The sequence below is a fragment of the Frankia sp. AgB1.9 genome (assembly GCF_016786355.1).
In the GTDB taxonomy this organism is placed as follows: Bacteria; Actinomycetota; Actinomycetes; order Frankiales; family Frankiaceae; genus Pseudofrankia.
This window is the reverse complement of the sequence record NZ_JADWYX010000056.1, coordinates 1-57415: the sequence shown is the minus strand read 5'-3', so window position 1 is coordinate 57415 and position 57415 is coordinate 1. Positions and strand designations below refer to the sequence as shown.

The 57415-nt window shown below is 72.6% G+C and carries 49 protein-coding genes, 1 pseudogene and 1 riboswitch (1 of these 51 cut by a window edge); of the genes and pseudogenes, 19 read left to right on the top strand and 31 right to left on the bottom strand.

Translation table 11 applies throughout. The annotated features are described in order from the left end of the window. On the bottom strand, positions 1-999 hold the 5' portion of the coding sequence (locus tag I6A60_RS22510; RefSeq protein WP_203015940.1) for an ABC transporter substrate-binding protein. The gene continues 63 nt to the left of window position 1, outside the view; only the first 999 of its 1062 coding nucleotides appear in the window; it begins with the start codon at positions 997-999; the stop codon falls past the left edge of the window. Between the two features lie 329 nt (positions 1000-1328). Between I6A60_RS22510 and I6A60_RS22505 the strand changes: the two genes are divergently transcribed. Next, entirely contained in the window at positions 1329-2003 is a 675-nt protein-coding gene (locus I6A60_RS22505; RefSeq protein ID WP_203015939.1) for a Chromate resistance protein ChrB, read from the top strand. A gap of 61 nt (positions 2004-2064) precedes the next feature. Here I6A60_RS22505 and I6A60_RS22500 read toward each other — a convergent pair whose 3' ends face one another. After that, positions 2065-2550, bottom strand: a complete 486-nt coding sequence (locus I6A60_RS22500; RefSeq protein WP_203015982.1) for a carboxymuconolactone decarboxylase family protein — start codon at positions 2548-2550, stop codon at positions 2065-2067. Positions 2551-2799: 249 nt separating this feature from the next. Here I6A60_RS22500 and I6A60_RS22495 point away from each other — a divergent pair. Next, positions 2800-3733: pseudogene (locus I6A60_RS22495) on the top strand (RNA polymerase sigma-70 factor). A 40-nt stretch (positions 3734-3773) separates the two neighbouring features. Here I6A60_RS22495 and I6A60_RS22490 read toward each other — a convergent pair. Together I6A60_RS22490 and I6A60_RS22485 are read right to left on the bottom strand one after the other, a co-directional pair. Beyond that, complete coding sequence (locus I6A60_RS22490) at positions 3774-4820, bottom strand: aldo/keto reductase (RefSeq protein ID WP_203015938.1); 1047 nt, start codon at positions 4818-4820, stop codon at positions 3774-3776. A gap of 115 nt (positions 4821-4935) precedes the next feature. After that, positions 4936-5844 carry a phosphatase PAP2 family protein gene (locus tag I6A60_RS22485; RefSeq protein WP_203015936.1) on the bottom strand — a complete coding sequence of 303 codons (909 nt, stop codon included), beginning with the start codon at positions 5842-5844 and terminating at the stop codon, positions 4936-4938. 356 nt (positions 5845-6200) lie between these two features. Here I6A60_RS22485 and I6A60_RS22480 point away from each other — a divergent pair, with 356 nt between their 5' ends. Continuing rightward, entirely contained in the window at positions 6201-6674 is a 474-nt protein-coding gene (locus I6A60_RS22480) for a nuclear transport factor 2 family protein (protein WP_203015934.1), read from the top strand. A 61-nt stretch (positions 6675-6735) separates the two neighbouring features. Here the strand turns inward: I6A60_RS22480 and I6A60_RS22475 are convergent, their stop codons facing one another. Both I6A60_RS22475 and I6A60_RS22470 read right to left on the bottom strand, forming a co-directional pair. After that, the gene (locus tag I6A60_RS22475) at positions 6736-7794 is read right to left on the bottom strand and encodes a TIGR03617 family F420-dependent LLM class oxidoreductase (RefSeq protein WP_203015931.1); all 1059 of its coding nucleotides are present in this window, start codon (positions 7792-7794) and stop codon (positions 6736-6738) included. A 37-nt stretch (positions 7795-7831) separates the two neighbouring features. Next, positions 7832-8758, bottom strand: coding sequence for a hypothetical protein (locus I6A60_RS22470; RefSeq protein WP_203015929.1), 927 nt, complete (start codon positions 8756-8758; stop codon positions 7832-7834). 192 nt (positions 8759-8950) lie between these two features. On the opposite strand from I6A60_RS22470, the gene I6A60_RS22465 reads away from it, so the two are divergent. Further along, positions 8951-9862: a hypothetical protein gene (locus I6A60_RS22465; RefSeq protein WP_203015927.1), complete on the top strand. Its 912-nt coding sequence runs from the start codon at positions 8951-8953 to the stop codon at positions 9860-9862. An 11-nt stretch (positions 9863-9873) separates the two neighbouring features. Here the strand turns inward: I6A60_RS22465 and I6A60_RS22460 are convergent, their stop codons facing one another. Beyond that, on the bottom strand, positions 9874-11310 hold the full coding sequence (locus I6A60_RS22460; RefSeq protein ID WP_203015926.1) for a HAMP domain-containing sensor histidine kinase: 1437 nt from the start codon (positions 11308-11310) through the stop codon (positions 9874-9876). Further along, complete coding sequence (locus I6A60_RS22455) at positions 11310-11972, bottom strand: response regulator transcription factor (protein WP_203015925.1); 663 nt, start codon at positions 11970-11972, stop codon at positions 11310-11312. Before I6A60_RS22455 ends, I6A60_RS22460 begins: the two co-directional genes overlap by 1 nt. A gap of 537 nt (positions 11973-12509) precedes the next feature. Here I6A60_RS22455 and I6A60_RS22450 point away from each other — a divergent pair. The 4 genes from I6A60_RS22450 to I6A60_RS22435 all read left to right on the top strand — a co-directional run bounded on the left by I6A60_RS22450 (position 12510) and on the right by I6A60_RS22435 (position 17049). After that, positions 12510-12914: a DUF4232 domain-containing protein gene (locus tag I6A60_RS22450; protein WP_307873809.1), complete on the top strand. Its 405-nt coding sequence runs from the start codon at positions 12510-12512 to the stop codon at positions 12912-12914. 262 nt (positions 12915-13176) lie between these two features. Continuing rightward, positions 13177-14406, top strand: a complete 1230-nt coding sequence (locus I6A60_RS22445; protein ID WP_203015921.1) for a toxic anion resistance protein — start codon at positions 13177-13179, stop codon at positions 14404-14406. 86 nt (positions 14407-14492) lie between these two features. Continuing rightward, positions 14493-15005, top strand: coding sequence for a hypothetical protein (locus I6A60_RS22440; protein WP_203015920.1), 513 nt, complete (start codon positions 14493-14495; stop codon positions 15003-15005). Between the two features lie 136 nt (positions 15006-15141). Beyond that, positions 15142-17049 (top strand): TerD family protein, encoded by a 1908-nt coding sequence (locus tag I6A60_RS22435; RefSeq protein WP_203042308.1) that lies wholly within the window; start codon positions 15142-15144, stop codon positions 17047-17049. Between the two features lie 202 nt (positions 17050-17251). Here I6A60_RS22435 and I6A60_RS22430 read toward each other — a convergent pair whose 3' ends face one another. The 7 genes from I6A60_RS22430 to glnT form a co-directional block, all read right to left on the bottom strand. After that, positions 17252-17923: a nitroreductase family protein gene (locus I6A60_RS22430; protein WP_203019915.1), complete on the bottom strand. Its 672-nt coding sequence runs from the start codon at positions 17921-17923 to the stop codon at positions 17252-17254. Positions 17924-18142: 219 nt separating this feature from the next. After that, on the bottom strand, positions 18143-18808 hold the full coding sequence (locus tag I6A60_RS22425) for an XRE family transcriptional regulator (RefSeq protein ID WP_203019913.1): 666 nt from the start codon (positions 18806-18808) through the stop codon (positions 18143-18145). A 104-nt stretch (positions 18809-18912) separates the two neighbouring features. Next, positions 18913-20100 (bottom strand): FAD-binding oxidoreductase, encoded by a 1188-nt coding sequence (locus I6A60_RS22420; RefSeq protein WP_203019911.1) that lies wholly within the window; start codon positions 20098-20100, stop codon positions 18913-18915. Beyond that, positions 20097-21473 carry an FMN-binding glutamate synthase family protein gene (locus tag I6A60_RS22415; RefSeq protein ID WP_238435984.1) on the bottom strand — a complete coding sequence of 459 codons (1377 nt, stop codon included), beginning with the start codon at positions 21471-21473 and terminating at the stop codon, positions 20097-20099. The genes I6A60_RS22420 and I6A60_RS22415 overlap by 4 nt, the downstream gene beginning before the upstream one ends. A 9-nt stretch (positions 21474-21482) precedes the next feature. Beyond that, complete coding sequence (locus I6A60_RS22410) at positions 21483-22217, bottom strand: glutamate synthase (RefSeq protein ID WP_203019908.1); 735 nt, start codon at positions 22215-22217, stop codon at positions 21483-21485. Continuing rightward, a complete protein-coding gene (locus tag I6A60_RS22405) occupies positions 22205-23125 on the bottom strand; it encodes a glutamine amidotransferase (protein WP_203019906.1) in 921 nt (306 codons plus the stop codon). The genes I6A60_RS22410 and I6A60_RS22405 overlap by 13 nt, the downstream gene beginning before the upstream one ends. Before the next feature lie 80 nt (positions 23126-23205). Beyond that, a complete protein-coding gene (glnT, locus tag I6A60_RS22400; protein ID WP_203055679.1) occupies positions 23206-24570 on the bottom strand; it encodes a type III glutamate--ammonia ligase in 1365 nt (454 codons plus the stop codon). Between the two features lie 200 nt (positions 24571-24770). On the opposite strand from glnT, the gene I6A60_RS22395 reads away from it, so the two are divergent. Beyond that, positions 24771-25379, top strand: coding sequence for a nucleoside triphosphate pyrophosphatase (locus I6A60_RS22395; protein ID WP_203019898.1), 609 nt, complete (start codon positions 24771-24773; stop codon positions 25377-25379). Positions 25380-25394: 15 nt separating this feature from the next. Here I6A60_RS22395 and nudC read toward each other — a convergent pair whose 3' ends face one another. After that, positions 25395-26423: an NAD(+) diphosphatase gene (nudC, locus tag I6A60_RS22390; RefSeq protein WP_203019892.1), complete on the bottom strand. Its 1029-nt coding sequence runs from the start codon at positions 26421-26423 to the stop codon at positions 25395-25397. Positions 26424-26456: 33 nt separating this feature from the next. After that, on the bottom strand, positions 26457-27308 hold the full coding sequence (locus I6A60_RS22385; RefSeq protein ID WP_203019890.1) for an alpha/beta fold hydrolase: 852 nt from the start codon (positions 27306-27308) through the stop codon (positions 26457-26459). Positions 27309-27422: 114 nt separating this feature from the next. Here I6A60_RS22385 and I6A60_RS22380 point away from each other — a divergent pair, with 114 nt between their 5' ends. Continuing rightward, entirely contained in the window at positions 27423-28562 is a 1140-nt protein-coding gene (locus I6A60_RS22380) for a P1 family peptidase (protein WP_203019888.1), read from the top strand. A 3-nt stretch (positions 28563-28565) separates the two neighbouring features. Here I6A60_RS22380 and I6A60_RS22375 read toward each other — a convergent pair whose 3' ends face one another. Continuing rightward, positions 28566-29222 carry a LysE/ArgO family amino acid transporter gene (locus tag I6A60_RS22375; protein WP_203019886.1) on the bottom strand — a complete coding sequence of 219 codons (657 nt, stop codon included), beginning with the start codon at positions 29220-29222 and terminating at the stop codon, positions 28566-28568. Between the two features lie 61 nt (positions 29223-29283). Here I6A60_RS22375 and I6A60_RS22370 point away from each other — a divergent pair, with 61 nt between their 5' ends. Next, a complete protein-coding gene (locus tag I6A60_RS22370; protein WP_203019884.1) occupies positions 29284-30228 on the top strand; it encodes a LysR family transcriptional regulator ArgP in 945 nt (314 codons plus the stop codon). 112 nt (positions 30229-30340) lie between these two features. Continuing rightward, the gene (locus I6A60_RS22365; RefSeq protein ID WP_203019882.1) at positions 30341-31330 is read left to right on the top strand and encodes an isopenicillin N synthase family oxygenase; all 990 of its coding nucleotides are present in this window, start codon (positions 30341-30343) and stop codon (positions 31328-31330) included. Positions 31331-31377: 47 nt separating this feature from the next. Here I6A60_RS22365 and I6A60_RS22360 read toward each other — a convergent pair whose 3' ends face one another. Beyond that, the gene (locus I6A60_RS22360) at positions 31378-32151 is read right to left on the bottom strand and encodes a maleylpyruvate isomerase family mycothiol-dependent enzyme (protein ID WP_203019880.1); all 774 of its coding nucleotides are present in this window, start codon (positions 32149-32151) and stop codon (positions 31378-31380) included. Between the two features lie 289 nt (positions 32152-32440). Between I6A60_RS22360 and I6A60_RS22355 the strand changes: the two genes are divergently transcribed. Together I6A60_RS22355 and glyA are read left to right on the top strand one after the other, a co-directional pair. Continuing rightward, positions 32441-34051 (top strand): alpha/beta hydrolase, encoded by a 1611-nt coding sequence (locus I6A60_RS22355; protein WP_203042309.1) that lies wholly within the window; start codon positions 32441-32443, stop codon positions 34049-34051. Positions 34052-34071: 20 nt separating this feature from the next. Further along, a riboswitch (ZMP/ZTP riboswitch) is annotated at positions 34072-34158 on the top strand. Positions 34159-34320: 162 nt separating this feature from the next. Beyond that, positions 34321-35583, top strand: coding sequence for a serine hydroxymethyltransferase (gene glyA, locus I6A60_RS22350; protein ID WP_203019868.1), 1263 nt, complete (start codon positions 34321-34323; stop codon positions 35581-35583). Positions 35584-35681: 98 nt separating this feature from the next. On the opposite strand, the gene I6A60_RS22345 is transcribed toward glyA, so the two are convergent. Beyond that, the gene (locus tag I6A60_RS22345; protein WP_203019866.1) at positions 35682-36539 is read right to left on the bottom strand and encodes a helix-turn-helix transcriptional regulator; all 858 of its coding nucleotides are present in this window, start codon (positions 36537-36539) and stop codon (positions 35682-35684) included. A gap of 265 nt (positions 36540-36804) precedes the next feature. Here I6A60_RS22345 and I6A60_RS22340 point away from each other — a divergent pair, with 265 nt between their 5' ends. Together I6A60_RS22340 and I6A60_RS22335 are read left to right on the top strand one after the other, a co-directional pair. Then, entirely contained in the window at positions 36805-37149 is a 345-nt protein-coding gene (locus I6A60_RS22340; protein ID WP_203019863.1) for a cupin domain-containing protein, read from the top strand. Positions 37150-37205: 56 nt separating this feature from the next. Then, the gene (locus I6A60_RS22335; RefSeq protein ID WP_203019854.1) at positions 37206-38087 is read left to right on the top strand and encodes an alpha/beta fold hydrolase; all 882 of its coding nucleotides are present in this window, start codon (positions 37206-37208) and stop codon (positions 38085-38087) included. 155 nt (positions 38088-38242) lie between these two features. On the opposite strand, the gene I6A60_RS22330 is transcribed toward I6A60_RS22335, so the two are convergent. From I6A60_RS22330 to I6A60_RS22320, 3 genes are all read right to left on the bottom strand, one after another. Further along, the gene (locus I6A60_RS22330) at positions 38243-39619 is read right to left on the bottom strand and encodes an aldehyde dehydrogenase family protein (RefSeq protein WP_203022145.1); all 1377 of its coding nucleotides are present in this window, start codon (positions 39617-39619) and stop codon (positions 38243-38245) included. After that, a complete protein-coding gene (locus I6A60_RS22325) occupies positions 39619-40746 on the bottom strand; it encodes a phenazine antibiotic biosynthesis protein (protein ID WP_203022144.1) in 1128 nt (375 codons plus the stop codon). The genes I6A60_RS22330 and I6A60_RS22325 overlap by 1 nt, the downstream gene beginning before the upstream one ends. 96 nt (positions 40747-40842) lie before the next feature. Then, entirely contained in the window at positions 40843-41940 is a 1098-nt protein-coding gene (locus tag I6A60_RS22320; RefSeq protein ID WP_238435982.1) for a PP2C family protein-serine/threonine phosphatase, read from the bottom strand. Positions 41941-42673: 733 nt separating this feature from the next. Here I6A60_RS22320 and I6A60_RS22315 point away from each other — a divergent pair. Then, the gene (locus I6A60_RS22315; RefSeq protein ID WP_203022142.1) at positions 42674-44998 is read left to right on the top strand and encodes an ABC transporter ATP-binding protein; all 2325 of its coding nucleotides are present in this window, start codon (positions 42674-42676) and stop codon (positions 44996-44998) included. A 162-nt stretch (positions 44999-45160) separates the two neighbouring features. On the opposite strand, the gene I6A60_RS22310 is transcribed toward I6A60_RS22315, so the two are convergent. The 5 genes from I6A60_RS22310 to I6A60_RS22290 form a co-directional block, all read right to left on the bottom strand. Continuing rightward, positions 45161-45568 carry a type II toxin-antitoxin system VapC family toxin gene (locus I6A60_RS22310; protein WP_203022141.1) on the bottom strand — a complete coding sequence of 136 codons (408 nt, stop codon included), beginning with the start codon at positions 45566-45568 and terminating at the stop codon, positions 45161-45163. Further along, on the bottom strand, positions 45565-45810 hold the full coding sequence (locus I6A60_RS22305) for an AbrB/MazE/SpoVT family DNA-binding domain-containing protein (protein ID WP_203022140.1): 246 nt from the start codon (positions 45808-45810) through the stop codon (positions 45565-45567). Before I6A60_RS22305 ends, I6A60_RS22310 begins: the two co-directional genes overlap by 4 nt. 106 nt (positions 45811-45916) lie before the next feature. After that, entirely contained in the window at positions 45917-46501 is a 585-nt protein-coding gene (locus I6A60_RS22300) for an AAA family ATPase (protein WP_203022139.1), read from the bottom strand. 229 nt (positions 46502-46730) lie between these two features. Beyond that, positions 46731-48413: an energy-dependent translational throttle protein EttA gene (gene ettA / locus I6A60_RS22295; protein ID WP_203022138.1), complete on the bottom strand. Its 1683-nt coding sequence runs from the start codon at positions 48411-48413 to the stop codon at positions 46731-46733. Between the two features lie 358 nt (positions 48414-48771). Next, on the bottom strand, positions 48772-49110 hold the full coding sequence (locus I6A60_RS22290) for a helix-turn-helix transcriptional regulator (RefSeq protein ID WP_203017268.1): 339 nt from the start codon (positions 49108-49110) through the stop codon (positions 48772-48774). 246 nt (positions 49111-49356) lie between these two features. On the opposite strand from I6A60_RS22290, the gene I6A60_RS22285 reads away from it, so the two are divergent. Next, positions 49357-51036 carry an MFS transporter gene (locus I6A60_RS22285; RefSeq protein WP_305038695.1) on the top strand — a complete coding sequence of 560 codons (1680 nt, stop codon included), beginning with the start codon at positions 49357-49359 and terminating at the stop codon, positions 51034-51036. Between the two features lie 74 nt (positions 51037-51110). Here the strand turns inward: I6A60_RS22285 and I6A60_RS22280 are convergent, their stop codons facing one another. Next, positions 51111-51548 carry a globin gene (locus tag I6A60_RS22280; RefSeq protein WP_374113369.1) on the bottom strand — a complete coding sequence of 146 codons (438 nt, stop codon included), beginning with the start codon at positions 51546-51548 and terminating at the stop codon, positions 51111-51113. Between the two features lie 107 nt (positions 51549-51655). Then, positions 51656-53509 carry an alpha-amylase family glycosyl hydrolase gene (locus I6A60_RS22275; RefSeq protein WP_203011920.1) on the bottom strand — a complete coding sequence of 618 codons (1854 nt, stop codon included), beginning with the start codon at positions 53507-53509 and terminating at the stop codon, positions 51656-51658. 447 nt (positions 53510-53956) lie between these two features. On the opposite strand from I6A60_RS22275, the gene I6A60_RS22270 reads away from it, so the two are divergent. Then, a complete protein-coding gene (locus I6A60_RS22270; RefSeq protein WP_203042310.1) occupies positions 53957-56338 on the top strand; it encodes a SpoIIE family protein phosphatase in 2382 nt (793 codons plus the stop codon). On the opposite strand, the gene I6A60_RS22265 is transcribed toward I6A60_RS22270, so the two are convergent. Next, the gene (locus I6A60_RS22265; RefSeq protein ID WP_203042311.1) at positions 56335-56850 is read right to left on the bottom strand and encodes an HNH endonuclease; all 516 of its coding nucleotides are present in this window, start codon (positions 56848-56850) and stop codon (positions 56335-56337) included. The genes I6A60_RS22270 and I6A60_RS22265 overlap by 4 nt on opposite strands. Between the last annotated feature and the right edge of the window lie 565 nt (positions 56851-57415).

The following is a 57415-nucleotide window of genomic DNA, read 5'->3' as shown; positions in this document are numbered from 1 at the left end:
GTCGATCTTCTGGAAGTCCGTCGGGAAGGCCGACAGGCCCGACAGGGCGGTCACGCCCGGGACGACCGGCCAGAACAGTGAGTCGCCGGTCGCGTCGGCGCCCTGCATGACCTTCTGGCCGGCCGGCGACAGCACGAAGTCGATGAACTGCTTGGCCTCGGCCTGCTCGGCGGGCGGCGCGGCCTTGTCGACGCCGATGACGCTGGGCAGCAGTGTGGACTTGGGCAGGTAGACGACCTTCGGGTCGAAGGTGGCGCTCTTCTGGGCCTTCAGGATCTCGCCGGTGGCGGCGGAGCTCTGGATCAGCCCGTACTGGATCTGGCCGGTCTCCAGGGCGTGCAGCGTGTCGCCATTGGTCGGGTTCACGTGCAGGCCGTTCTTCTTCAGCTGCGTGAAGAAGTCCTCGCCCTTGGCGACGCCGTCGGCCTGGCCGCCGAGCTGGTTCATCACGCCGGCGATGAACGGGTACGTCGGCCCGGACTGGGACGGGTCGTTCATGCCGACGAGGCCCTTGTACGCCGGGGTCAACAGATCCTGGTAGGAGGTCGGGACGTTGGTGACCTTGGCTGCGTTGTAGATGAGCGCGGCCATCACCGTGGTGCCGGTGGGGACGTAGGCGTGGTCGGACGGCACGATCTGCTGGCCCACGTCGGTCAGGGTCGCGGACGGCGTGTACGGCAGCAGCTGGCCCTGCTTGTCCAGGGCGGCGAACGCGGTGTCACCGTCGACCCAGAGCAGCCCCCACTGCGCGTTGTTGCGCTCCGCCGCGATCTTCGTCAGCAGCGGGCCGGTGGAGTCGTCGACGAGTTTGACGTTGATACCGGTCGCCTTGGTGAACGCCTTGACCACGTCCGAGTCGTAGCCCTGCGCCGAGTACACCGTCAGCGGGACCTTCGCCGCGCCGGACGACCCAGCGGTCGCCGCCGCGGACGGCGTCGAGCCGCCGGTCGTCGGACCGCCGCAGGCAGCGGTCAGCGCGACCGCGACAGCGGCGCTCACCCCGCCAACAGCCAAGCCCCACCTGTGACGTCGAGCAGCCATCGTTCTCTCCCAGTACGAGTCGTCTCACTCAAGATGTAACGGCTGTTACGAAAACATCGAGCATGGACGTGTACCGCAATGAGAACGGGCATGGCGGACCGGTGAACGCTGGCTGATCGTCTACTACGGCGACGATAGTTGACCGGCACTCGTGACCGCCGACAGACCAACCTCCGGCAGGCGGGCGGAGGCCTGCCGCGGTGCGGGCGTCATAGGCTGGCGGCCGGGTGTCGGACTCCGTACATATTCGCCCGCGTCGTCTGTTGCCGGCTCGCTGGAGGTCAGTCTTGCCACCCACTCGGCCACATGACGGGGCCGCGCCCGCCGAACAGGACCGTCCGGACGCCGCGGGCGGTCCGGCCGGCGATGAGCAGCGCCCAACCGGCGCCCATGCTCCGGCGACCGGCGACCGGGCGGCGGCGGGTGACGGGACCCGGTGGCTGCTGCTCGTTTACCGGGTCCCCTCGGAGCCAACCCGGCTGCGCGCCGGGGTGTGGCGCAAGCTCAAGGGACTGGGCGCGATCTATCTCCAGAACTCGGTCGCCGCGCTGCCCGTGATCACCCCGGGCGGTGAGCGCGCGCTGCGCACACTGCGTAAGGAGATCACCGACATGGGGGGCACCGCCCACCTGCTCGGCTGCGACGTGATGGCCGGCGAGGCCGACGTGCTCGCCGCCTTCGAAGCGGCCCGCAACGACGAGTACGACGAGATCGTCGACAAATGCGCGGACTTCCAGGCGCAGCTGCGCAAGGAGTACGCCGCCAGCCACTTCACCTATGCCGAGCTGGAGGAGAACGACGAGGACCTCACCAAGCTGCGCAACTGGTACGCCAAGGTCCGCGCCCGCGACGTCTTCGGCGCCTCCCGCGCGAGATCCACCCTGGAGGCCCTCGACGCCTGCGAGCGGGCGCTGGAGGAATACGCCGCCCGGGTCTACGCCGAGGAAGGCGAGAGCCGCTGACGGCTGGGCCCGGCGTCCCCGGCCCGCCTCCCACAAGGTCGGGCCGGGGCGCGGCCGCTGGTCAGCTCTTCAGGCTGGCGGCCATGCCGGCCGTGTAGGACCCCGCTGGGTTGCGCACGATGACGTTGAACCGGTTGGCCGCGTTGATCAGGGCGATTAGGGAGATGAGCGCCGCGAGCTGGTCGTCGTCGTAGTGCTTGCGGACGTGGGCCCAGGTCTCGTCAGACACGCCGTGGTGGGTGTCGGCGAGCCGGGTTCCCTCCTCGGCGAACGCGAGTGCGGCCCGTTCCGCGTCGGTGAACACGGTGGCCTCGCGCCAGGCGGCGACCAAATTGAGCCGGACCGGGGTCTCACCGGCGGCCGCGGCCTCCTTGGTGTGCATGTCGACGCAGAACCCGCAGCCGTTGATCTGGCTGGCGCGCAGGGACACCAGTTCCTGGGTGGACTTCGGTAGCGGCGACTGGCCGATCACCAGGCTGGCGGCGGCGAACCGCTTGCCGAACTTGGTCGAGATCTCGTTGTCGAACAGGTTGAACCGGGCTTCCATGATGTCGTCCTCACCTCGGGCGTCGCGGATTGCCGCGTCGAACGAGCACCAGATGCCGGTCACCCCGGTCCTTGTGACGGTCCGGCCCGCGTGACCTGCGTCACCACCGGTGGACGGCCCCCGCCGACGTCGCGCCCGGCCGGGAGCAGGTAGGCGCGTGACCGAGGATGACGACGGACCGCGGTGTCACAAACCGGCTGGCCCGGGCGTCTGGTGGGTGACACCGTCGAGCGCGAACAGGAGACGCCCATGTCGAGGACCGCGCCTGCAGATCGCGAGGAGCGAATGGACCAGGACGGCCGCCCGGACCCCGCCACCGAGGCGTTCCTCGCCCATCGCAACCTGCTGTTCACGGTTGCCTACGAGATGCTCGGCTCGGCCGCGGACGCGGAGGACGTCCTGCAGGAGAGCTGGCTGCGGTGGGTGGGCGTCGATCTCGACGCGGTGCGGGATCCGCGTGCGTACCTGGTGCAGATCACCACCCGCCAGGCGCTGAGCCGGGTGCGTACGCTCAGCCGGCGCAAGGAGTCCTACGTCGGCCCGTGGCTGCCCGAGCCGCTGCTGACCGCGCCGGACGTCGCCGAGGACGTCGCGCTCGCGGACAGCGTCTCGATCGCGATGTTGCTGGTGCTGGAGACGCTCGGGCCGACCGAGCGGGCGGTGTTCGTGCTGCGCGAGGTGTTCGCCTTCGGGTACGACGAGATCGCGCAGGCGGTCGACAAGAGTCCCGCCGCGGTCCGTCAGATCGCGCACCGGGCGCGGGCGCACGTCGCCGCTCGCCGCCCGCGTGGGGCCGTCTCGGCGGCCGAGACCCGAGGGGCGCTCGACGCGTTCCGGCGGGCGGTCGAGACCGGTGACCTACAGGGCCTGTTGGACATCCTCGCCCCGGACGTCGTCCTGGTCGGCGACGGCGGGGGAGTCAGGCAGGCGGTGCTGCGCCCGGTCGTCGGGGCCGGCAAGGTGGCCCGCCTGCTCGCCGCCGGGCTGGGCCGGATCGACGCCGCCGCGTCGTTCGAGCCCATCCAGGTCAACGGCTTCCCGGCGCTGGTCGTCCGGCTCGACGGCGAGATCGACACCGTCGTGGCGGTACGGATCGACGACGGCCTCATCACCGGGCTCTACGCCGTGCGCAATCCCGGAGAAGCTGTCGCACATCGAGCAGGAGACGGTCCTGCGCCGCTGAGACCGGGCGGAACCCGCTCTGACGGAGCCGGACCCGCGTGTCAGGACCGCTCGGCGGCCCGGCGCCGAAGTTCGGGGCGCAGCGACGGGTCTCCGGTCATGTGGAAGACGCCGGCGAGGTCGGTGCCCGGGCGGACCACCTGGTCGATGGCGTCGAGGGTGGCGTCGTCGAGGACCACGTCGACGGCGGCCAGCACGTCGTCGAGCTGCTCGATGGTCTTGGGGCCGATGATCGTCGAGGTGATGGCCGGGTGGCGGTCGACGAACGCGAGCGCCAGGTGGGTGAGCGAGAGGCCGGCCGTCGCCGCGATCTTCGACAGCTCCTCGACCGCGTCGTACCTGTCCTCGGAGGCCGGGTCGGCGGAGATCGTGCGGCCCCGGGCGAACACGCTGCCGGCGGCGTACCGGGAGCTGGCCGGCTCGGCCTGGCCACGGCGGTACTTGCCGGTCAGCCAGCCACCGGACAGCGGGCTCCACGGAATTACCCCGATGTTGTGACGCAGGCAGGTCGGCAGCACGGACTGTTCGACGGACCGCGCGAAGATCGAGTACTGCGGCTGCTCGCTGACGAAGCGCTCGCTGCCCCGGCGCTGGGCGGCCCACTGCGCCTCGACGATCCAGTCCGCCGGGAAGGTCGACGAGCCGATGTAGCGCACCTTGCCCTGGCGGACCAGGTCGGTGAGGGCGCCGAGGGTCTCCTCGAGATCGGTGTCCCAGTCGTGGCGATGGACCTGGAACAGGTCGAGGTAGTCGGTGCCGAGCCGGCGCAGACTGTCCTCGGCGGCCTTCATGATCCACCGCCGGGATCCGCCGCGCTGGTTGCGGTCGTCGCCCATCTGGTTGAAGCACTTGGTCGCGATGACCACGTCGTCGCGCCGCCCCTTGACGGCCCGGCCGACGATCTCCTCGCTCTCGCCGCGCGAGTAGATGTCGGCGGTGTCGATGAAGTTGATCCCGGCGTCGAGCGCCCGGCCGATCATGCGTTCGCACGCGTCGTGGTCGGGGTTGCCGATGACCCCGAACATCATCGCGCCCAGGCACTGGCTGCTGACCTCGACGCCGGTTCGGCCGAACTTGCGGTACTTCATCCACACTCCCCAGGTCAGTCGGCACACTATCGCGGTCCGGCGCGACGATCGCTGCGCGCGACGCCGGCCTCGCGACGCTCCGCAGCCGAGGCCCGGCGCGACCTGCCCTTCGTGGTCAGCCGTTGATCGCCCATTCGTCCGGGCTGGTGCGTGACCCCGGAACGCCCCGCGGCGGCTGACTCTGGCCGTCCTGCTGCCGGGTAAGGGCCGGCAGACCTCCTGCCGGCCAGAAGCGGCGCCGCCCTTCCGCGATGGCCCGGCTGCCCAACTCGGCCAGGGCCAGCAGGGCGACCGCGACGATGCCGTCGGCCCAGTAGTGGTTGGCCGTGACGACCACGACGAAGGTCGTGAGGATCGGGTGAACGACGATGAGCCAGCGCCAGCGGCTGGGACTGACCCGGATCACCTCGACCGCGATGAGGAACGCCCAGGCAACGTGGACCGACGGCATGGCCGACAGCTGGGCGGCCACGCCACCACCGAACTCCCCGTACACCGACTGGCCGAGCTGGACCGCCTCGTCGACGAAACCGACCGAGGTGAGCATCCGGGGCGGCGCCACCGGCAGGAAGACCTGGATGAGCAGGCACGAGCCGGTCAACAGGACGATCGTGTTGCGAGCCGACGGGTAGCAGGCACGGTGCCGGATGAACAGCCAGCACAGGAAGGCGATCATGGCTGGGAAGTGCACGTTGCTGTAGAAGGTGTTGGCCAGGCGGAGCGCGCCCTCGTGCCGGAGCATGAACCGCTCCAGGCCGAGCTCGCTGGGCAGGTGCAGCCGCTGCTCCGTGTGCCAGAGCCACTCCCCGTTGCGGATCCCGCCGGCCACGCGGGTGATCGCGAGGATGCGCACGACCTGCCACAGCCCGAACAGTGCGAGGATGATCCCCGACTCCCGAGCCGCCGCCGAGACGATCTCCAACGCACGGTGGGGCCGGAAGTGGTTGAGCACCGTGCCCGTCAGCGCTGCCGCCAGCAGCACGCCCGCCACGATGACGGCCGCCTGCCAGGTCAAGATCAGCATCCGACTCCCGTCGCCGTGGACCACCGGTCACCGAGCCAGTCGCGGTGCGCGCGACAGCGGGCCCACCGCCGGTCACGCGTGGTCAGACGGACGATGGCTGCCTGTTCGTCACCGTACGTTCGTTTCGCCCGGCGTGTGACCGGTCCTTGCCGCCGTCACCGGTTCGGCAGGACCGCTGGCCTGGATCTTGTCGGGACCGGATTGAACTGAGTGACTGGCTGAGGTCGAGGACGGTCGCGTTGTCGCCCCGGTTGGCCGCGTCGCGTGGTGAGGTGCGGCGGCGGGCTGTCTATCGTGGTCGTCGTCATCCGGCCGGGCGGTGCCAGGTGCCGCGCGGGAGTACCCGAGGAGAGGCGATGCCCGACTCACCCCGCCCACCGTTGCCGCCGTTCACCGCGCAGAGTGCCCGCGAGAAGGTCCGCAAGGCCGAGGACGCCTGGAACAGCCGCGACCCCGGGGCCATCGCGCTGGGGTACTCGGCCGACAGCCGCTGGCGCAACCGTGCCGAGTTCGTCAACGGCCGGGCCGAGATCATCGAGTTTCTGACCCGCAAGTGGACCAGGGAGCTGGACTACCGCCTCATCAAGGAGCTCTGGGCGTTCGACGGGCACCGGATCGCGGTTCGGTTCGCCTACGAGTGCCACGACGACTCCGGGCAGTGGTACCGCTCGTATGGCAACGAGAACTGGGAGTTCAACGACGAGGGCCTGATGGTCCGCCGGCACGCCAGCATCAACGATCTGCCCATCGCGGCGTCCGACCGGCTCTACCACTGGCCGACCGGCCGCCGGCCCGACGACCACCCCGGGCTGAGCGACTTGGGCCTTTGACGTCCCCGTTCGGCGACAGCGGCGCCTGCAGGCGTGCGCCCGGCGTCGGGACGCGCCTGGCTCAGGAGGTGGTCGTCGCTGGGGCGGCCGCGGCGAGTGTCGCCGGTGTGGCGCCGGGCAGGGCCTGGATGGCCGCGATCATCGCGCCGGTCTGCTCGGCACTGAAGGACGCCGGCGGGTTGAGGGTGAGCCGGGTGGCCAGGTCGCCGTAGCGCTGCGCGATGCGGGCGGGCAGGTCGTCCGGCGCGGCGACGATGCCGAACGTCTCGACCACCTCGTCGTCGATGAGGGCGGCCATCTCGGTCCAGCGGTTCTGCTTGGACAGGGCGGTCAGCTCGGTGCCCAGGTCGCCCCAGCCGTGCAGTTCGAGGACCGCGCGGTAGGCCGGCGTCGAGCCGTAGAACGAGATCTGGGCGCGCATCCGTCCGACGGCCTCGGTGATCTCCTGGTCGGTGCCGGTCGCGACGAAGCCGCCGACGCAGATGTCGAAGTCGGCCAGTGTCCGGCCGGCGCGCAGGCGGCCCTCGACCAGCGCGGGAATCGTGTGCTCCCGGATCCAGCGCGGCGTCGTGAACCAGTGGCAGAAGAAGCCGTCCGCGACCTCGCCCGCGGCCCTGGTCATCCCGTCGCCGACCCCGGCGAGCAGGATCCGCGGCGGCCCGAACGGATGTGCCGGCGGCACGAAGGCCGGCGGCATCAGCGTGTGGCGGTAGTACTCGCCCTCGAAGGCGAGCGGGGTGCCCTGCTCCCAGCTCGTCCACGCCGCCCGCATCGCGAGCACGAACTCCCGCATCTGCGCGGCGGGCCGGCCCCACGGCATCGAGAACCGCCGGGTGATGTGCGCCTTCACCTGCGAGCCGAGGCCGAGGGAGAACCGGCCGCCGGAGAACCGCTGCAGGTCGTTGGCCGTGTAGGCGAGCGCCACGGGGGAGCGGGCCAGCGCGACCGCGATCGACGTGCCCAGCCGCAGCCGGGACGTGGCCGGGGTCGCGACCGCCAGCGGCAGGAACGGGTCCGAGTTGACCTCGCCGGTCCACACCCCGTCGTAACCCGCCGCCTCGGCCGTGGTGGCCTGGCTGACGGCCGTCTCCAGGCCGCCGAGTGTGCCGTCGACCCGCACCTGCCACCTCCCGCTCTCGCCGCGAATCCGCGGCCGCTCACCAGTCTGTCGGTTCCGTCTCGACGGTGCGCCGGTTGCCGTAGGGCTCGCCATAGGGGACGTCTCGGTAGGTCTCGCCGTACTGGCCGGGCAAGGCGGGCGCGTTCCGTGCGGGCGCGGGCGGCGTGGCCGTGTCGCGGGCTTGGACGTCGGCTCCGGTCCATGCCAGGTACGCGACGAGGACGGCGATCAGGACCGCGGCGACGATGGTGACCGTTCCGTCGCCGTAACCCAGGCCGTTCTTCGTCTTGTCCTTCCCGAGCCAGTCGGCGACCGACGCCCCCAGCGGCCGGGTGAGCACATAGGCGAACCAGAACGCGACGACCTCGTTCATCCAACGCATCCGGTAGGCGACGAGCGGCACGAGGATCAAAACCGCGTAAAGGAGGCTGGACGCCGCGTAGCCCAGGTTCAGCGTGAACGCGGTGAAGTCGCCGGCGGCCGTGCCAAGGGCGAACGTCGCCAGCACGGTCAGCCAGTAGAAGACCTCCCGCTGACGGCTGTTGATGCTGTGGATCGACAGTGTGCCCTCGGACCGGTGCCACAGGTAGAAGATCACAGCCAGGGCTATCGCGTAGCCGGCGGTCACCACCGCATACGGAATTCCGATCAGCTTGTGGAAGCCGTCGGCGGCCATCGTGCCGAACAACGCTACCATCGCGACCGCGAACCAGTAGACGGCGGTGACGTACCTGCGGGTGCGCAGCTGCAGGATCGTGCCGACGGCGAACCCGAGCAGCCCGAGCGCCGCGGCGACCGGGACGCTCTTGTTGGCGAGGAAATCGGACGCGGCCTCACCCATCCCCGTCGTGAGAACCTTCACGATCCAGAACATGACGGTGATCTCGGGCACCTTCGCCGCGACCTGCCGTGCCGCGTGACGCCTCCCGCCCTGGGATCTCCCGCCCTGGGATGACGAAGTCATTGCGCTCCTTTCGGGGTCGCAGCCGGTGCCGGCCGCGCGGTCGCGGCGCACCAGGCGGTTGTTCGGTCCTGTCGGTCAAAGGGCGCGTGAACTGATACATATCAGCGTGGCGGTGCCGGCTCTGCGCCCAGGCCCGCCACTGGTCGGTGCTGGTCAGGTTGTTTTCAGGTCGGCGGTGCGAGCGTCTCGACCGTGAACCTGACAAATTCGGCGGGAAGCAGGCGGCGCGCGGGCCGGACGATGCTCAACAAGGTCCCCGAGATAACCGTCTACTTCTGGATAATCAAGGTCCTCTGCACGACGGTCGGGGAAAGCGCTGCCGACTACATCAACAGCACGTTGGGTTTCGGCCTCGGTAACACGACGGCGGTGATGGCGGTGCTGCTCGTCATCGCCCTGGTCGCCCAGTTCCGGCTGGACCGGTATGTTCCGGGCGTCTACTGGACGGCGGTGGTGCTGATCAGCGTCGTCGGCACACTGGTGACCGACAACCTGACCGACGGCCTGCACGTCAGCCTGATCGTCAGCACGATCGCGTTCTCCGCGCTCTTGGCGCTGACCTTCGTGTTCTGGTATCTGGCCGAGGGCACGCTGTCGATCCACAGCATCGTGACCGGCCGGCGTGAGGCGTACTACTGGCTCGTCGTGCTGTTCGCGTTCGCCCTCGGCACGGCCGCCGGTGACCTGCTGATCGACCGGCTGAGCTTCTCCCCGCTGACCGCGGTCATCACCTACGCGGCCGCGCTCGCGGTTGTCTTCGCGGCGTACCAGTTCCTCGGCCTCGGGCCGATGGTGTCGTTCTGGATCGCCTACGTGCTGACCCGCCCGCTCGGTGGCTCGACCGGGGACTACCTGAGTCTGGGCCCCGACGAGGGTGGCGCGGGCCTCGGCACGCTGGGTACGAGCCTGCTGTTCCTGGCCGCGATCACCCTGACGGTCGTCTACCTCAGCATCACCGGGCGAGACCGTACGGAGGTCGTCCAGGCGGCTGGCGCGGACGGTGCCGCCGACCGGGGTGTCATCCCACCGGCCCGGGACTACGCCGCGGCGTCGGAGGACGGCAGCTGGGTGGACGAGTCGGCTGGCCGGTTCGGCCAGCGCTAGACGGCGGCCGGTCATCCGGTCGCTCCGACCTCGCCGCCGCTGGCGCCCTGCCCCCCCAGGGTGCCGGCGGCGGCGAGCGGCCGCCCGGTGGCGTCGGGACCGATGTCGTCCCAGCCGGTGTCCGGCTGCTCGGCCCAGCCGGACACCGGCGGTGCGGGCAACGTGAGAACCACGTGGCCACGTGGTTCTGGAACCACCCGGACGTCGCCGCCGGCGAGGCGCGCGAGCCTGCGGGCCAACGGGAGGCCGAGCCCGGCGCCGTCACCGGTCGCGGCGGCCCCCCGGTAGCCCGGCTCGAACACCGCGTCCGCCTCACCGGCGGCGAACCCGGGCCCGTCGTCGAGGACGGCGAGCCGGACCGCTTCCCGGCCGTCGGCGGTGGCGCCGATCTGGTCCAGGCGCAGGGTGACTGACCCCCGGGCGTAACGCAGCGCGTTGGCCACGATCGGCGCCAGCATCCGTTCCGCCAGCTCCGGGTCGCAGAGGGCCACGGCGGCGGTCCCGTCGACGGTGACCGGGGTTCCGGACGGCGCCGCCCGCGCGGCCCGGTTGGCGACGGTGACGAGATCCACCTCGCCGGTCGTCGCCGAGCCGCCGTGGGCCTTCAGCAGGGTCTCGACGACGCCGGTGAGCTGGTCGACCTCGTCGACGACCTGGCCGAGGGTGGCGCGCAGCGGCTCGCTGCCCGCGTCGTAGCGCGCCGAGGTCTCCGCCACGGCCCGCAGCCGGGCGAGCGGCGCCTTCAGCTCGTGCGCGATCTGCGAGGTCACGAGCGCCTCGTGGCGCAGGCTCGCCGCGAGCCTGGTGAGCAGCCCGTCCAGGGTCGCGGCGAGGCCGGTGATCTCGTCGCGCGGCGGCCCGAGCCCGAACCGCTGGTCCGGGGCGTGCGCGCCCCAGTCGCGGGCACAGGCCGTCATCGCGGCGACCGGTCGCAGCGCCGAGCCGACCAGCCGGCGGGCGAGCAGCGCCGCCCCGGCCAGCACCAGGACGTCGAGCAGCGCCGCCGCGCCGACGGCCAGCCGTTCGCTGTGGGTGTACGGGGCGAGGCTCAGGGCCACGACGACCATGCCGACATGACGGGTCCCGTCCTGGACACCGACGGCACGCAGCTCCACCTGGCCGACCACCCGCGTGCCCGGACCACCGGCTGCCAACGCCCGGGCGGCCTGGTCGAGCGAACGATCGCCAGGCGGGCGGGCGACCAGCGTCAACCCGGGGTCGTACAGCCAGAGGACCGGCTCGACCGCCTCGTCTCCCGGGGTCTCCTCGAGCACCAGGCGGCCACCGTCCACGGCGACCAGCGCCGTGGCACCCCGGGCGCGTGAGGCGAGCAGCGCGCTGGCGTCGTGGCGCAGCCAGCCATGCAGCAGCAGCCAGAACGCGACCGTGAACAGGGCGAGTGAGGCTGCCAGCACGGTGACCGTGAGCAGCACCAGCCGGCGGCGCATCAGTCGAGCCGGTAGCCGACGCCACGGGCGGTGGCGATCGACGCCTGCGCCCCGACGACCCGCAGGGTGCGCCGCAGCCGTGTGACGTAGCTGTCCAGGGTGTTCTCCCGGACCACCGCGCCAGGCGGCCACGCACTGGAGATCAGGCTCGCCCGCCGGACGACCTCGCCCGGCCGGCTGACCAGCGCGGCGAGCAGGCGGTACTCGGTCGGCGAGAGCGGCACCGCCGCGTCCGGCCCGGCGACGACGTGGCGGACCGGGTCGAGCACCAGCTCGCGCGCCGCGGCCACGGGCGAGCGGCGCACCAGCACGTCGAGGCGCGCGAGCAGCTCGTCGATCGCGAACGGCTTCGTCAGGTAGTCGTCGGCGCCCGCGCCGAAGCCGAGCACCTTGTCGGCTACCGAGCCCTTGGCGGAGAGCAGCAGCGCCGGCGCGACGACGCCACGGCCGCGCAGCGCGCCGAGCAGGTCGCGACCGTCGGTGTCGGGCAGCGCGATGTCCAGGAGCAGGGCGTCCGGCCGCGCCGAGCCCTGCGCCCGGCGCAGCGCCTCGCCTCCGCTGCCGGCTGACCACGCGACGGCGAACCCCTCCAGGCGCAGCACCCGGACGATCGTCGCGCGCAGCACCTGGTCGTCGTCGACGACGGCGACAGCCCCGCGCATCAGCGGCTCCCGCGCGATGCCCGGTCGCGGTCCCGGCGCCCAGCGCAGGGGCGTGGGCTGGTCAGCGCCGCTCGTGGAAACGCCACCGCACGCACCCGATCGTCTCCGCCCGCCGGCCGTCTGGACTACTACAAGCTACTACGTAGCCAGGTCGGTCGGCGGTCTGGGTGGCGTGGCGGCGCGGAGCGGTCCGGTGGGGCTTCCGGCGGCGGCGCGGACTCGGCTACGAGCCTCCCGGTCACTGTCTGTGTTCGGCGGACGGCTCACGGGGAAGGACGCTTCTCGCGAGGCTGACTCGGAGCGTCACCGTCAATCGGCGGTCCGTCACCGGGCCGTCGCGCGGGAAGTCGTGGCGACCGTCGTGACCGTCGCGACGGCGCGCCTGTGGGCGCGAAGGGAGAGGCCATGCGAAGGATCAGTCAGTCTGTGGTGGCCGCAGCCCTGTCGGCTGGCGTCGTGTGCGCCGCCGCTACCGGAGCCGCGGCGGGCGGGCCGCCGGCCCAGCACCCAGTCCCCGGGCACCGAGGAATTCCCTGCGTGGCGCTGAGCCCGTCGGTCACCGAGACCGAGGGTGCCGCCGGCAGCACCTACTGGACGATCACCTATCGGAACGTCGGGTCGCGGACCTGCTTCGTGAGCGGCTATCCGGGCGTGGCGTTCGTGGACGGGCACGGTCGCCAGCTCGGTGCCACGGCTGCCCGCACTGGTGGCCCGCCCAAGCTCGTGACGCTCCGGCCCGGCGGGAAGGCGACGATCACCCTGCGCGAGGTCCACGCGGGCCTGCAGGTCGGGTGTGATTCGGCGAAGACCTACCGGCCCGCGGCTGGCCTTCGGATCACCGCCCCGCGCGGCGGCTTCCCGCGCTACCTGTCGGCCAAGGGCACGAACGCCTGCCTGAACCCTTCGGTCCAGCAGCTCACCGTCGGCCCGATCACGGGCTGACCCGACGGGGCGCGTGGCTCCGGGACGCCTGACGGCTGTCCCGGGCCCGCGGCCCCGGCCGGCCCGCCGAGCCGATGACGATCACCGTGCGGGCCTGGACACCCGCCGCTGCCAGCCTGTCCGCTGAACGACCGACGCGCGCGAGAAGGTCTGCTAAGTATGTCGGCGTAGGGTCGTGGACAGTTGGAACACCCCGCGTGAGCCTTGGTTAGAGCGAGCATTGCTCAGGGCGAGAACGCCGGGGCGCGGCGGGAGGGCCGACATGTCGGATGCGTTGAACCTCGGCGGGCCACTGGCGCCGCCGACCGTCTCCACGACCAAGCCCGGCGTGAGCGCGGTTCAGCTCACCCCGCCGGCGCCGGTGGCCGTGATCCCCGACGACCAGGTCGACAGCATGGTCCCGATCGACGAGTCGACGCGGGCCCAGCTGCGCCAGCGGGCCGCCGCCTTCGCGGACGAGCTCGCCAGCCAGGACCCGCGCAGCCCCGCGTTCCAGGAAAAGATCAACGACATCGCCCGGATGGGTGAGCGGGAGATCATCGCGTCCGCCCGGGTGTCGAACCGGATGCTCGACCGGCCGGCGGCGGCGATGAAGGCCAGCCGCGGCCGCGGCGGCCCGGTCGGCGACGCCCAGACCCGGGTGGCCGGCACGCTCGTCGAGCTGCGCCACACGGTCACCGACCTGGACCCGGGCCGCGCCGACCTCAAGGGCGCCCGCAAGCTGCTCGGCATGGTGCCGATGGGCAACAAGATCGCCGCCTACTTCCAGCGCTACCAGTCGGCCCAGAAGCAGCTCGACGCCATCATCACGGCGCTTGGCTCGGGCCAGGACGAGCTGCGCCAGGACAACGCCGCCATCGAGCAGGAGAAGGCGAACCTGTGGGCGGCGATGGGCAAGCTCACCGAGTACGCCACCCTCGCCAAGGCGCTCGACGGCGCTGTCACGGCGAAGGTCGAGCAGCTGCGGTACACCGACCCACAGGCGGCCGAGGCGCTCAGCTCCGACGGCCTGTTCCCGATCCGTCAGCGCCAGCAGGACCTGCTCACCCAGCTCGCCGTCAGCGTGCAGGGCTACCTGGCCCTCGACCTGGTCCGCAAGAACAACATCGAGCTGATCAAGGGCGTCGACCGGGCCCAGACGACCACGGTCGCCGCGCTGCGCACCGCGGTGATCGTCGCGCAGGCGCTGGCCAACCAGAAGCTGGTGCTCGACCAGATCAACGCGCTGAACGCCACGACGAACGACATGATCGTGCGGACCAGCGAGCTGCTGCGCACCCAGTCCGCCGAGATCCAGGAGCAGGCCGCCTCCAGCACGGTCAGCGTCGAGGCGCTGCAGACCGCGTTCGACAACATCTTCGCCACGATGGACGCGATCGACACCTACCGCGCGAAGGCGGTCGACAGCATGGCCACGACGGTCGCCGCGCTGGAGACCCAGGTGGGACGATCGAAGTCGTACCTGGAGCGGGCCCGCGCGAACGAGCGCTGACCACGACCGACCGCCGGCCGTTGGTGATCCGGCGGCGGCCCGGCGCGCGCGGAACCGCTCGGCTTGAGTGACGAACTGGAGGAGCGGTGTTCCGGCGACGGCGAGACGCGGAGGAACCAGACAGCGGCACCCGCGTCGCCCCCGGTGAGAACGACCCGCGCACGGCGGCCGCCGGGCGGGCTCGCGAGCTGGGGACCGAGCTGGCCGGGATCGTCGCCCAGGCGGACCGGGACGGCGCCAGGCTGCCACCCGGCGCGGTCCCGGTCGTACGCGACATCGACGACGTCCTGCGCCCGTTGCTGCGCTACATCGAGGCCCGGTCCGCCCAGGCCGAGGAGCTGCGCAACCTCACCGCGATCATCAACGACTACCTGCCGCGGGCGCTCGGCGACTACCTGGCGTTGCCGGCGCGGTACGCCGAACGGCCGGGGCTCACCGGCAGCTCGCCCGGCGACGACCTGCTCCGCCAACTGGTGCTGCTCGACGAAGGCGTGAACGAGCTGCAGGATCTCGTGTACACCGGAGATGCCGCGAAGCTCGCGATCCAGGCGCGGTTCCTGGACGCCAAGTTCCGCCGCTCCGACCTCGACCTCGACTGACCGGGCGACCCGCCTTGACCACTGAAGACCTGGACCGTCCACGTCCAGCCGACGGCGAAGAGCCGATGACGACCGCGCCCACGAACGACGGCCGTGGACGGGCGCGGGCCGGCGACCGTGAGCGGGTGGGGGCCTGATGAGCGTGACCCTGCCCAAGGGCGGAAACCTGCAGCTCGCCGCCGCCGCGCCCGGGCTGCGGCAGGTCCGTGTCGAGCTCGGCTGGCGCGACCTGCCCGGTGGCCCGAGCGCCCTCGAGGTGGACGGCGTGATCGTCGTCGACCACGCCGGCGCGGCCGGTGGGTCGCCGGAGGTACTGCTCGCGCACCAGACGCCGAACCCGGGGGAGGGGGCGGTCACCTCGGCACCGGCCGCTGCCGGCCGGCCCGATGCCGAGACGCTCGTCGTCACCCTTTCCGCGATACCGGCCGGGATCACCCGGCTGCGACTCGGTGCGGCGATCTTCGACGCCGCCGCCCGCGGGCAGACCTTCCGCTCTGTGGGTGACCCGTATATCCGGGTGCTGAACCAGGCGGACGGCGCCGAGATCGCCCGGTACGACGTGGCGCCGGAGACCGGCCAGGAGACCGTCATGATCTTCGGCGAGCTCTACCGGCATGCCGGGAGCTGGAAGTTCCGCGCCGTCGGCCAGGGGTACACGAACGGCCTGCCCGGACTGGTCGAGCACGGCCACGAGGTCGAGCCGGCCCGCCCGGCCGACGTCGCCGCCTTCGTCACCCGCTCCTCGCCGACCCGCTCGCGTCGCAAGGTCGCCGACCATCTGCACCCGCCACGGCCGGCGACGCCGGCGGCCAGCCCGACCCAGGCCGCCAGCCCTGCGCCAGGCCGGCCCGCGCCGTCCCGGCCGTCGGCGCAGCGCCCGCCGGCCGCGGCCGCCCGGCCGGGCGAACGCGGCCCGGTGTTCTCCCGGCCGCCGGTGACGCCACGCCCGCCCGCGGCGCCACCCCGGCCAGGACCGCAGGCGCCGCCACGCCCGGAGCCACCCGCGCCGGCCCGGCCGGCCACCTGGTCGCCACTCGACCTGGACGATGCCGCCCCTGCGCCACCCGGTTCGCCCGTGCCACCCGGTGCGTCCTCGCCGCCGGCCGCGCCGAGCGGCCGCTCCGGGCTCGACCTCGGCGGTGCCGGGCACGGACCACAGCCGTCCGCCCCTGGTCGCTCGCCGCTTGACCTGGACCGTGATGCCCCTCTGGCTCCGCCCGCCGCCGGGCGGCCAGCCGCTGCGGGTGGTGGATCGGCGCTGGATCTCGGTGGCGGCGCGTACGACACGCCAGCCCCTGCCGGTCACGCGCCGGGACCGTCCGCGCTTGACCTAGGCGGTCAGTCGTCCGCCTCCGGCGCGGGCCGATCGGGCGCCTCATCGGGCGACGGGCCGCGCCCGGTGACGTTCGGCGAGCGGTCGGCCCGCTACCGGCAACGCCTAGAGCACGTCACCTCGCTCGACGAGGGCCATCCCGTGACCGCCTGGACCGCGGAGAAACGAGGATCCGGCTCACTCACCGTCACCCTGCGCTGGACCGCGTTGACGACCAGGACCGGGCTGCCGCGCCCGAGCGACCTGCAGCTCGGCTGCCTGTGGCAGTCGCTCGACGGCGCCTCCGGCGTACTGCAGACCCTCGGCGGCGCCACCAGCGCGCCCGGAGCCGGCGCGTCCGGCCGGCAGGTCCTCGCCCTGACCTCGCGTGACGAGCACGAGGGCCAGACGATGTTCGTCGACCTCCGCGCGCTGGCGACGTTCAAACGTTTCTTCGTCTTCGCCTACGGCCTGCACGGAGCGCCGGAATGGGACCTGCTGCGGCCGGTCCTCACCATCGGCGCCCGTACCGGCGAGAGCCTGGAGATCCGCCTCGGCGACGCACCGGCCGGGTCCCGGACCTGCGTCGTCGCGTCCTTCCACATCGCCCAGGACGACCTGGTCATCCGCCGGGAGGACGAGTTCCTCACCGGCCCACAGGCAGAAGCCGCGTTGCGCTACGGCTGGTCCCTCGACTGGACCCCCGACGGCATGAGCCTGCGCGACCGGTGACGCCGAGCCGGCCGCGGCCGGCCAACGCTCACGCGGGACGCCGACAGGCCGCCGCGAACGAGTCTCCGGCGCGTCCGCGTCTTCTTGATCGCGGTTTACGCCCTCCCGTGGTTGTAGGACGGCCTCGATGACGACCATGGGAGGGCCGAAACGGCGATCACCCGGAGGGGCCTGCCGTGCCAGCGGCGCTCGTCTCGGTGCGTCAGGCGTCGTCCTTGATCAAGGGGTTGTCCCAGGTGTCCAGGGCGGTCACGCGGGAGACGGGCTTGCGGCGGACTGGGCCGTGGTTGCCCTCGGGCCAGCCGACGGCGACCAGGGAGGCGATCCGCCAGCCGTCGGGGATGCCGACGACCTCGCGCAGCTGCTTCTCGCCGAAGGTGAACCAGGTGCTCGGGACGGTGCCCAGGCCGTGGGCGCGGGCGGCGAGCAGGAAGTTCTGCACGGCCGGGAAGATCGAGCCGGCCTCCAGGAAGTCGTCGACGAAGCCGGTCGGCTCGTGGCAGAAGAGCACGTAGGCCGGCACGTTCTCGAAGTTCTCGACGAGGTGCAGCATCGTTCTGGTCAGCCGGGCCGCCTTGGACATGTCGTCGGGCGTCGGGCGTGGCTCGTAGCCGTAGATGCTGGTGCAGACCCATTCCCAGCCTGCTCGGAACGCTGGGCCGAGCACCGCGCGGGCCTCGGGGGAGCGCAGGACGATGAACCGCCATCCCTGGCGGTTGGAGCCGCTGGGCGCCCAGGTGGCCGCCTCCAGGCAGCGTGCCAGCACCTCGTCGGGCACCGGGTCCGGCTTGAAACGTCGCAGCGAGCGCGCGGTCCGCATCGCCTCGAACAGATCGACAGCCGGCGCGCCGGCGTCCTCGTTGGCCTCACTCATCGCGACCTCCTCACCGCCCCACCCTCCCCCAAACCCAACTGCAACTTTGACGTCGCAGTCAAACCCGCGCGAAAAGCCCAGGTGGCTCGGTGCTCTGGCGTGACCTTGATCGCGGTCTCGGCCCTGGGGTGGTCGTGATGCGGACGTCTCTACGACCATCCCAGGGCTAAAACGGCGATCATGACTGGCGCGATGCCCCTGAACAGGACGGCACGGCTGCTACTGGGCCTCGTCGGACGTGCCGTAGGCGACGACGGACAGGAAGCGAATGGGCAGGGAGATCAGCTCCTGCGGACCGTGGACGCCCTCGCCGTCGAGCTGGAGGGCGTCGCCTGGCCGCAGGGTGTAGCTGGAACCGCCGTGGCCGTAGACCATCTCGCCGTCGAGCATGTAGAGCAGCTCGGTGCCGGGGTGCTGGAACAGCGGGAAGGTCTCGCTGCGCTCGGTGAGCGTGACCAGATGGGCCTCCATCCGCTTGTGTGGACCGCGCAGACCGCCGAGCAGCGTGTAGTCGTGGCCGACCCGGGTGCCGCGGGCGACGATCCGGCCTCCCGCGCCGGCCGGCGTGAAGACGGCCTCGCGCTGGTCGTCGGCGCCGCGGAACAGCGCGGTGACCGGAACGTCGAGGGCGTCGGCCAGCCGGGCGAGCGTGGTCAGGCTGCAGCTGGTGTTCGCGTTCTCGATCTTGGAGAGCATGGGCTTGGAGATGCCGCTGCGGGTGGCCAGCTCGGCGAGCGTGAGCCCGGCGGCCTGGCGCAGCCGGCGTACCTGGACCGCGATGAGCCGTTCGAGCCGGCCCTCCTGTGACGCGGCTGCGTCGACCTCCCGGGCCGCCGGGCCCGCCGCCCGCTCGGCCGCCAGGGCCTCGGGCTCGTCGTCACGCACGCTGGCCGTCCATGATCGAAGGATAGGGCCCGCGGCCACGTGAGGCCCCCGGTCGAGCGGCCGGGCGGCCTGGGGGTGCCGCGAGCCAGGTGCGAGCCGCCAGGTCAGCGCATCTCACCCGCGCCGACGTAGGGGTGGGGGCTGCGCAACAGGTCGTTCTCGGCGAAGCGGGTGAACCGGAAGTCGGACTCGGGAATCCGCGGGTCGTGGCTGTGGCCGTCGACGACCAGGTCCGCGACCAGCCGGCCGACCGCCGGAGAGATCTTGAAACCGTGGCCGCTGAAGCCGGCCGCGATGATCAGTCCGTCGATCGGACTCGCCGAGATCACCGGATTGAAGTCGGGGGTGACGTCGTAGCAGCCGGCGTAGCTGCTCGCGACGCCCGCGCCCGTGAGGCCCGGGAACCGGTGGGTCAGCTTGGCCGCGGCCCGCTCCAGGCACGCCTCGGTCGCCTGGTTGGAGTACGTGTCCGGGTCCGCCTGGGACGGGACGGACAGGTCGCTGTTGCCGAACAGGAGCTCCCCGGACGCCTCCGGCCGGACGTACTGCAGCGACACGAGATCCGAGAAGACGGGGACGGTTCCGAGCTCGACGCCCGGGTCGATCAGGACGATCTCCTCGCGGTGCACCGTGATCGGCAGGTCGAGCCCGTGCGCCGCCAGCAGCGGGACGGACCAGGGCCCGGCCGCGAGCACGACGGTGCCGGCCCCGATCGTCGAGCCGTCCGCGAGCCGCACCCCGGTGGCCCGGCTACCGGCGACGAGGATCTCCGCGACCGGGCAGCCCTGCCGGATGGTCGCCCCGGCGCGCCGTGCCGCCGCCGCGTAGGCCTGCGCCGTGGAGTACGCGTCGCCGTACCCGCCGCGCCGTTCCCAGGCGAAGGCGGCGAAGTCGTCGAGCCGGGCCGCCGGCCACAGCGCGGCGACCTCGGCGGCGTCGATCTCCTCGGTGTCGACCCCGACGGCGCGCTGGGCGGCGAGGCTGGCCCGCAGCGCGTCGGCGTTGGGCTCGCCGACGCCGACGACATAGCCGGTCTGGTGGAAGCCGATCTCGGTGCCGAGCAGCTCGGCGGCGTTCTCGAACAGCTCCAGGCTGCTCGTCGCCATCGCGGCCAGCGACGAGACGCCGTAGTGGCAGCGCACGATCCCGCTGGACTTCCCGGTGCCCCCGGAGGCGACCGTGGCGCGCTCACAGACGACGACGTCGGTGAGGCCGCGCCGGGTCAGGTTCCAGGCCGCCGACGTGCCCTCCAGCCCGCCGCCGATGATCACGACGTCGGCGGCCGGGCTCACAGCCCCTGCCCCGGGATCCAGCTGGTGCCGGCGAGCGGGACCCGGGCCATCGCCGCGGCCTCGATGGTGAGGGCGACCAGGTCCTCGGGCTCCAGGTTGCGCAGGTGCGACTTGCCGCAGGCCCTGGCGATGGCCTGCGCCTCCATCGTCAGCACCCGCAGGTAGTTGGCGATGCGCCGGCCGCCCTCGACCGGGTCGAGCCGGGCGGCGAGGTCCGGGTTCTGGGTGGTGATGCCGGCCGGGTCGCTGCCGTCCTGGTAGTCGTCGTAGAAGCCGGCCGCCGAACCGAGCGCCGCGTACTCGTCGGCGTGGCGCGGGTCGTTGTCGCCGAGCGCGATGAGTGCCGCGGTGCCGATCGCCACCGCGTCGGCGCCGAGGGCCATCGCCTTGGCGACGTCGGCCCCGGTCCGGATCCCGCCGGAGACGACGAGCTGCACCTTGCGGTGCAGGCCCAGCTCCTGGAGAGCCTGGACGGCCTGCGGGATCGCGGCCAGCGTGGGGATGCCGACGTGCTCGATGAAGACGTCCTGGGTGGCGGCGGTCCCGCCCTGCATGCCGTCGACGACGACCACGTCGGCGCCGGCCGCGACCGCGAGCTTCACGTCGTAGTAGGTCCGCGACGCACCGATCTTGATGTAGATCGGCTTCTCCCAGTCGGTGATCTCGCGCAGCTCGAGGATCTTGATGGCGAGGTCGTCGGGGCCGGTCCAGTCGGGGTGCCGGCAGGCCGAGCGCTGGTCGATCCCGGCCGGCAGGGTGCGCATCTCGGCGACCCGGTCGGAGATCTTCTGGCCCAGCAGCATGCCGCCGCCGCCGGGCTTGGCGCCCTGGCCGAGCACGACCTCGATCGCGTCGGCCCGGCGCAGGTCGGTCGGGTTCATGCCGTAGCGGGACGGCAGGTACTGGTAGACGAGGTGCTTGGACTGGTCGCGTTCCTCGGGCGTCATCCCGCCGTCGCCGGTGGTGGTGGAGGTGCCGACCTCGCTGGCACCCCGGCCGAGCGCCTCCTTCGCCTGGGCCGACAGCGCGCCGAAGCTCATCCCGGCGATCGTGACCGGGATGGCCAGGCGCAGCGGGTAGCTGGCGTTGCGGTCGCCGAGGATCACGTCGGTGCCGCACCGCTCGCGATACCCCTCCAGGGGGTAACGCGACATCGACGAGCCCAGGAAGAGCAGGTCGTCGAAGTGCGGGAGCCGGCGCTTGGCGCCCCCGCCGCGGATGTCGTAGACCCCGGTCGCCGCGGCACGCTGGATGCCGGCGATCGTGGCTCGGTCGAAGGTGTGCGACTCCCGCAGCCCGAGCGAGGCCGGGTCGGGCCCGTTCCCGGCTCCAGCTGGTTCGAGTCCGTTCGTGGCCCCTGGTGATGTAGCCATGGAGCCCTCCTAGTAGACGGCCGAGTTGCCCGCGGCGAAGTGGTACAGCCTGCGGGCGGAGCCGAAGCGGCGGAAACGTTCGGGCGCGAGCTCGCCGACCGGCTCGATGCCTGCGGCCATGAGCAGCGCGGCGAGTTCCGCCGTGTGCTCGGCGCGCAGTTCCTTCTCTACGCAGTCCGCGCCGAGGGAGCCGACCTTGCCGCGCACGTAGAGCCGCGCCTCGTAGATCGAGTCGCCGAGGCCGTCGCCCGCGTCGCCGCAGACCACCAGCCGGCCGGCCTGCGCCATGAACGCGCTCATCGGGCCGATGTCGCCGCCGACGACGATGTCGAGACCCTTCATCGAGATCCCGCAGCGCATCGAGGCGGAGCCCTCGATCACCAGCAGGCCACCGTGCCCGGTCGCGCCGGCCGACTGCGAGGCGTCGCCGCGGACCCGCACGAGGCCGGACATCATGTTCTCGGCGACGCCGGTGCCGACGTTGCCGTGCACGGTGATCGTCGCTCCGTCGTTCATGCCGGCGCAGTAGTAGCCGGCATGGCCGCGCACGTCGATCGTCAACGGCTCCCGCACCCCGGCGGCGATCGCGTGCGCGCCCTGTGGACGCAGCACCTCGTAGCGCCGCGCCGTCGGCGCGTGCAGCGCGCTGTTCAGCGCCCGCAACGAGCTGGCGGCCAGGTCGAACGTGACGGTCCCGGCGTCCTCGACGACCGATCCGCCGGCGGCCTCGCCTAGCGGCGCCATGCGTAGACCCTTTCCGGCTCAGGCTCGTAGATCCGGGCGGTGTCGATGCCGGGTAGGTCGGCCAGCGCCCGGAACTCCGAGGCCATCGCGACCCAGGCGGCGGTCTCCGCGATGATCGCGGGCTTGCAGGCGATCGCGTCCCGCACGACCGCGAAGCCGTCGTCGCTGGTGACGAGCAGCGTGTAGAAGCCGTCGAACCGTTCGCAGAGCAGGCGCAGCGCCTTGTCCAGGTCGTCGCCCTCGGCGAGCCGGGCCGCGACGAACCGGGCGCCGACCTCGGAGTCGTTCTCCGAGTCGAACCGGACGCCCTCGGCAACCAGCTCCCGGCGGATCGTCGCGTGGTTGGCGAACGAGCCGTTGTGCACGAGGCACTGGTCCGGGCCGACCGAGAACGGGTGGCAGCCCTCCGGGACGACGGCCGACTCGGTGGCCATCCGGGTGTGCGCGAGGCCCTGCCAGCCCTGGGCGTTCGCCAGGTCGTAGGTGGCGGCGAGGCTCCGGGGGCTGCCGACGCCCTTGTAGACGGTGAGGTCCCGGCCCGCGCCGACGACGAGGGCATCCGGCGCGGACCGGCGGACCGCGTCGACGAGCGCGTCGAGGACGACCGGCGCGGCGAGGACGGTGGTCGCCCCGGCCGCCGTCACGAGGATCTCCGGGCTGCCCTGCAGCGCGGCCCGCACGGCGGCGCCGAGGTCCGCCCGGGCCGCGTCCGAGTGCTGGCCGTCGCCCGGTACCAGCACCGACACGGCGGTGTGGCCCGCCGGGCAGCGGCGCCGGTCGCCGTACACGGCGACGCCGGCCGAGTCGGGACCACGCTCGGCGACCTGGCCCAGCATGGTCTCCAGCAGGCGCCCGAGCTGGGGGTACAGCTCCGGGTCGCGCAGATGGAGCCCGACGATCCCGCACACAGGCTCCGCCTCCTTTCGATGGTCGGTCCTCCACCCGTCCCGGCCGATCCCGCTCGGTCAGGAGGTCGTCCGCGAGCGGTTCAGAAGGCGGTGAGGTAGCGGTCGTGCTCCCAGGCGCCGACGGCGGAGTGCCACTCGAAGAACTCGGCGCGCTTGAGAGCCGCGAAGTAGTCGGCGACGCCGGGCCCGGCGGCGTCCAGCCCGGCGGTGACGACCGGGTCGGCACCCAGCGCCTCCACCGCGTGCAGCAGGGTCGGCGGCAGATCTGGCCGGGCCGGGCCGCCGTCGCCGGGCAGGCCCGGGTCCAACGCGCGCTCGACACCGTCGAGCCCGGCGGCGAGCACGGCGGCAAGCGCCAGGTAGGGGTTGGCGGAGCCGTCGCCGCCGCGCAGCTCGATGCGGTCGCCGTCCGGGATTCGCACGTAGTGGGTGCGGTCGTTGCCGCCGTAGGTGGCCCGGCGCGGTGACCAGGTCGCGCCCGAGCGAGTCGAGGTGGCGCCAGTGCGCTTGTAGGAGTTGACCGTCGGCGCGAGCACCGCCTGCAGGGCCGGCGCGTGCTCCAGGATGCCGGCGAGGAAGCGGTGGGCCACGTCGGACAGGCCGAACGGCGCGTCGGGGTCGCCGCCCGGGAACAGCGGCGTGCCCGCGTGCCACAGCGACAGGTGCAGGTGCATGCCGGAGCCCGTGCGGTCGGCGAACGGCTTGGGCATGTAGGTCGCCGTCATGCCGCGCCGCTCCGCCAGCACCGAGATGAGGTAGCGAGCGGTGATGACGCGGTCGGCCGTGGTCAGCGCGTCGGCGTAGGCGAAGTTCTGCTCGAACTGCCCGTTGGCGTCCTCGTGGTCGTTCGCGTAGTTCGACCAGCCGAGCGCGTTCATCGCCGTCGACACCTCGGTCAGGTGGTCGTACATCCGGGTCAGCCCCCGGGCGTCGTAACAGGGGCGGGCCGCGACGTCGAGTGGGTCGGCCAGCCGCAGCACGCCGTCCGCGCCCCGGTCGACCAGGAAGTACTCGACCTCCGCGCCCGCGAACAGCTCAAGGCGCCGTTCGTGGGCGGCGGCGAGCAGCGACCTGAGGATCACCCGCGGCGCGTAGTGCCAGGGCCGCCCCTCGACGTGCGGGTCGCAGTGCACCAGGGCCAGGCCCTCCTTGACCCAGGGCAGCGGGGTGTAGCTGGCCGGGTCCGGGATGACCATCAGGTCGGGGTCGGACGGCTGCTGGCCGATCGCCCCCACCGCGTAGCCGGCGAACCCGACGCCGTCGGTGACCAGCGCGTCGACCGCCTCGATCGGCACGAGCTTGGCGCACGGCTTGCCGACGAGGTCGACGAACATCGCGAGGATGAACCGGATCCCGTCCGCGCGGGCCCGCCCGGCGAGATCGGGCTGGGCGGGCGTGGCCGCGCCGGTGGGGTCGGTGAGGGGGGCGCTTCCGTCGATCGTCACGTCAGGCTCCAGCGGCTCCGGACCGAGGGCGGATCCACGCCGCGTCGGCGGGGCGCGTCCTAGCGAGAAACAAGGTATCTGCGCAGGAAACCCCATGGGTTACGCGAGAATGACAATTCGCGACCTGTCCGCGGGCGCTCGTTCCTCGGGGCACGAGGGCTGGCTGCCGCGTCAGGTCTCCGGGAGGAGAGAGGAGCCCGATGCCCGCCAGACGGATCGTGCTCGCGTCGGGCTCGCCGCGCCGCCGCGAGCTGCTCGCGGCGATGGGGGTCCCGTTCGAGGTGCTGACCAGCGACGTCGACGAGACGGTCGCCGACCACGACGGCCCGGCGGACTTCGCGCTCCAGCTCGCGCGCCGCAAGGCCCACGCCGTGGCCGGCCGGGTGGCCGACGCGCTCGTCATCGGCGGGGACACCGTGGTCGAGCTCGACGGGACGATCTTCGGCAAGCCCGCCGACGAGGCCGCGGCGCTCGCTACGCTCGGCCAGCTGTCCGGGCGGGCGCATCGCGTCGTGACCGGGCTCGCCGTCCTCGACACCGCGACCGGCGTGCTTCGGCAGGAGGCTGCGACGTCCACGGTGCGGATGCGCGCGTTCGCCGACGACGAGATCAGGGCCTACGTCGCGTCCGGCGAGCCGTTCGACAAGGCCGGCGCCTACGCGGTCCAGGGGCTCGGTGGCCGGCTGGTGGCCGCCGTCGACGGGGACCTGGACAACGTCATCGGCCTGCCGACCAGGACGCTGCGCCGGCTGCTCGCCGGCTTCGGCGTCGAGGTCTCCGCGCCCCAGACCCCCGCGACCCAGGCCTGACCGGGGCCGGTCCGGTCAGCCGGCGGCGACCCAGGACTCGATCATCGTGCGGGCGATCGACATGCGGCCGGGCAGCAGCAGCTCACCGCCGTCGGCGGGCACGCCCCAGTCGCCGCGCCTCAGGGCCTCCACCAGATCGCCGCGGTGCAGCCACCTCGCCTCGGCGATCTCGTCGCCGTCCAGGCGGATCGGCTGCGCCGGGTCGGCGACGGCCTGGAAGCCCACCATGAGCGAGCGGGGGAACGGCCAGGCCTGGCTGCCCAGATAGCCGACGTCGCGGACGTCGACGCCGACCTCCTCGGCGATCTCCCGGGCGACGCAGGCCTCCAGCGACTCGCCTGCCTCGACGAAGCCCGCGAGCACCGACATCCGGCCGGCCGGCCAGGTGGTCTGGCGGGCGAGCAGCACCTGATCGGCCCCGTCGTGGACCAGGCAGATGATCGCCGGGTCCGTGCGGGGGAACTCCTCGTGGTTCTCCGCGGCGCACTCGCGCGCCCAGCCGGCCTTCGTCGGCCGGGTCGGCGAGCCGTCCCTGGCGCAGAACCGGGCCCGGTCGTGCCAGGTCAGCAGCGCGATCGCGGTCGTCAGCAGGGCGGCGTCCAGCGGCGCCAGCTCCCCGCCGACCGTGAACAGGCTCAGCCAGCGCGCGTCCCCCGCTGGCTCGGCCGGCTCGGCGCGTAGCGCCCAGTAGAGGACACCGTCGGCCTCGCCGAGCAGCACCGCGTCGGGCGGTGGCGTGTCACCGAGCTCGGCGGCCGGGCGGGTCACCAGCCGGGCCCGGCCCTCGCCCGCGTCTCCCAGCTCCCCGGGACGCCGGACCGCCGGGGGCGCCGGCAGCTCGACCGGGGTCCGCCCCGTGGCGTCGAGCACGACGACCTGGGCCTGGTCCCAGCCGGCCTGTTGGCGCGCGGTGTCCAGGCGCAGGAACTCGTCGCGGATGACGGTCGCGCTCGCCAGCGGAGGTGGGTCGACCAGCCCGAATGCCCGCGTGGGCTGCCATACGCGCTCTGCCGGATCGCTTGTTCGCTCAGTCGCCGCGGTCACCCGCGAATCGTCCCCCTCGGTGCCCGGCGACGGCTACTGCAGGTCGAGGATGTGACGCAGGATGTCGTCGGCGATCACGGCTGGTGCCTGCAACGGCCCGAAATGGCCCAGGTGAGCGTGCGAGGTCAGTGTCGCGGCAGGCAGCGCGGCGGCGAGCCCCGGCGCGAACGTGGCCGGCGGCACGACCGGCTCCGCCGCGCCCGCGGCGACGAGCACCGGGAGCTTCGCCGCCGCGACCGTCTCGTAGGTGATCCGCCCGCTCGCCTCGAACGTCAGCGCCTCGTGCTCCGGCAGGCAGCGCAGCGCGACCGTGCCGTCGGGCAGGTCGGCGAAGCCGTGCTCGACGTACGCGGCCAGCGTCTGCGCGGTCAGGTCGCCCAGCGGCGGGCGCGAGGAGTAACGCCACAGCGCCGCCGCCCGCGACGGGAACTCCGCCCGGCGCCGGCGCGCTCCACCGGCGAGCACGTTCGTGCCCGACGCCGGGGCTGGCGCCGCCGTGACGACCGGCTCGTAGAGGTAGGCCGAGGCGAACAGGCCCGGCCGATCGACCTCGGCCGCGAGCGCGACGGCACCGCCCATCGAGTGCCCGACGGCGTGCACCGTAGCCGCGCCCGTCGCCCGGATCGCCGCGACGGCGGCGGTCACCTCGGCCGTCCAGCGCCGCCAGTCGAAGTCCCCGTCCGCCGGCGGGGGGGTCTCGCCGTGGCCGGGGAAGTCCAGCGCCCACACGTGGGTGCGCGAGCCCAGCTGCCGGGCGAGCTGCCGGTAGGCCTGCCCGCAGAACCCGGTCGCGTGGCAGATGAGCACGGCCGGCCCGGCCCCCGGGTCGACCCCGCCGAGGTCGTGCAGGACGGCGGTTGTGCCGCGTTCGGTCGTCAGGCGCATACCCGACTTGCTATCAGGCCTCGTCCCGGCCAGGCGGGGGATGCGCAGGCTCGCCGGTCACATCGGCGCCGCAGGATTGTCGGCACCCGGTCTGACCCGGCAGGATCGGGACTCGTGGCTGAGCCTCGCCGACGGGCCCGCGAGCACGGCATCCCCTTCGACGGGACACCGGGACCGTTCAACGCGATCACCGACGTCCCGGGCGTCGAGGTCGGGTACTCGACGCTGATCAGCGGTGACGGGCCGCTTCGGGTTGGCGCCGGGCCGGTGCGGACCGGGGTCACCGCGATCCTGCCGGCCGGCCGCGACGGGATCGGCTCGGCCGTCGCCGCCGGCGTGCACGCGTTCAACGCCAACGGCGAGATGACGGGCAACGCCTGGCTGGTGGAGACCGGAAGCCTCTCGATGCCGGTCATGATCACCAATACCCACGCCATCGGCCCCTGCCACCGCGGCGTGATCGACTGGGTGGTCGCCAACCGGCCGGACCTGGCGCGCGGCTGGCTCCTCCCGGTGGTCGCCGAGACCTGGGACGGGTACCTAAACGACATCAACGGGGCGCACGTCACGCCGGCCCACGCCATCGCCGCGATCGACGCGGCGGTCGGCGGGCCGGTTCCCGAAGGTGCTGTCGGCGGTGGCACCGGAATGATGTGCTACGGCTTCAAAGGCGGCAGCGGCACCGCGTCCCGGGTCGTGCCCTACGGCCCGGACACCTACACCGTGGCCGCCTTCGTCCAGGCCAACTTCGGCCGCCGCGACGAGCTGCGGATCGCCGGTGTTCCGGTGGGTCGCCTGCTCGCCGACGTCGAAACCGACGCACACGGGTGGGACGGCGACTGGGCTGCGCCCCCCGGCGCCGGCAGCTGCATCGCGATCCTCGCGACCGACGCGCCGTTGCTGCCCGGCCAGTGCTCGTCGCTGGCCCGCCGTGCGCCACTGGGGCTCGCCCGCACCGGGACCACCGGCTCGCATTTCTCCGGCGACCTCGTCCTCGCCTTCTCCACCGCGAACCGCGGCGCCCTGACCAGCGCCTTCCCGACGGCGGACCCGACCGCCGACGACTACGCGACCCTGCGGTTCATCCCCTGGGGCCGGCTCGACGCCTTCTACGAGGCGGCGGTGCAGGCCGTCGAGGAAGCGGTCGTCAACGTCCTCACCACCGCCACCTCGCTGACGGGTCGCGACAACCACCATGCCCAGGCACTCCCGGTAGGCCAGGTCGAGCAGCTGCTGTCCCGTGGGTCGCGCTGAGGGTCAGCCGAAGGCGAGCCGGGCCGCCACGAACAGCATCGTGACGCCGATCGCCAGGTCGAGGACGCGCCAGGTCGCCGGGCCGGCCAACACGGTCGAGGCGAGGCGTGCGCCGTAACCGAGGCTGGCGAACCACACGATGCTCGCGAGGCCCGCCCCGACGGCGAACCACCATCGTCCCGTCGGTCCGTCCCGGCCGCCGACGGTGCCGAGTATCAGCACGGTGTCGAGGTAGACGTGCGGGTTCAGCCAGGTGAAGGCCGCGGCACGCGCGGCGACCGCGGTTCTACCGGCGGCCAGGTCCTGGCCGGCAGACCCAGGGCCACCGAGCGGACCTGGCGACTGCTGGCCACCCGCCGGGTTGGCGGGCGGGCGGGCGGCCCGCCGCAGCGAGGTGGCGGCGAACCACAGCATGAAGGCCACGCCCAGCCACCGGACGGCGACCAGCAGCGGCGCGGCGCGGGCCAGCAGGCCGGCGACGCCGCCGACCCCGGCCGTGATCAGGGCCAGGTCCGAGCCGGCGCAGATCAGGACGACCGTCCCGACCTGGTGGCGGGCAAGCCCCTGCTGCAGGACGTAAGCGTTCTGTGCCCCGATGGCGACGATCAGCGAGAACCCGGTCAGCAGACCGGTGGTGGCGGCGGCGAGCACGGCCGTCACGTTAGGTGGCGGACTGGCTGAAGGCCAACGAAAGATTCTTCAGAATCATTAGCATCACTTCATGGACCCGGAGCTGCCGCCCGCCCAGTTGGCGACGCTGGTCGCGATCGTCGAGCTGGGCAGCTTCGACGCGGCCGCCCGCGACCTGCACCTGACGCCGAGCGCCGTCAGCCAGCGGATCCGCGCACTGGAATCGGCCGCCGGACAGGTTCTCGTGCGACGGTCGCTGCCGTGTCGGCCCACCGCCGCCGGCGAGGCGCTGTTGCGGCTCGCGCGCCAGACCAGGCTGCTGCACGCCGAGGCCGTCGAGGCGCTCGGCGGCCGCCCGTCGGGGCGGGTCGAGCTGTCGGTGGCCGTCAACGCGGACTCGCTCGAGACCTGGTTCCGTGACGTCGTCGCCGAGGTCGCGCGCTGGGACGACGTCGTGCTGCGCCTGCACGTCGAGGACCAGGCGTTCTCCGCCGGTCTGCTGCGCGGCGGCGAGGCGCTCGCGGCGGTGACCAGCGACCCGGTCCCCGTCCAGGGCTGCCGGTGCGAGCCGCTCGGGACGTTGCGCTACCGCCCGGCCGCCACCCCGGAGTTCGCGGCCCGCTGGCGCGCGGACGGACCGCCCGACGGCGAGACGGCGTCCGCGGCGGCGCCGGCCACGGCGGACTACCGCTGGGACCGGATGCCGCTGGTCGTCTTCAACGAGAAGGACGGCCTCCAACACGAGCTACTGCGGGCGCGGGGGGTCCTCGCCGCTCCACCGGCGGCGCACCGGGTGCCGACCACGGCTGGCTTCCACGAGGCGGTCCGGGTCGGGCTCGGCTGGGGCATGCTGCCCGACGCACAGCTGAACGGTGACCTCGCAGCCGGGCGGCTCGTGACCCTGACCGACACCCACGTCGACGTCCCCCTCTTCTGGCAGCGCTGGCGCCTCGACTCCCCGCTGCTCGACCGGCTGACCGCCACGGTCACGGCGGCCGCGGCCCGGCACCTGCGCCGCGCGGGGCCGGGCGGGTGAGGCGGGACTGTGTCGCAGGCCATGGGTAAAACCCAGGCGGAGTCAGACACCCCGGCTCAACCTAGAAAAGGGGCGGTGCGCGCCGCCGAGCCGTCCGACCAGGAGCGACGTCATGACCACACCTGAGTACGCCCTGACCGAGCTGGCGCGCGAGAGCCGGATGGGAGGCGCCGGGACCGAGGCGACCGACCGGGAGATCCGGCGGATCTCGCTGCGGGACTTCGAGCGCAGGCGCGACGAGATCACCGGCGAGCTGTGGTCGGCCGCGGCCGACATCGGGTTCTTCCAGCTCGTCGACCACGGGATCGACCTCGCCGAGGTCGAGCGGGCCTTCGGCGCGGCCGAGACCCTGTTCGCCCTGCCGGACGAGGTCAAGGGTCAGTACGCGCTGCGGAAGGGCACCAACGCCGGCTGGGAGAAGCTCACCCAGATCCGCCCCTCGACCGGTACCCCGGACCAGAAGGAGTCCTACCAGGTCACCCGGCCGCGGATGGCCGGGCTGTGGCCGACCGACGCGGAGCTCGACGGCTTCGCCGCGACGATGCTCGGCTTCGAGCGGCGGTGTTGGGAGGTGGCGACGCTCGTGCTGTCCTGCTTCGCCGACCGGCTCGGCTTCCCGCGTGACTTCTTCACCGCCGCCCACGACCCGGCGGCGCCGACCTACCAGAGCACGCTGCGGCTGCTGCACTACTTCGCGGTGCCGCCCGAGGCCCAGGCGACGCCAGGGCTCTGGCGGGCCGGCGCGCACACCGACTTCGACTGCCTGACCCTGCTGTTCCAGCGCGAGGGCGAGGGTGGCCTGCAGGTCATGCCCGGCAAGGAGGCCGACGCCGAGCGGTGGACGTCGGTCCCGGCCACGGCGGACGCCATCACCTGCAACATCGGCGACATGCTGATGCGCTGGAGCGACGACGCGCTGCCCTCGACGTTCCACCGGGTGCGGCTACCGGTGCCCGGTGAGTACGCCGGGCCGCGCTACTCGCTGGCGTTCTTCGCCCAGGCCAACACCGACGTCGTCATCTCCAGCCCGTCCGGGCGCTATCCGGACATCACCGCGCGCGACTACCTTCTCCAGCGCATCCAGGCCAACTTCGGCTCCTGACCTGGCCGACGGGCTGGCCGCCTCTCACCCAGGCCAGGAAGGCGGGGTCAGCGGCCGGGCCGCAGTGCCGTCAGCAGATCCTGGTCGCCGAAGGCGTTGAGGCCGGGGCCGTCGAAGCCGGTCCGGCCCCAGATCGCCAGCAGCGCCGGGCCGGCGGGGCCACGCAGGCCCGCGTCCCCCTTCTCGTGCCCCTCGCTGACCTCGACCGAGTCACCGGCCAACGCGACCATCCACTCGCCGCTCGGTGTCGGCCGGGCGTCGGCGCTGTCCGCGACCGGCGGCGTCCCGGTGAACAGCGGGTCGGTGAGGTGGACGTGCGCCGTGCCCTCGGCGCGGGTGGTGAGCCCGGCCGCGCGGGCCGCCGGCAGCAGGACCCGCAGCACCTCGTCGATGCCGTCCGCGGCCAGCGCCGGATCGAGCTCGGGCGCGGGCCCGACCGCGTTGGCCGCGTCCCAGGCGTGGATCTGCAGCTCGTGGGTCAGCCGGCGCGGCCAGAAACCGGCGACCTGCGGCGAGTTCGTGAAGTTCCAGGCGGGAGCAGCCGGATCGACGGCCTGGAACGCCGCCAGGGTCGCGGCGAGTGAGGCCCGGTAGTGCGCCACCAGAGCCTCGTCCTGCGCCGGGGGCCGCTCGGTGAACGCCGGCGGGTCGACCACGCCGCGTGGCAGGTGCGCCGCGGTCGAGGCGAGCAGCCGGGCGACGTGGCTGACCAGCCGGCGGTTGTCCCACCCTGGGCAGGACGGCACGGGCGCGTCGAGGTTCCCGGCCGCGGCGGCGATGAGCGCCTCGGCCTGCGTCTGGAACATCGCGGGATAGTCCATGCCCTGGAGTCTCTCGGTTCGACCGCCCGAACGCACCAACCCGTCCGCTTCACCGCCTGGTCGGAGCGCTCGCCGGGATCGTCTGCGTTCGCCGGGATCGACCGGGGACGGGTCACGCGGGGTGGGCGGTTCCGGTGCCGGAGGGTTGCCCGCGCCCGGGGCGGGGGACGGAGCCGACACGGTCGTCACGGAACGTGACGTGCGGTCGAGGCGGTCGAGGCGCCGGGCGGGTGGAGACGGCCCGGCCGCTGGCACAGACCGCAAGCCTTCCAGCGGAAGCCGAGGTCCCGTGAACCAGCCAAGGCGCAACCAGGACGGCGGCCCCAACGGGGCCGGTGCGGGTGGGCCGCGTCGCCGGCGGCCCGGCCGGCCCAGGGCGTGGGCAGCGGCGCTGGCGATCGCCGTCGCGGGCGCCGCCGGGCCGGTTCCGGCGGCCGGCGCGGCCGAGCCGTCGACCCGCGTCGGCCGGCTCTCGGCCTGGCGGGCCTGCGGCGACGGCGTGCAGTGCGCGACGCTTCCCGTGCCGCTCGACTACGCGAACCCGGCGGCAGGCACGATCACCCTCGCGGTGGTGCGCCGGCCGGCCCGCGAGCCTGCCCGCCGGATCGGCTCGCTCGTCTACCTGGAGGGCGGGCCGGGCGTCTCGGGCGTCAACTCGATCAAGACGTACCCGCAGCTGTTCGACACCGTGGTCGGTGACCGGTTCGACATCGTCGGGTTCGACCAGCGGGGTGTCGGCGCGAGCGCGCCGGTCCGATGCCTGACCGACGCCCAGAAGGCCACGGAGCTCACCGACGTCCTGGTGGGCGTGCGGGCGCGCCGGGCCGTCCCGGGATCGACGGAGGGGAGTGTGCCCGCCGGGTTCAACGGGACGGCTGCGTCGGACCGGGGGGTCGCCGAGGGCTGCGAGCGCTGGAGCGCCAAGATGCTGCCCTACCTGTCGACGGCCGCGGCGGCCCGCGATGTGGACGTGCTGCGCGCCGCGCTCGGCGAACGACGGCTCACCGCGTACGGCGCCTCGTACGGGTCGGAGCTGGGCGCCACCTACGCCGCGCTGTTCCCGACCCACCTGCGTGCCCTGGCGCTCGACGCGGTGGTCGACCCGAGGATGTCGACCACGGACCCCTTCGCGGAGACCCTGCTGCAGGCCAAGGCCTTCGACGCCGCGCTCGACGCCTTCCTCACCGCCTGCGCCCGCGCCACCACCTGCCCCTTCGGCGACGGCGACCCGTTCGGCCACTACGACCGGCTCGTCGCCCGGATCGCGAAACACCCGATCTACGCCCAGGGCAAGGACGTCGACACCACCCGTCCGGTCGACAGCGGCGTGCTGACATCCGCCGTCCTGCAGCTGCTGTACAGCCAGCAGCAGTGGCCGATCCTGGCGCTGGCGCTCGGGCTGGCCGACACGGCGAACGACGGCTCGGTGCTGCTGTCGCTGGTCGACCAGCAGTCCGGCCGGCGGCCCGATGGCAGCTACGACAACTCGTTCGACGCCAACACCGCGATCAACTGTGCCGACCAGAGCTACCCGACGGACCTCGTGGCCTACCGACGCTTCGCGGCGAAGCTCGCCATCGAGGCGCCCCGGATCGGCTACACGCTGGCCCTCGGCGGGCTGACCTGCGCCTTCTGGAAGGTCCGGGCGGCCTCCCGCTACACCGGGCCCTTCCTGGCCAAGGGCGCCCCGCCGATCCTGCTGGTCGGCACCACCGGCGACCCGGTGACGCCGTACCCGGAGGCGCGCTCGCTCGCGTCCCAGCTGTCCAGCGGCGTGCTGCTGACGTGGCGGTCGTACACACACGGCGCCTATGAGGGACCGAGTACGTGCGTCCATGACGCGGTGGATGACTACCTGGTGAATCTCGTCGTGCCGAAGCCTGGCACGGTCTGCTCCTGAGGGGCGACCCGCTAGACTCGGGACCGAGTCGCGACTGGCGTGCTGGGGTGGAATCAACCACCGGGAAGCGACCGATCGGCGAGGCACCGTGCGCCTGGGTGCCGCCGAAGCGGCACCTGCTATCTGGTGCCGTCGGCCGGACGACTCCTGCCCACAGCGCGATCGTCCGCCGGTGGCCCACGCGAACCGACATTCCGGCCAGGCACCGCTGGCGGGACCGGCCGTGTGGGCGCGGGCGGACCGGGCAGCCACTTCCTGGAGGTCTTCCCATGCACCAGCCATCGATCCGCGACCTGGCCAACGCCGACCCGGAGATCGCGAACCTGGTCGAGTCCGAGGCGCGCCGCCAGTACGAGAAGATTCGCCTGATCGCGTCGGAGAACTACGTCTCGAACGCGGTTCTCGAGGCGAGCGGCACGGTCCTGACGAACAAGTACTCCGAGGGCTACGTCGGCAAGCGCTACTACGAGGGCCAGCAGTTCATCGACCCGATCGAGACGCTCGCGATCGATCGGGCCAAGGCGCTGTTCGGCGTCGAGCACGCCAACGTCCAGCCCTACTCGGGCTCGCCGGCCAACCTGGCCGTCTACCTGGCCTTCCTGCAGCCCGGCGACACCGTGATGGGCATGGCGCTGCCGATGGGCGGCCACCTCACCCACGGCTGGTCGGTCTCCGCCACCGGCAAGTGGTTCCGCAGCGTCAAGTACGGCGTCCGCCAGGACACCGGCCGGGTCGACCTGGACGAGGTCCGCCAGGTAGCCCTCGCCGAGCGCCCGAAGGTCATCTTCTGCGGCGGCACCGCGATCCCGCGGACGATCGACTACCCGGCGTTCGCCGAGATCGCGGCTGAGGTCGACGCCGTCCTCGTCGCGGACATCGCGCACATCGCCGGCCTGATCGCCGGCGGCGCCCACCCGTCGCCGGTCGGCCACGCCCCGGTCATCTCGACCACCACGCACAAGACGCTGCGCGGCCCACGCGGCGCGATGCTGATGTCCGACGCCGCGCACGCCGCGCCGCTGGACAAGGCGGTCTTCCCCGGCCTGCAGGGCGGCCCGCACAACCACACCACCGCGGCGATCGCGGTCGCGCTGCGCGAGGCGGCGACCGCCGAGTTCAGCGCCTACGCCCACCAGATCGTCACGAACGCCGCCGCGCTGGCCGGCGCGCTCGCCGACCGTGGCTTCGACCTGGTGTCCGGCGGCACCGACAACCACCTGATCCTGGTCGACCTCACCAGCAAGGGCATCGGCGGCAAGCCCGCGGCCCAGGCGCTCGACCGGGCCGGCATCGAGCTGAACTACAACACCGTCCCGTACGACACCCGCAAGCCGTTCGACCCGTCCGGCCTGCGGCTCGGCACCGCCGCGGTCACCACCCGCGGCATGGGGCCGGAGCAGATGGTCCAGATCGCCGCGTGGATGGACCAGGCCGTCAAGGCCGCGGCCGACGGCGACGAGGCCGTCCTGGCCCAGATCGCCGGCGAGGTCCGCGACCTCACCGCGAACTACCCGATGCCCGGCTGGGTCTGACCCACCGCGGGGCGGTTGCCCTACCTTGATCGATCCGGCCGCCGGGCCCACCCGCGGCCGGACTCGTCACCGGCCGTCGGCCGGACTCGCGTCCCTGGTCAGCGAGAGACCGTCGGATGCTCTCTGCCCGCGAGGACCCGACGTCGGTAGGACGTCGGCGTTTCGCCCGTGTGCCGCCTGAACGCGCGGGTGAACGCGCTGACACTTCCGAAGCCGACTCGGGTCGCCGTTTCCAGGACGGTCGGGCCCGGCTCGGCCAGGATGGCCATGGCCCGCATGAGTCGGCTCTGCAGGAGATAGTCGCGCCAGGCCATTCCCGTGACGGCCGAGAAAGCCCGCCTCAGCGACCGGTCTGATACTCCGATGGCGCGGCAGACGTCGAAAAGCTCCACCTGGTCCAGATGGGCATTCGTGTAGTCCATGGCCGCGCTGACCACGGGATCGGTCGTGGTGGGCAGGCTGAGTGGGATCTCGTGGTCGAGCCACTCGAACACCAGAGTGGCCAGCACCTCGAAGTAGGCGTCCGCCGTCGCGTCACCGGACGACCGGCTGATCGGCCAGCGCTCGCCGTAGATCATCATTTCGCGAATGACGGGCGCGGCGGCCAGGGTCCTGGCCCGGTCGTGCGTCCCGGGAACCATGGCGGGGTCGAAGAAGACCGCCACTGTCTTGACTCTCGTCAGGGTGGGGCAATGAGCCACGCCCGCGGGTATCCACATTGCCTGCTGGGGCGGGAGCAGGAACCGGGCCGACTCGGTCTCGACCTCCGCGACACCCTCGATCGCGTACTCCACCTCGTGGAAATGATGAGTGTGCCAGCCCGTGACGACGTCCTCGCCGATGTCGAATCGGTAGGTGCCGGCCCGGACGTCCGAACCCCGCCGCATGTCGATCTGTTTGGCGGCGGTCGGCGGTACGAAGGCGGTCACGTCCGGAACTCTAGGACACGCGTACACCGACGTCCTCCCGCCAGCGGGGCATGGCGTCAGAGGGTCATAACGGCGGAGGGTCATGGCGGCAGAGGGTCATGGCGGCAGAGGGTCGTGACGACGCAGGTTCCTGCTGGCACAGCGTCGTGGCCGGGCGGGAGCGGTCGGCGCTGCCTGGCGACGCGGCTTGGCCGGCGGAGTCGAATCTCTGGCCGCCAGCGCGGCGACGGGAGGCATCCGCGACTCACACACTGTGGACGGACGAAGCCTTCCGCGCCTGTAAAGGACTGCCATGTCCGCAACGTTCACCGACACCAATGATCTCGGCTGGGAAGCGGTTCCCGATGCCTGGCGGGGAAAGCCGGCAGAGGGCGAGCCAGGAGTGCGTTTCAAGCGGTTCCAGACCGGATCTCCAATCGTGCCGCTCGCGATGTTGGTCGAGTACGAACCCGGGCACCACGAGCGTGAGCACAGCCACCCGGAGAGCGAGTTCTTCTTCATGCTGGAAGGCGAGATGCGGGTACTCGATCAGAGTGTCGTTCCCGGAACGCTCGTTTTCATCGCGGCCCGGTCTTCGTATTCCATCACGACCGGCACCGCGGGAGCGCGCTTCCTGAGGCTCCAGCACGCGTCCTGAAATGGTCCGCACCGTCAGCTCGTTCCACATGTACTGTCCCGGCGAAGGAGTCTCCCTTGACCGATAAAGTCGTCGCTTCAGGCCCAGCCGTCTTCCACCGCACGGTCGACGTCGGGGGTATTCGTATCTTCTACCGTGAGTCGGGCGACCCGGACCGGCCCACGATAGTGCTGTTCCACGGGTTCCCCTCCTCGTCATCGATGTACCGCAACCTGATCCCACTGCTCGCCCCGCACTTCCACGTGCTCGCTCCCGACTATCCAGGAAGCGGTAACAGCGAGTTCCCCGTCGAGGACAAATGGGTTCCCTCATTCGCCAACCTGGCCGACGTCATGGAGCAGTGGGTCGAGAAGGTCGGTCTCGACCGGTTCATCTTCTACATGCAGGACTTCGGCGGCCCGGTCGGCTTCCGCCTCGCGGTGAAGCATCCGGACTGGGTCGCCGGGCTGGTGGTCCAGAACGCCAACCTCTTTCTGGAAGGGTTCCCACCCCAGCAGGCCGCCGCGCCCGGCGACGGGGGCGAGGCCGACCAGGAGTCCACCGCCGACAAGACCGTCACCGTCGAGTTCGCGAAGTTCCTCTACCAGACCGGGGCCCGCAATCCGGAACTGTTGAGCCCCGACGCCTGGAACCTCGACGCCTACGCGCTCACCCACCCGGACTCCGTGCGGATCCAGCGCGCGCTGATCACGGACTACCCCACGAACATCGCGCGGTATCCGGCCTGGCAGGCCTACCTGCGGGAGCTTCAGCCGAGGACCCTGATCGTCTGGGGCAGGAACGACCAGTTCTTCGTCCCCGCCGGCGCCGAGGCGATCCACCAGACGGTCACCGAGTCCGAGCTGCGCTTCTTCGACACCAGCCACTTCGCCCTCGAAGAGGACCTCGTCCCGATCGCCCAGGCCATCGTCGACTTCCACAGCACGCCCCTGGACTGAGACCAGGGTTCCGGGTCGGTTCGGCCTGCAGCGCGAGACCTTGATCGGGGTTTCGGCCCTCGGGTGGTCGTGACGAGGCTGTTTCCACGACCACCCGAGGGCCGAAACGGCGATCATGACAGGAGGCGGCGCCGGCAGGGGGCCCCGGCAGGCGGTCAGGGGCGGGCTACGGCCTTGGTGCGCATGAGGAACTCGCCGAGGTAGGCGTCGTGTGGGACGTCCGGGCGCATCCAGTAGGTCGGGGTGTCCCCGAGGTAGACGTTGCTGATTGTCGGGTCGTCCACCAGGCGGTCGACCAGCTCGGCGTCGTCGGTGAGCGCGGTGAGCACCAGCGTGTCGCGCAGCGGCCCGACCCCGTCGGCCGCCGACCACGGGGCCACCCAGACGCACGGGAAGCCGAGCTCGATGCCGGTCTGCGGGGCGTCGGGGCGGTCGACCTGGAAGACGGCCGGCCGCAGCGCGGCGCCGCCGTCGGGCAGCGGGTCGACGATCCCAGCTCCGCCGAGGCGCGGGGTCGCGTCGCCCGCGTGGTCGAGCAGGTACTTCTCGATCGCCCGGGCCTGGGCGAGCGGCTGGATGGGCAGCACCGCCCGCTCGTCCGTCGAGGGCAGGGTCGGCAGCGCCCCGAGCCGTTCGGCGAGTGCCTCGGCCAACGACGTCGGGTCGCCGTCGACGAAGACCGCGGTCGCGTTCACGCACGCCGTGCCACCCCCGGCGGCGACCGAGTCGGCGATCATGTCGAGGTGCGGGCGCCAGTCGCCGCCGGCGACGAGGATCTTCGAACGGCCCGGGCCCTGCGGCAGGACCGAGCTGTCGGCGGCGTACTTGCGGACCACGTCGTCGCCGCCGTAGGCCATCGACAGGTCGGCCTCGCGCAGGATGTCGTCGGCCACGGTGTGGTCGGTCGGCAGCAGCACCACCTGGTCGGCGCCGAAGCCCGCGTCGCGCAGCGCGCTGATCAGCCGGAACGGAGTCAGTGGTTCGCGGCGCGACGGCCGGACGGCGACCCGGTACCCGAGCGCCAGCGCCTCCGGCCACAGCGCATGCACGGCGGGGTGGTTGCCGGCGGCGTGGACCCCGAACACGTCCCCGCGCCGGGTCCAGACGGCTCGCCCGTACCTGGTCGCCGGGTCCCGCCAGCTCTCGACGGCGGCGGTCGGCCGGGCACAGCCGGCGTCCGGGCCGGCTCCGGTGAGGCTGCGCGCGATCTGCTTCGCGGCCTCGCGCACGACCGCGATCGGCATCCCACAGATCCGGCTGACCAGCCGCGCGTAGTCCTCGGTCGAGAGCCCGGCCGGCGTCCCGCGCTCGAACGCCGCGCCCGCGCGGGCAAGCGCCGCCAGCCGCTCCTCGTACGGCATCGTCGACGCCCGGCGCAGCGCTGCCATGGCCCGGTGGACGAAGACCCTGGGCACCAGACTCAGCTCGGCGACCGGCGTCCCGGCCACGTCGTTGATCGTCAGTGGCTCCCCGGACCGGAAGGGCCCGTTCGGCCCGAGCGCGTCCAGCTGGAACAGGCCGGCGGCGGTCATCAGTACACCCCCTCGATGACGGTCCCGCCGCCGAACTCCTGGAGCGGCGCGACGTCGGCGACCGAGTCGCCGATCTGGATGGACCCCGGCACGGGCTCGACGCGGGTGGCCTCGTCGCGCTCCAGGTTGTTCGGCAGCAGCGCGGACCGGCTGACGTGGTTCATCACGACCTGCCCGCGGGCGCCGTACTCGACCGGCCGGCCGGTGTCCGGCTCGACCACCGAGAAGGTGATGTAGGGCGACGGCGGGTCGAACACGCACCGGTCCTGTGCCGTGAGCCCGAGGCGCTCGGCCGCGGCGCCGAGGATCATCGTGCTGCCGTAGCGGCCGTAGAGCGCGACCTCGGGAAAGATCTCGGTCATGTACAGGTAGCGGCTGTCCGCGTCGAGGTGCGCGCCACCCCATTCGATGATCCGCACCTTGGCGTTGACGAGCTCCACCAGGTCCTCGCGGCGGGCCAGTCGCTCCAGCAGCGGTGGTGTGATGACCAGGACCCGGATGTCCTGGGTCGTCAGCACGTGCCTGGCCTGGTCGACGAGGTGCTCGGCGTACCGGTCGGCCTCCTCGGCGCGGCCCTCGGCGATGGACCGCTTCACCCAGCGCGGGTCGAGGTCGATCGTGAACCTCATCCGCCCGTGCCGGCGCACGGCCCGCTCCAGGAAGGCGCCGAACATGTGCGGACCGCTCGGCGTCACCGTGAGCCAGTCGACACCGGTGGGATAGCCGCGGGCCGTCATGTCGGCCGCGAGGTAGTCGTTCAGCCAGTCCATCCAGTCGTCGAGGAAGACGACTCGCTTGGGAGCCCCGGTCGTGCCGCCGCTGTCGTACACCCCGGTGATCCCCGGGTCCGGGCCGTAGCCGCGGGGGATGAGGTCATGGGCCGGGATCTCGCGCAGCAGGTCGACCAGGTTGGGGAACTTCGCGAGGTCGGCGACGCTGTGCACGTCGCGCCTCGGGTCGAAGCCCAGCTGGTCGGCCACCCGCAGCCAGAACGGCGAGCCGGTGGCCGGGTCGAAGTGCCAACGCATCGCGGCCTCGATGAACTCGCCTTCCGGTACCGGTTCGCCCGGCCGGTGGTCGAGCACCGGCTCAGGCAGCCGCACCCCCAGATCGGTGAGCCCTGCCATCACTCGTCGCCCCCGTTCGTCATGTCCATGTCCTCCTGGTCGGTTGGATCGGTCGTCCTGGCCCGGTATCGCCCTGGACCTGGTGGGTGGCGACGCTCAGCCGTGACCCAGCCAGCCGTGAAGTAAGCCGCCCCGGCGCCCGGCGGCGGCGCCCGGCCGATCGGCGGGTGACGAGAGTGGGCCGGCCGGCACCTCCGCGACCAACAGGGCGACGTCGTCCTGCAGGGCGGAGCCGGTCCAGTGCTGGACCGCGTCCACCAGCCGCGCGAGGTTCTCGTCGAGCGACCCGGCCCGGCCGAGCGCGCGCTCGACGGCGGGCAGCAGCGGGAAGAACGCGCGGGTCCTGGGTTCCCGCGCCTCGGCGATGCCGTCGGTGTAGAAGAGCAGTCGGTCGCCAGGACGGACTGGCACCGTGAAGGTGCTCGCGGAGCGTGCACCCAGCCCGAGGGGCGGCTGGCGCTCCGGAGGGGCGAGGAGCCGGGCGAGGCCGTCGCGGACCAGCACCGGGTCGGGATGTCCGGCGTTGACGAGCGTGAGCGAGTCCGGCCCGAACTCGGCGACGATGCCGGTCACGAAGTCGTCGAGCCCGGCCACCGAGGCGACCTCGGCGTCGAGGTCCGGGACGATCGCGCGGACGTCGGCCCGCATGCGGGCGACCACCCGGAAACAGCCCAGCACCCGGCTCGCGAGCCGGACCGCGTCGAGGCCCTTGCCGCGGGCGTCGCCGAGCATCAGCCGGGTTCCCCAGGGACTGTCGATCATCTCGTACAGGTCGCCGCCGACCGACGCTTCGGTCGCGGCGCTCTCGTAGCGGACGGCCAGGCGCAGGCCGGCGGCGGAGGTCGCCGGCAGGTCCGAGAGGATCGCGCGTTGCGCCGTGTCGGCGACCTGGGTGATGTTCGCGAGCTTCGTCTCGCGCCCCGTGTTGTAGCGGCTGGCGAGGACCGCCATCGCACCGCCGACGAGGATTCCCACGATGCGGGCGGTCAGCGCCCCCAGCCCGCCGTGCGCCGGATCCCACAGGTGCTCCCACCAGATCGAGAAGCCACCCGCGGCGAGGGCGAGACCGGCGAAGACCGAGGTCACCCGAGGGCCGGCTAGGTTCGCGGCCACCATGGGGACCAGCACGGTGTACCCGATGTAGGTCCACGTCCGGTTGCTGAGCTCGACGCCCATCACGGCGACCAGCGTCAACAGCGGGAGCAGGACGGCCCGCCACCGATGCCAGACCGATGGCCGAGGCTCGGCCGTCGACGCGGCAGGCAGGGCGGTTGCTGCAGGCAGGATGGGTGCGGCAGCCCGGGTGGGTGTGGCAGACGGACTGGGAGTGGCAGGCGGCGTGCGTGTGGCAGCCCGGGTGGGTGTGGCAGGCAGAGCGGGTGTGGCAGGCAGCGCGGGTGCGGGAGCACGGGTGGACACGGCGGGCCCGGCGGGCCCGGTGGGGCGGGTCTGGCGGGCTCGGGTGGTCTTCGGCGTCGCGGTCCCGGGCCGCTGACGGCGAGCAACGGCGGCCGCCAGCGGGTCCGGCGGATGCGCCGGCCAGGCGGACCCGTCGGGTGCGGGGTCGTGGCGCGCCGCGGCTGGCGATCGTCCGCCCTGCCCGTGCCGGGCCGAGGGACTCTCACGCATAACCTCGCCCCTACCCGACCCGCGATCCTGGTAACCGAAAGTAGTCACCGGGTGCGGGTCCCGGCCGCGCTCGTCGCGACCATGCCCCATCGACCGTTCGTGACGGCGGCAGGGTCGCCGAACGTCGGCTGTCCGCGAACGCCGCGTATCCGGCAACCGTGGCGAGGCAGGATGGGCCGGCAAGGAGCCGAACCGCGACCGGTGTCCTGTCCGTCAGAGGTGGCGCGAGTCACGAGACTCGGCACCACCGCCTGGTGGCGAGCCAGTCGGGGCCGGCGATCCGCTAAGAGGGGGATGGATGCCGGGACCGCGGCGCCGCCGTGGCAGGGGCGCACCCGAACCTGACGACTCCGGGCTGCCGAGCGGGCTGACCGGGCCGGTAGACATCCCCGACCCGCCGCCACCGCCCCGGCTGCCGAGGCGGGAACGCTTCCGCAAGGGGGTCCGCAGCGCCGTCGCGACGGCCGCGGGCCTGCCCCGGGTGCTGCGTCTGTGCTGGCAGGCCAGCCCGTGGGCGACGATCATGCTCGCCCTGCTGACCGTCGTGGTCGGCCTGTTCCCCGCGTTGACGGCGTCGACGGCCAGGCTGCTCGTCGACGCCGTGGTGCACGCGGTCGAGATCCGCGCGTCGCACCGGCCCGACCGGGCGAACCTGGTGCTGCCGCTGCCGGGCAGCCCACACCTGGCGACGACGTCCGGCACCCGCGTCGTCTTCTGGCTGGCCGTCACCCAGTTCGTCGTCTACACGGTCAGCGAGGTGCTGACGGCGGCGCGGTCGATCGTGCAGCGTGTCCTGTCCGACCGGCTGTCGCTGACCGTCTCGACCATGGTCGTCGCCAAGGCCAGCCAGCTGGAGCTCAGCTTCTTCGAGCAGTCCGAGTCCTACGACCTGCTGCAGCGGGCGGCCGACCAGGGCACCAGGCCGTTCAGCACGCTCACCACGTTCTTCGGGCTGCTCCAGACGCTGGTGACCTTCGCCAGCATGATCGGCCTGTTGATCGGCCTGAACCCGTGGCTTGGCCTGATCGTGCTGGTCGCCCCGATCCCGGCGTTCATCGTCGACACCAGGTACGGCCGGTGGACCTACGCGCGCAGCCGGTGGACCTCGCCGGTCAACCGGCGAATCATGTATCTGCAGCGGTTGCTGACGACGGACAACGACGCCAAGGAAATCAAGCTCTTCAACCTTGGCCCCTACCTGGTCGACCGGTTTCGGCTGCTGTCCGCGAACTACAACCAGCGGCTGCGGGAGCTGTCGATCCGCCGTCAGCTCGCCGAGCTGGGCTGGAGCCTGCTCAGCGAGATCGCCCGCTCCGGCAGCTACCTGTACGTCGCGCTTCAGGCCGCCGCCGGCGCCCTGACCCTCGGTGACCTGACGCTTTACGGCACGGCGGCCTCCAGCGTGCAGGGCGGGGTGTCGAGCATGCTCAGCTCGCTGACCCAGATGTACGAGAACAACCTCTACGTCGACGATCTGTACCGCCTGCTGGCTGCGCCGACCGAGGCCGAGCTCCAGGCGGCCCGAGCCGCGGCCCGGGCGGGCTCGGCGGGCTCGGCGGCAGTCGACCCGGTAGGACAGCCGGGGCCGGGAGTCCCGCCGCCGCCGCGGCGCCCGGCCGGCGACGCGATCCCGAAGCAATCACCCGGTCCGGCGGTCGCCCTCACCAAGCCAAGCCCATGGACGGCCGGAGGCCCGCCGCCGAAGCCGATCCCGAGGTCCGTCGTCGAGGCGTTCACCCCGACGCCGCTGCCCGTCCCGCTGCGCGGCGACGTCGTGTTCGACCACGTCTCGTTCCACTACCCCGGTACCGACCGCAACGCCCTGGTCGACGTCACCTTCGAGGTCGCGGCGGGGGAGACGATCGCGATCGTCGGACGTAACGGCGCGGGCAAGTCGACCCTCATCAAGCTGCTGTGCCGGCTCTACTCGCCGGACGAGGGCCGGATCCTGATCGACGGTGTCGACATCGCCGACGTGAACGCGGATGTGCTCCGTTCGCAGTTCGGCGCGGTCTTCCAGGACCATGTCTCGTTCCAGGCGAGCGCCGCCGAGAACATCGGCCTGGGTCAGCTCGACGAGCTCGCGGACCGGCCCCGCGTCGAGGGGGCGGGCGTCGCCGGCGGCGCGGACGAGTTCATCCGTGATCTCGCGCTGGGCTACGACACGTCGCTGGGCCGCTGGTTCGGCAATGGCGTGAACCTCTCCGGTGGCCAGTGGCAGAAGGTCGCGCTTTCCCGCGGGTTCATGCGTGAGGCCCGCATCCTGGTCCTCGACGAGCCGAGCGCGGCCCTCGACGCCCGCGCGGAGCATGACCTGTTCGCCCGCCTACGCGCGCTCGCGACCAACCGCACGGCGTTCTACATCTCGCACCGGTTCTCCACGGTCCGCCAGGCCGACCGGATCCTCTTCCTGGACGAAGGCGGCATCACCGAGTCCGGAACCCACCACGAGCTGATGACCCAGGGCGGCCAGTACGCCGAGCTCTTCTCCCTCCAGGCCGCCGCCTACCTGGACAACCCGGCCGATCCCGCGGCCGCCCCAACCAGCGACGCCGGACCGACCCGGCTGCCGCCCGGGGCCCCTCGACGCCCCGGCCGAGGACCCAACCCCCGCCCGAGGTAGGCGTCGGCTGGGGTAGCTAGGTGCCTCGCGTGGCCTTGATCGCGGTTTTGGCCCTGGGAGGGTCGTGGCAGGGACGTTTCCACGACCACCGCAGGGCTCAAACGGCGATCATGACCGGCTTCGAACACCGGCGACAGCGTCGCGAGCCACGGCGGGCCGTGATCAGGGGCCGAGCTGCTCCACCGTGGCACCGATTGCCTCGTAGGTCGTCGCGGCGCGCCGGTCCAGGCTCAGCAAGATCACGTCGTGTTCGGCCGCCGTGTACGCGATCAGCGCGTCGTACGTCGGGCCGCCGAGTATCTGGTGCGCGGCGACCGTGGCCAGGAGTTCCTGGTAGCCGGCCTCGGAGAGCGTGAGGTACGGATCGGTGAACCGTTCGGTCAGGAAGGTGTGCACGATCGACGGCTGAGCGCGGTGCGGCGGGGGAAGGCGTGTAAGCACCGAGTAGGACTCGACGGCGGCATGCGCGATCAGACGTGGCCGGCTGGCCATGGCCTTGCGGGCGATCGCGTGATGCTCGTGCCAGCTGGCGAAAGCGGCGACCACGACGCTGGTGTCGACCGCCTTCATCGCCTGGTCCGCTCCAGCGTCTCGCGGACCAGATCGGCGGTCAGCGGCGGCATCTCGGTATCCGCGACCGCCACCAGTCCGTCACCGTCATCGACCAGGCTCATCGGAGTCGGTGCGGGCACGATCTCCAGGCGGCCGTCCCGCTCGACGATCTCCAACGACTGGCCGGGCGAGAGCCCAAGCGCGTCGCGCAACGCCTTCGGAACGACAATGCGACCAGCGGCGTCAATGGCAGTTCGCATGCCAGAAATCTACCACTCGTATCGCCACTGCGGCTGGGTCGGCCGGGCGTGCGTTGACGGCGCATTGTGGTCGGCGAGGGCAGTGCGTGCTTCGCGCCGGGCGGTGTCAGACGCGGGCGTCGGTCCAGGCGCGGGCGAGGATCTCGTCCACTGTCTCGGCCGGAGTCTGGTCCGAGGTGTCGAGCCAGAGGCCCAGCCTGGGTGTCTCGCCGCGCAGGACCGCGTCCAGGACCCGGACGGTCCAGAGATCGCGGTACGCCGACTTCGCTCGGGCCGTCTCACGGGCGGCGACCGCGTCCGGGGAAGGCGCGAGGACGACGACCAGCAGCGGCCGGTGCTCGATGGCCATGACCATCTCGGTCAGATGCTCGCCGAGGACGATGTCCTGGACGACCGTGGTGAAGCCGGCCGCGGCGTAGCCGTCGGCGACCGTCGCCGTGAGCCGGTGACGCAGCCGAAGCTGGCCGACGGCCTCGGACGATGGGTCGGGCGTCATCTCGGCCTGGCCGCCGACCACCATCTTCCGGAACACGTCGCCCCGGACATGAACCGAACGTGGCAGCCGCTCGGCCAGCCCCTGAGCGACAGTCGACTTGCCTGCCGCCTGAATCCCAGTGATCAGAACGACCGCCGGGACAGACCACGACTCGACGGACGCGCCGCCATCGTCCAAGCCAGCGCGGTTGTCCACGTCGGTCCCGCCCAATCAAATCCGCAGGGGGTTTGGCTGGCGAGCATTACACGCAACCCAGCCACAACTGGTGACAGCGCATCAGCGCAGCGCCAACCCGGCCACCTCATCAACCCTGCCCCAGCCTGACGACGCTCTGCGCCGGAACCCCGAATCACCTGGGGAGGGCGCTCAGCGCCCTACAGGCGGCGCCCGGCGGCGGGCGCGAAGCGTCCGCCGCGGGACCGCCCTAATCGCGGTTGAGTTTGCGGTAGGTGACGCGGTGGGGGCGGGCCGCCTCCAGGCCGAGGCGCTCCAGCTTGTTGGCCTCGTAGTCGGCGAAGTTGCCCTCGAACCAGAACCACTTGGCCGGGTTCTGCTCGTCGCCCTCCCAGGCGAGGATGTGCGTCGCGACCCGGTCGAGGAACCACCGGTCGTGGGAGATGACCACGGCGCAGCCGGCGAACTCCAGCAGCGCGTCCTCCAGCGAGCGCAGCGTCTCGACGTCGAGGTCGTTGGTCGGTTCGTCGAGCAGCAGCACGTTGCCGCCGTGCTTGAGCGTCAGCGCCAGGTTCAGCCGGTTGCGCTCACCGCCGGAGAGGACCCCGACCGGCTTCTGCTGGTCCGGGCCCTTGAAACCGAACGACGACACGTACGCCCGGCTCGGGAAGTCGACCTTGCCGACGATGATGTGGTCGAGCCCGTCGGAGACGACCTGCCAGACGTTCTTCTTGGCCTCCAGGCCACTGCGCGACTGGTCGACGTAGGAGATGTCGACCGTGTCGCCCACGGTCAGCGCGCCGTCGTCGGGCGTCGCCTCGCCGGTGAGCATGGTGAACAGGGTGGTCTTGCCGACGCCGTTCGGGCCGATGATCCCGACGATGCCACCGCGCGGCAGGCTGAACGACAGGTTGTCGATCAGCACCCGGTCGCCGAACCCCTTGGTGAGGTTCTTCGCCTCGATCACCAGGTTGCCCAGGCGCGGGCCGGGCGGGATCTGGATGTCGTCGAAGTCGCGCGGCCTGGACTTGTCGGCCTCGGCCGCGAGCTCCTCGTAACGGGAGAGACGGGCCTTGCTCTTGGCCTGGCGGGCCTTCGGGCTGGAGCGGACCCACTCCAGCTCCTGGGCCAGCATCCGGCGCCGCTTGGCGTCCTTCTGGCCCTCGACCTTGACCCGGGACGCCTTGTTCTCCAGGTAGGTCGAGTAGTTGCCCTCGTACGGGATCGCCCGGCCGCGGTCGAGCTCCAGGATCCAGCCGGCCACGTTGTCCAGGAAGTACCGGTCGTGGGTGACGGCCAGCACGGCGCCCGCGTAGCGGGCCAGGTGCTGCTCCAGCCAGAGCACCGACTCGGCGTCCAGGTGGTTGGTCGGCTCGTCGAGCAGCAGCAGGTCCGGGGCCTCCAGCAGCAGCCGGCACAGCGCCACCCGGCGGCGCTCGCCACCCGAGAGCTTGGAGACGTCGGCGTCGCCCGGCGGGAGCCGCAACGCGTCCATCGCCTGGTCGAGCTGGCTGTCGAGCTCCCAGGCGTTCGCGGCCTCGATCTTGTCGATCAGCGCGGCCTGGTCGGCGAGCAGGGTGTCGAAGTCCGCGTCCGGGTCGGCCATCTTCTCGTTGATGGCCTCGTAGTCGGCGAGCACCTTGCGGATCACGGCGACGCCGTCCTCGACGTTGCCGCGGACGTCCTTGGTCTCGTCGAGGACCGGCTCCTGCGCGAGCATCCCGACCGTGTACCCGGGGGAGAGGATCGCGTCGCCGTTGCTCGGGTGGTCGAGGCCGGCCATCAGCTTGAGCAGGGTCGACTTGCCCGCCCCGTTCGGGCCGACCACGCCGATCTTGGCCCCGGGCAGGAAGGCCAGCGTCACGTCGTCGAGGACGACCTTCTCGCCGTGGGCTTTGCGCGCCTTGCGCATCTGGAAGACGTACTGGGCCATGGACCAACCCTATTGGTAGTTCGGCCGGACCTGGCGAGGCGGTGATCGAGCCCCGCCAAATCCCGGCCGACCCTGGCGATCTCGGCCCGGTCGTCGGGGTCAGACCGGCCAGTAGTACGGCAGCGTCGGGTCCGCGTCGCCGAACAGTGGGCGGTAGGCCGGCGGCGGCCAGGCGCTTGCGTGATCGGGTGGATTCGGGGTCGCCCGGGCTACCCCGAATCCACCCGATCATGACCCGGTCGCATCCGCGCCCGCCTCGCTGGCAGGCCAACCGGGCGGCCGGTGCTCGCGTCCGGGGACCAGCCCGGCGGCTAGCCGCCACGGGGTGTTTCGGGTCGGCGTTCTGGCCGGTGACGGGTCACGGTGAGGTAGCCGCGCCGAGGCCTTCGGTGTTCGGGGCGCCGGCCAGCACAGCGCCGAGGAGGCCGGGGAAGCGTGCGTCGAGGTCGGCGCAGCGCAGCCGCGAGTACTTGGTGGTGCCCTCCGCGCGGGTAGCGATGACGCCCGCCTCGCGCAGGACGCGCAGGTGGTGGCTGAGCGTCGACTTGACGATCCGTCCATCGAGCAGGCGCCCGCACGCCATCTCGACGCACCTGGCCAGCTCGGCCACGATCGCCAGCCGCGTCGGTTCGCTGAGCGCGCCCAGCACGGTGACCAGGTCGATGTCCTCGGCCGCGGGACCCGGTAGCTCGGTCATCGCGTCCACCTCCCGTGTCTACGGCACCATCGGCCTCTGTCGTCAACAGAATTACAGCCGATAACCACCGGAGATCCGGTGGACTTCCCGGGAATGCCCTGGGGCGCGGGCGCCTTGGCTTAGTTCGACAGATCTCGAACTAAGAGCCTGAGGAGCCTGATGGTCTCCAACAGAGTCGGCGAGCCGGCGGCCACGACGTCCGCACCGGCCCCCGCGACGACACTGTCACCCACGACACCGGCACCAATGACCACCACAACCAGCGCGCCGCCCTCGACCCTTCCCGCGCGGTCACCCGCGGCCCGCGCGGTCGTGCCCGCACAGCCGGCCCCGGTCGTCCAGGCGGCGCAGCCGGACCCCCGTCGCTGGCGGGTGCTGCCCGCGATCCTGGTCGCGACCTTCATGTCCCTGTTCGACATCTTCGTGGTCAACGTGGCCGCGCCCAGCATCGGCGCCGACCTCAAGACCTCGAACGCCGGCCTTGAGCTGATCGTCGCCGGCTACTCGTTCGCCTACGCCGCCGGGCTGATCACCGGTGGACGCCTGGGCGACCGGTCCGGCCGGCGCCGGATGTTCCTGGCCGGAATGGGCCTGTTCACCGTCGCGTCGGCGCTGTGCGGGTTCGCCCCGACCGAGACCACGCTGATCGTCGGCCGGCTGGTGCAGGGCGCCGGGGCGGCCGCGATGGTGCCGCAGGCCCTGGCCATCATCAACGTGATCTTCCCGCCGGCCGAGCGGGCCCGCGCGTTCGCCTACTTCGGCGTCACCGTCGGCCTCGGCGCCGTGTCCGGGCAGGTGATCGGCGGTCTGCTGGTGGACCTGAACCTCTTCGGCCTCGCCTGGCGGCCGATCTTCCTGGTCAACGTGCCGATCGGGATCGTCGCCATGGCGGTGGTCTGGCGGCTGCTCGCCGAGTCGAAGGCCGCCCGGCCCGAGCCGCTCGACCTGCCGGGGCTCGCGGCGCTCGCCGCCGGGCTCGGCCTGGTGCTGGTGCCGCTGACGCTCGGCCGGGACGAGGGCTGGCCGCTCTGGATCTGGCTGACGCTGGGCGCGGGGGTCGTGGTGTTGGGCGCCTTCGGCCGCTGGGAGGTCCGGCTCGCGCGGACCGGCGGCTACCCGATCGTCCCGCCGGCGGTGCTGCGCTCGCGGCGGACCATCGCCGGGCTGCTGGTGAGCTTCGGGTTCTTCATCTTCTTCGGCAGCTTCCTGCTGGCGGCGACGATCTTCCTGCAGGACGGTCAGCACCGCTCGCCGCTGGATGCTGGGCTTGTGTTCGGCCCGCTGGGAGTCGCGTTCGCGCTGTCCTCCATGGCGGCCCGACGCCTGGTGGCCCGGTACGGTCCGCGGACACTCACGGCTGGCGCCGCGATCAGCTTCGTGGGTCTCGCCGTGCTGCTGGTGCTCGTCATCGTCCAGGGGACCGGCGTGCCGACGGCGGCGCTGATGCCGCCGCTGCTGGCCATGGGCGTCGGGAACGGCCTGATCATCCCGGCGCTGGTCGCCGCGGTGCTGGCCGGGGCGCCCGCGGATGTGAGCGGCGCGGTCAGCGGTCTGCTCACGACCACTCAGCAGGCGTCGGCGGCGCTCGGCGTCGCCGGTGTGGGCACCGTGTTCTTCTCGGTGTCGGCCCGGGACGGGCTGGCCGACGGCTTCGTCGCGTCGATCGCGATCGGCCTCGTCGCGGTCGCGATCGCGGGCGTCGGCACGCTTCTGCTGCCGCGCGGCGACGCCGTGCCGGTGGTCGTGGCGGCAGGCCCGGCGCGCGTCGCCTCCGCCGACGCGGCCGGATCACCGGCCCTCGCGGCGCGCGTCGCCTCCGCCGACGCGGCCGGATCACCGGCCCTCGCGGCGAGCGACGCGTCCGACTGGGCGGTCGCCGTGCCGGCGCAGGTCAGCGGTGGTCTGGAGCTCCAGGCGGGGCTGTAGACGGCCCGGACGGCGGGGCGTGGCGGCGAGTCGGCCGCCACGCCCCGCCGCGTGTCCTGGGTCGACCGGTCAGCTCAGGCCCGGTTCTGCATGGAATGGGCGGCGTAGACGAGGTAGTCCCACAGCGTCGTCTCCTGCTCGGCCGGCAGCTCCAGCGAGTCGACGGCGGCGCGCATCTGGGTGATCCAGGCGTCCCGCTCGGCCGGGCCGATCGCGAACGGGACATGCCGCATCCGCAGCCGGGGGTGGCCGCGCTTCTCGTGGTAGGTCGCCGGACCACCCCAGTATTGGATCAGGAACAGCCGCAGCCGCTCCTCGGCCGGTCCGAGGTCCTCCTCCGGGTAGAGCGGCCGCAGGACCGGGTCGGTGGCGACGCCCTCGTAGAACCGCGCCACCAGGCGGCGGAAGGTCTCCTCACCGCCGACGGCCTCGAAGAACGTCTCCGCCGGCGGCGCCGAGAACGACGGGATCGGCCGCGGTGGGGTCGGCTGTGCGGGCGACGGCTGGTTCACCCCTCCATTCTGCCCACCGGCCGGGCCGCTCCCGGGCCGGATCCGCGCCGAGGCGAGTTCCCCAGCGGTGGCCGCGCGTCGCGCACCGGTCCGCGGCAGTCGGGGGATCAGCGCCGGCCCGGGGCTGTCCGCGGGGCGCTGCCGCGCATGACCCATGCCGCAGTGTCCGCCGGCAGGACGAGCGTCTGGCCGTCGTGCTCGAGCGGGCCGCTGGCCAGCATCACCCGGCCGGGCATGGCGAGCGTCGCTCCGGCGCCGGCGGCGAGCACGCAGGTCAGCACCCCGGCCCCGGCCGGCCGGGGTGGCGGGGTACCGACCTGGCGAGCCCGAGGGCCGGTCGGCCCGCCGTCGCCCGGTGGGCGCGGCGGCCGGGGCAGCCGGCCGCCCGGCGCCAGGGCGATCCGGTCGAAGGCGAGCACGCCGTCCGGCACGCCGGTGCGCCACCTGGTCATCCGTGAACCGAGGTCGGTGACCCGCAGGTGGGAGTGTCGGAAGGCCAACGCGGCCTGGACGAGCCGCCAGGTCGACCGCGGGTCGGCGCGTTGCGCGGCCACGGTCAGCGCGGCCCAGTCGTCCGGCTGCGGCAGCCAGGGGACGACCCCGTCGGGCCCGAAGCCGAACGGCGGCTCGGTGCCGGACCAGGGCATCGGCACCCGGCAGCCGTCGCGGCCAGGGGAGGTGTGCCCGGAGCGCTCCCAGACCGGGTCCTGGCGGGCTTCGGGCGCCACGTCCACCTGCGGCAGGCCCAGCTCGTCGCCCTGGTAGAGGAAGACCACGCCGGGCAGCGCCAGCATGGTCAGCAGGGCGGCCCTGGCCCGGCGCAGCCCGATCTCGCCGCCGCCGTAGCGGCTGGCCGGACGGACGACGTCGTGGTTGGCCAGCACCCACGTCGGCTGCGTCCCGGCCGCGCCGGTGGCGGTGAACCCGTCGACGATCGCCCGGCGCCAGGCGGCCGCCGACCATTCGACGGACAGCAGCGAGAACGAGAACGTCAGGTGCAGCTCGTCCGGGCGGACGTAGCGCGACAGCCGCTCGGGGTCCTCGACCCAGGTCTCGCCGACGAGGATCCGGTCCTGCCGGTCACGCCTGCGGTACCCGTCGACCAGCCTGCGCCAGGAACGGTAGACGTCGTGGACGCCGTCCTGGTCCCAGCTGTGCGGCTCCAGCTTCTCCCGGAAACCGGTCTCCGGGGTGGCCGGCGGTCCCGCCGGGTTGTCGCGCAGCTCGCCGTCCTTCACGAGGCCGTGCGAGACGTCGATCCGGAAGCCGTCGACGCCTCGGTCCAGCCAGAACCGCAGCGTGGCCTCGTGGTCGGCGCGCACCACCGGGTCCGCCCAGTTCCAGTCCGGCTGCTCCGGCGCGAACAGGTGCAGGTACCACTCGGCCGGGCTGGCTCGCGCCGTGGCGACCCCGGGGGCGGTCGGCGGCCCGGTGGACAGGTCCGGCGTGGCCGGCTCCGGGAACCGGCGGGCCTCGTCGAGCCGGGTCCAGGCCGAGCCGCCGAAGACGGAGATCCAGTTGTTGGGCGGTTCGGTGCCGCCGTCGCCCCGGCCGGGCCGGATCAGGTAGCGGTGCCGGGCCGCGTCCCCCGGCGCCGCGGCCAGGGCCGCCTGGAAGGCCGGATGGGCGTCGCTGGAGTGGTTCGGGACCAGATCGACCAGGACGGCCAGCCCCAGCCGGTGCGCCGCGGCCAGCAGGGCGTCGAACGCGGCCAGGTCGCCGAACAGCGGGTCGACGTCCCGGTGGTCGGCGACGTCGTAGCCGTGGTCGGCCATCGGCGACCGGTAGAACGGGGTGAGCCACAGGCCGTTGACGCCGAGTTCGGCGAGCTCGGGCAGCCGGGCCCGGACGCCGTCGAGGTCGCCCACGCCGTCGCCGTCCGCGTCCGCGAAGCTGCGGACATAGACCTCGTAGAAGACCGCGTCGCGCCACCAGCCACTGGTCAGGGCCACACCCGCCATTCAATCGGCCGTGGGCCGGCCTGTCCGCGAGTCCGCCTCGTCCGCCGGTACAGGCGTTCGGCGCCCATCCGTGACGCCTTGCCGGATGGCGGTGTCGGCTTGTAGTGGGCTGTGGTCGATGCGTTCGACAGGCGTGTGTTGGGGTGGCTGAACTACACTTCCCGGGTGGATGATGTGACTGCTAGTAATCAGTCCCATCCGAGGAGCCCCCGTCGAGAGGATCGTGGGATCCCGGCGGTGGGGGCGACGACGGGCGCTACTCGCAGCGGCGAGCGGCCGAGTGCCGCACGGGGGGTCGTCCCGGCCGATCCGCAGTCCGTGATCGGCTGTCTGGCGCCCTGGCGGTCCGTGCCCGGAGACCGCCGGACTGGCGTCCGCCCGTTCCGGCGGTCCAACCGCGCGAGCGGCACGGAGCTGGCCGCAGGCCGCGCTGACGGCGAGGCGGCCGTGACCGGCCGGGGCGCCGCCACGGGCCAGGGCACCCGAGCTGGCGAGGCCGAGCGGTCCGAGGCGACCGGCGGCCAAGGCGCGACTCGCGGCGCGAGCGGGACCCCGACTGGCCCGGCACCGGCGGGGGCCGGCGCGGCCTGGGCCGGAGCGCTGGAGTTCGGCGTCGGCGTCGTGCGGGACGCGCTGCTCTCGGTCCGCCGGGCCCGCAGCCGGCACGCCGACGAACGGGTCGCGCTGGAGGGCCTGTCCTTCCTGTCGGAGGCAAGCCTCGAGCTCGGCGGCTCGCTGGAGCCCTACAAGATCATCGAAATGACGGTCGTGCTGGCCAGGCGGTTGGGCGACGGCGTCATGCTCTGGCTGCGCTCACCCGAGGGCGACATCATCGACCTCGCCGCCGTCGACCACGTCGACCCGGCCGCGGCCGCCTACATGCGAGCCCTCACGGCGACCCGCCCGGCGCGGATCACCGACGACTACAGCCCGGGCGTCGTCGTGCGCACCGGGCAGCGGATGTGGATCGACGACCTGACCGCGGAGCTGCGCCGCTCGCTGTTCCCGGATCCCGTCGAGTACGCCCGGTTCCGCCGGCTCGGCTGGGGCCACTCGATCACCGTGCCGATGCACTACGGCGACCGGGTCACCGGCGCGCTGACCATCAGCCGGCGCCCCGGCGCGCCGCCCTGCAACCACGTCGAGGCGACGATCGCCGAGGACCTGGCCCGGCGGGCCGGCCTCGCGCTGGCCAACGCCCAGATGTTCCGCGAGTCCCAGGACGCCGGCCGGGCCCTGCAGCGTTCGATGCTGCCCGCCAACCCACCCGCTCTCGACGGCGCGGACGTGGCGATGGAGTACCGGCCGGGAACCGCCGGCACCGAGGTCGGCGGCGACTTCTACGACGTGATCGAGCTGCCCGGCGGCCGGGTCGGGCTCGCGATCGGCGACGTGATGGGCCGCGGGCTGCGGGCCGCCGCGGTGATGGGCCAGCTGCGCGCGGCGCTGCGGGCCTACGCGCTGGAGGAGTGGCCGCCGGCGGAGCTGCTGGCCCGGCTGGACCTGGTGGTCTCCTCGCTGCCCGGCCTCGCCCTCGCGACCTGCCTGTACGGCGTCTACGAGCCGGCCGTCCCGCTACGAGGGGCCGCCGGCTCCCAGGACGACCACCTGGGCACCGGCGAGCCCGTCGACCGCCCGGCCCGGGTGCTGCTCGCCGGCGCGGGTCATCCGGCGCCGCTGCTGGTCTGCCCGGACAGCGCGCCGCGGTACGTCGAGCTGGACCCGGGCCTGCCCCTCGGCGTCGGCGATGGCACCCGGTTCGCCGAGACGACCGTGGACCTGCCGCCGGGCTCCAGCCTCGTCTTCTTCACCGACGGGCTGGTCGAGTCCCGCCACCAGCCGATCTCCGAGGGGCTGGACCTGCTGTGCACCCGGGTCGGCGAGCAGCTGGACCGCCGCCGGAGCGCGGAGCGACGCAGCCAGGAAGCCGGGTCCCGTCGGCGCCACCCGTCCGGCGCCGACCTGCGCCCGCCGGCGCCGCCGACCGACGCGCCGGGCAGCGGCCCGGCCGCTACACCCGCTGCGGCGCCGCCGGCCTCGGCCGGCGTCGAGGGGACCGCGCCTGGAGACCAGCCCGTGGTCGATCGCCGGGCCGGCGGGCCGGGGGAGTGGGCCGGCGCCGAGCGGCGGGCCGGCACCGAGCGGCGCGCGTCCCGGGATCGCCGGGCGCCCGGGCCCGGCCGTCCGCCCGGGGGCATCGAGCGCCGCCGGGGTAACGACCGGCGTCGCCGTAGCCGAGGCGGGTTCTCGGTCCGCAGCTGGTCGGGCCCGGACACCGTCGACCTCGACGACACCCGCTGGTCGGAGAACGCGGCCCGCGCGCTGCTGGAGCTCAGCCTGCTGGCCGCCGACCTGCCGGAGGACACCGACGACGACACAGCGCTGCTGGTGCTGACGATCCAGTCGGCCGGGCCGCCGCTGCTGGAGCTGGCACTGCCGCCGGTCGCCGCGTCCGCCGGGCAGGCGCGCACGGCGGTCCGCGCGGTCGTCGAGCAGCAGGACCTCGGCCGGGCGGACGACGCGGCCCTGCTGGTCAGTGAGATCTGCACCAACGCGATCAAACACGCCCGCAGCGAGCTGACCGTGCGCCTGTGGGCCGAGTCGTCCCGGCTGCGGATCAGCGTCGAGGACCGGGAGGGCGCCACCCTGCCGAAACCCGGCCGGGCAGCGAAGGGCGACCCGGAGGCGGAGTCCGGCTGGGGCCTGTTGCTGGTCGAGGCCCTCGCCGACGCCTGGGGCGTCCAGACCACCTCAGACGGCAAACGAGTCTGGTTCGACCTCGACCTCCTCCGCCAGACCCCACCCGACGACGCGGCCTCGTCGCCTTAAGCCGAGGCGGCCTCGCCGAGGTCGGTGTTGAGGTACTGCGACCAGCGCGGATCCATCCGACGGCTCCCCAGAATGCGCCAAGCGGCTCCGCTCGGCGCGCGCGGCGCCGTGCGGAGCCGCCAGCCTAGATCAGCGACGGCGCGGTCCGCTTTTATATGGTTGCAGCGGCCGCAGGCCGCCACGACGTTCTCCCATACGTGCGGGCCCCCTCGGGACCGGGGGATCACATGGTCGAGCGACGTCGCCGGGGCGCCGCAATACACGCAGCGGTGGTGGTCGCGGGCGAGCACGCCCTTGCGGGTCAGGGGCACCTGCGAGCGGTACGGCACCCGCACGAATCGCGCTAACCGCACGACGACGGGGACTTCGACGGACGAGGCAGCGGAGTGCAGCACCTGCCCACCGGCCTCGACCATCACCGCCTTGTCCGTCAGGACAAGTATCAGTGCCCGACGTTGGGACACCACGCACAGAGGCTCGTACGTGGCATTGAGAACCAGCGCCTCTGCCACGCGCCGACCTCCTCAGCCGAGTCGAGGCGGGCGCCCTCGGGAGCCCGTTCTAACCAGCGTCTCCGGTGACAATGGATAGTCAAGCGTGTTCCGGCGCCGAACGCGAGCGTGTTTGCATGGTCATCTGCCGCGCGAAAGTGGCGATGGGCATATCTGGTCGTCTTTGTCACCACTGTATGTCGGTGGGATCACAGGTGCGTCGCGTTGCGTCGATTGGCCGCGACGGCCCGTCGCCAGCCTGACGAACCCGTGACGATCCGGATCCCGACCGGCCGGACCCATCCGGAGCCCCCTATAGGGTGGCTGGCCAGAGGCCCGAGAGCGGCGCCGAGTCAGCGGATCAAGCAGCGACCGTCTCGTGCCGAGGCAACCTGCGGCGGTTCCGGTGGCTGGCAGCAGGGTGCGACGTAACCCAGATCCCGACCCCGGACAAGCGCCTGGCAGCACATCTCCGCCAACCCCGAACCATGTTGGGGAGGGCGCTCAGCGCCGAGAGCCAGGCGGGGGGGGGGGGGGGGGGGGGGGGGGGGGGGCCGGCGGGGGGGGCCCCCGCCCCCCCGCGCCG

Bases quoted from the DNA above. Each gene is read 5' to 3' on its own strand.
- I6A60_RS22430 (WP_203019915.1), bottom strand. From the start codon at position 17,923: ATGAGTGAGGCCAACGAGGACGCCGGCGCGCCGGCTGTCGATCTGTTC.
- I6A60_RS22330 (WP_203022145.1), bottom strand. From the start codon at position 39,619: ATGACCGCCGCCGGCCTGTTCCAGCTGGACGCGCTCGGGCCGAACGGG.
- I6A60_RS22460 (WP_203015926.1), bottom strand. From the start codon at position 11,310: ATGCGCCGCCGGCTGGTGCTGCTCACGGTCACCGTGCTGGCAGCCTCA.
- I6A60_RS22410 (WP_203019908.1), bottom strand. From the start codon at position 22,217: ATGGCGCCGCTAGGCGAGGCCGCCGGCGGATCGGTCGTCGAGGACGCC.
- I6A60_RS22305 (WP_203022140.1), bottom strand. From the start codon at position 45,810: ATGCGAACTGCCATTGACGCCGCTGGTCGCATTGTCGTTCCGAAGGCG.
- I6A60_RS22480 (WP_203015934.1), top strand. From the start codon at position 6,201: ATGCCCGACTCACCCCGCCCACCGTTGCCGCCGTTCACCGCGCAGAGT.
- I6A60_RS22285 (WP_305038695.1), top strand. From the start codon at position 49,357: ATGACCACCACAACCAGCGCGCCGCCCTCGACCCTTCCCGCGCGGTCA.
- I6A60_RS22315 (WP_203022142.1), top strand. From the start codon at position 42,674: ATGCCGGGACCGCGGCGCCGCCGTGGCAGGGGCGCACCCGAACCTGAC.
- I6A60_RS22500 (WP_203015982.1), bottom strand. From the start codon at position 2,550: ATGGAAGCCCGGTTCAACCTGTTCGACAACGAGATCTCGACCAAGTTC.
- I6A60_RS22415 (WP_238435984.1), bottom strand. From the start codon at position 21,473: ATGGCTACATCACCAGGGGCCACGAACGGACTCGAACCAGCTGGAGCC.
- I6A60_RS22435 (WP_203042308.1), top strand. From the start codon at position 15,142: ATGAGCGTGACCCTGCCCAAGGGCGGAAACCTGCAGCTCGCCGCCGCC.
- I6A60_RS22275 (WP_203011920.1), bottom strand. From the start codon at position 53,509: ATGGCGGGTGTGGCCCTGACCAGTGGCTGGTGGCGCGACGCGGTCTTC.
- I6A60_RS22445 (WP_203015921.1), top strand. From the start codon at position 13,177: ATGTCGGATGCGTTGAACCTCGGCGGGCCACTGGCGCCGCCGACCGTC.
- I6A60_RS22310 (WP_203022141.1), bottom strand. From the start codon at position 45,568: ATGAAGGCGGTCGACACCAGCGTCGTGGTCGCCGCTTTCGCCAGCTGG.
- I6A60_RS22470 (WP_203015929.1), bottom strand. From the start codon at position 8,758: ATGACTTCGTCATCCCAGGGCGGGAGATCCCAGGGCGGGAGGCGTCAC.
- I6A60_RS22360 (WP_203019880.1), bottom strand. From the start codon at position 32,151: ATGGACTATCCCGCGATGTTCCAGACGCAGGCCGAGGCGCTCATCGCC.
- I6A60_RS22395 (WP_203019898.1), top strand. From the start codon at position 24,771: ATGCCCGCCAGACGGATCGTGCTCGCGTCGGGCTCGCCGCGCCGCCGC.
- I6A60_RS22290 (WP_203017268.1), bottom strand. From the start codon at position 49,110: ATGACCGAGCTACCGGGTCCCGCGGCCGAGGACATCGACCTGGTCACC.
- I6A60_RS22485 (WP_203015936.1), bottom strand. From the start codon at position 5,844: ATGCTGATCTTGACCTGGCAGGCGGCCGTCATCGTGGCGGGCGTGCTG.
- I6A60_RS22490 (WP_203015938.1), bottom strand. From the start codon at position 4,820: ATGAAGTACCGCAAGTTCGGCCGAACCGGCGTCGAGGTCAGCAGCCAG.
- ettA (WP_203022138.1), bottom strand. From the start codon at position 48,413: ATGGCCCAGTACGTCTTCCAGATGCGCAAGGCGCGCAAAGCCCACGGC.
- I6A60_RS22455 (WP_203015925.1), bottom strand. From the start codon at position 11,972: ATGCGCGGGGCTGTCGCCGTCGTCGACGACGACCAGGTGCTGCGCGCG.
- I6A60_RS22370 (WP_203019884.1), top strand. From the start codon at position 29,284: ATGGACCCGGAGCTGCCGCCCGCCCAGTTGGCGACGCTGGTCGCGATC.
- I6A60_RS22365 (WP_203019882.1), top strand. From the start codon at position 30,341: ATGACCACACCTGAGTACGCCCTGACCGAGCTGGCGCGCGAGAGCCGG.
- I6A60_RS22340 (WP_203019863.1), top strand. From the start codon at position 36,805: ATGTCCGCAACGTTCACCGACACCAATGATCTCGGCTGGGAAGCGGTT.
- I6A60_RS22325 (WP_203022144.1), bottom strand. From the start codon at position 40,746: ATGGCAGGGCTCACCGATCTGGGGGTGCGGCTGCCTGAGCCGGTGCTC.
- glyA (WP_203019868.1), top strand. From the start codon at position 34,321: ATGCACCAGCCATCGATCCGCGACCTGGCCAACGCCGACCCGGAGATC.
- I6A60_RS22385 (WP_203019890.1), bottom strand. From the start codon at position 27,308: ATGCGCCTGACGACCGAACGCGGCACAACCGCCGTCCTGCACGACCTC.